At 70.8% G+C, this 57,671-nt stretch carries 41 protein-coding genes, 1 other RNA gene and 1 pseudogene; 9 read left to right on the top strand and 34 right to left on the bottom strand.

What is annotated here, in order from left to right; all coding sequences use genetic code 11:
- Positions 1–146: 146 nt before the first annotated feature.
- From ABIA32_RS21960 to ABIA32_RS21950, 3 genes are all read right to left on the bottom strand, one after another.
- A complete protein-coding gene (locus ABIA32_RS21960; protein WP_370098340.1) occupies positions 147–1,589 on the bottom strand; it encodes an NAD-dependent malic enzyme in 1,443 nt (480 codons plus the stop codon).
- 354 nt (positions 1,590–1,943) lie between these two features.
- Positions 1,944–4,220: a UvrD-helicase domain-containing protein gene (locus ABIA32_RS21955; protein WP_370098058.1), complete on the bottom strand. Its 2,277-nt coding sequence runs from the start codon at positions 4,218–4,220 to the stop codon at positions 1,944–1,946.
- Positions 4,221–4,379: 159 nt separating this feature from the next.
- Entirely contained in the window at positions 4,380–5,513 is a 1,134-nt protein-coding gene (locus ABIA32_RS21950) for a winged helix DNA-binding domain-containing protein (RefSeq protein ID WP_370098056.1), read from the bottom strand.
- Positions 5,514–5,683: 170 nt separating this feature from the next.
- On the opposite strand from ABIA32_RS21950, the gene ABIA32_RS21945 reads away from it, so the two are divergent.
- Complete coding sequence (locus ABIA32_RS21945; RefSeq protein WP_370098053.1) at positions 5,684–6,235, top strand: flavoprotein; 552 nt, start codon at positions 5,684–5,686, stop codon at positions 6,233–6,235.
- A gap of 30 nt (positions 6,236–6,265) precedes the next feature.
- Here the strand turns inward: ABIA32_RS21945 and ssrA are convergent.
- From ssrA to ftsE, 5 genes are all read right to left on the bottom strand, one after another.
- Positions 6,266–6,634, bottom strand: a transfer-messenger RNA (tmRNA) gene (ssrA, locus tag ABIA32_RS21940).
- A gap of 120 nt (positions 6,635–6,754) precedes the next feature.
- On the bottom strand, positions 6,755–7,252 hold the full coding sequence (smpB, locus tag ABIA32_RS21935; protein ID WP_370098050.1) for an SsrA-binding protein SmpB: 498 nt from the start codon (positions 7,250–7,252) through the stop codon (positions 6,755–6,757).
- 55 nt (positions 7,253–7,307) lie between these two features.
- A complete protein-coding gene (locus ABIA32_RS21930) occupies positions 7,308–8,444 on the bottom strand; it encodes a S41 family peptidase (protein WP_370098048.1) in 1,137 nt (378 codons plus the stop codon).
- 110 nt (positions 8,445–8,554) lie between these two features.
- Positions 8,555–9,484 carry a permease-like cell division protein FtsX gene (ftsX, locus tag ABIA32_RS21925; RefSeq protein WP_370098045.1) on the bottom strand — a complete coding sequence of 310 codons (930 nt, stop codon included), beginning with the start codon at positions 9,482–9,484 and terminating at the stop codon, positions 8,555–8,557.
- A gap of 14 nt (positions 9,485–9,498) precedes the next feature.
- Entirely contained in the window at positions 9,499–10,188 is a 690-nt protein-coding gene (ftsE, locus tag ABIA32_RS21920) for a cell division ATP-binding protein FtsE (RefSeq protein WP_370098042.1), read from the bottom strand.
- 283 nt (positions 10,189–10,471) lie between these two features.
- Between ftsE and ABIA32_RS21915 the strand changes: the two genes are divergently transcribed.
- Positions 10,472–10,666 carry a hypothetical protein gene (locus ABIA32_RS21915; protein WP_370098039.1) on the top strand — a complete coding sequence of 65 codons (195 nt, stop codon included), beginning with the start codon at positions 10,472–10,474 and terminating at the stop codon, positions 10,664–10,666.
- 67 nt (positions 10,667–10,733) lie between these two features.
- Here the strand turns inward: ABIA32_RS21915 and ABIA32_RS21910 are convergent, their stop codons facing one another.
- The 4 genes and pseudogenes from ABIA32_RS21910 to ABIA32_RS21895 all read right to left on the bottom strand — a co-directional run bounded on the left by ABIA32_RS21910 (position 10,734) and on the right by ABIA32_RS21895 (position 16,901).
- Positions 10,734–11,288: a hypothetical protein gene (locus tag ABIA32_RS21910; RefSeq protein ID WP_370098036.1), complete on the bottom strand. Its 555-nt coding sequence runs from the start codon at positions 11,286–11,288 to the stop codon at positions 10,734–10,736.
- Positions 11,289–11,523: 235 nt separating this feature from the next.
- Entirely contained in the window at positions 11,524–12,633 is a 1,110-nt protein-coding gene (gene prfB / locus ABIA32_RS21905) for a peptide chain release factor 2 (RefSeq protein ID WP_370098033.1), read from the bottom strand.
- 971 nt (positions 12,634–13,604) lie between these two features.
- Positions 13,605–14,867, bottom strand: a pseudogene (locus tag ABIA32_RS21900) (serine/threonine-protein kinase); the annotation flags it as partial.
- Between the two features lie 141 nt (positions 14,868–15,008).
- Complete coding sequence (locus tag ABIA32_RS21895; RefSeq protein ID WP_370098030.1) at positions 15,009–16,901, bottom strand: protein kinase; 1,893 nt, start codon at positions 16,899–16,901, stop codon at positions 15,009–15,011.
- A gap of 291 nt (positions 16,902–17,192) precedes the next feature.
- Here ABIA32_RS21895 and ABIA32_RS21890 point away from each other — a divergent pair, with 291 nt between their 5' ends.
- A complete protein-coding gene (locus ABIA32_RS21890) occupies positions 17,193–20,114 on the top strand; it encodes an FHA domain-containing protein (RefSeq protein WP_370098027.1) in 2,922 nt (973 codons plus the stop codon).
- Here the strand turns inward: ABIA32_RS21890 and cynR are convergent.
- The gene (gene cynR, locus ABIA32_RS21885) at positions 20,111–21,004 is read right to left on the bottom strand and encodes a transcriptional regulator CynR (RefSeq protein ID WP_370098024.1); all 894 of its coding nucleotides are present in this window, start codon (positions 21,002–21,004) and stop codon (positions 20,111–20,113) included. The two genes, ABIA32_RS21890 and cynR, sit on opposite strands and share 4 nt — an antisense overlap.
- 122 nt (positions 21,005–21,126) lie before the next feature.
- Here cynR and ABIA32_RS21880 point away from each other — a divergent pair, with 122 nt between their 5' ends.
- On the top strand, positions 21,127–21,741 hold the full coding sequence (locus ABIA32_RS21880) for a carbonic anhydrase (protein ID WP_370098022.1): 615 nt from the start codon (positions 21,127–21,129) through the stop codon (positions 21,739–21,741).
- Positions 21,742–21,788: 47 nt separating this feature from the next.
- Positions 21,789–22,259, top strand: a complete 471-nt coding sequence (cynS, locus tag ABIA32_RS21875) for a cyanase (RefSeq protein WP_370098019.1) — start codon at positions 21,789–21,791, stop codon at positions 22,257–22,259.
- On the opposite strand, the gene ABIA32_RS21870 is transcribed toward cynS, so the two are convergent.
- The 11 genes from ABIA32_RS21870 to ABIA32_RS21820 form a co-directional block, all read right to left on the bottom strand.
- Positions 22,205–23,500 (bottom strand): hypothetical protein, encoded by a 1,296-nt coding sequence (locus ABIA32_RS21870; protein ID WP_370098016.1) that lies wholly within the window; start codon positions 23,498–23,500, stop codon positions 22,205–22,207. The two genes, cynS and ABIA32_RS21870, sit on opposite strands and share 55 nt — an antisense overlap.
- A gap of 186 nt (positions 23,501–23,686) precedes the next feature.
- Positions 23,687–24,778 (bottom strand): ABC transporter substrate-binding protein, encoded by a 1,092-nt coding sequence (locus ABIA32_RS21865; protein ID WP_370098013.1) that lies wholly within the window; start codon positions 24,776–24,778, stop codon positions 23,687–23,689.
- Positions 24,779–24,832: 54 nt separating this feature from the next.
- Complete coding sequence (locus ABIA32_RS21860; protein ID WP_370098011.1) at positions 24,833–25,717, bottom strand: ABC transporter permease; 885 nt, start codon at positions 25,715–25,717, stop codon at positions 24,833–24,835.
- Complete coding sequence (locus ABIA32_RS21855; RefSeq protein WP_370098008.1) at positions 25,714–26,550, bottom strand: ABC transporter ATP-binding protein; 837 nt, start codon at positions 26,548–26,550, stop codon at positions 25,714–25,716. Before ABIA32_RS21855 ends, ABIA32_RS21860 begins: the two co-directional genes overlap by 4 nt.
- 146 nt (positions 26,551–26,696) lie before the next feature.
- The gene (locus tag ABIA32_RS21850) at positions 26,697–27,611 is read right to left on the bottom strand and encodes a carbohydrate ABC transporter permease (RefSeq protein WP_370098005.1); all 915 of its coding nucleotides are present in this window, start codon (positions 27,609–27,611) and stop codon (positions 26,697–26,699) included.
- Positions 27,608–28,582, bottom strand: coding sequence for a carbohydrate ABC transporter permease (locus ABIA32_RS21845; RefSeq protein WP_370098002.1), 975 nt, complete (start codon positions 28,580–28,582; stop codon positions 27,608–27,610). Before ABIA32_RS21845 ends, ABIA32_RS21850 begins: the two co-directional genes overlap by 4 nt.
- A 140-nt stretch (positions 28,583–28,722) precedes the next feature.
- Entirely contained in the window at positions 28,723–30,090 is a 1,368-nt protein-coding gene (locus ABIA32_RS21840) for an ABC transporter substrate-binding protein (protein WP_370097999.1), read from the bottom strand.
- A 190-nt stretch (positions 30,091–30,280) separates the two neighbouring features.
- Entirely contained in the window at positions 30,281–35,152 is a 4,872-nt protein-coding gene (locus ABIA32_RS21835; RefSeq protein ID WP_370097996.1) for an NAD-glutamate dehydrogenase, read from the bottom strand.
- A 284-nt stretch (positions 35,153–35,436) separates the two neighbouring features.
- Positions 35,437–37,065 (bottom strand): L-glutamate gamma-semialdehyde dehydrogenase, encoded by a 1,629-nt coding sequence (pruA, locus tag ABIA32_RS21830; RefSeq protein ID WP_370098338.1) that lies wholly within the window; start codon positions 37,063–37,065, stop codon positions 35,437–35,439.
- A 34-nt stretch (positions 37,066–37,099) separates the two neighbouring features.
- Positions 37,100–37,747, bottom strand: a complete 648-nt coding sequence (locus tag ABIA32_RS21825) for an HAD family hydrolase (RefSeq protein WP_370097994.1) — start codon at positions 37,745–37,747, stop codon at positions 37,100–37,102.
- Positions 37,748–37,777: 30 nt separating this feature from the next.
- Positions 37,778–38,293 carry a hypothetical protein gene (locus ABIA32_RS21820; RefSeq protein WP_370097991.1) on the bottom strand — a complete coding sequence of 172 codons (516 nt, stop codon included), beginning with the start codon at positions 38,291–38,293 and terminating at the stop codon, positions 37,778–37,780.
- Positions 38,294–38,555: 262 nt separating this feature from the next.
- On the opposite strand from ABIA32_RS21820, the gene ABIA32_RS21815 reads away from it, so the two are divergent.
- Entirely contained in the window at positions 38,556–38,993 is a 438-nt protein-coding gene (locus ABIA32_RS21815; protein WP_370097988.1) for an Rv3235 family protein, read from the top strand.
- A gap of 162 nt (positions 38,994–39,155) precedes the next feature.
- On the opposite strand, the gene secA is transcribed toward ABIA32_RS21815, so the two are convergent.
- A complete protein-coding gene (gene secA / locus ABIA32_RS21810; protein ID WP_370097985.1) occupies positions 39,156–41,882 on the bottom strand; it encodes a preprotein translocase subunit SecA in 2,727 nt (908 codons plus the stop codon).
- A 255-nt stretch (positions 41,883–42,137) separates the two neighbouring features.
- Between secA and ABIA32_RS21805 the strand changes: the two genes are divergently transcribed.
- On the top strand, positions 42,138–42,695 hold the full coding sequence (locus tag ABIA32_RS21805; protein ID WP_370097982.1) for a GNAT family N-acetyltransferase: 558 nt from the start codon (positions 42,138–42,140) through the stop codon (positions 42,693–42,695).
- Here the strand turns inward: ABIA32_RS21805 and ABIA32_RS21800 are convergent.
- The 4 genes from ABIA32_RS21800 to ABIA32_RS21785 form a co-directional block, all read right to left on the bottom strand.
- Positions 42,664–43,323: an endo alpha-1,4 polygalactosaminidase gene (locus tag ABIA32_RS21800; RefSeq protein WP_370097979.1), complete on the bottom strand. Its 660-nt coding sequence runs from the start codon at positions 43,321–43,323 to the stop codon at positions 42,664–42,666. The genes ABIA32_RS21805 and ABIA32_RS21800 overlap by 32 nt on opposite strands.
- Before the next feature lie 305 nt (positions 43,324–43,628).
- Entirely contained in the window at positions 43,629–45,005 is a 1,377-nt protein-coding gene (locus ABIA32_RS21795) for a hypothetical protein (RefSeq protein WP_370097976.1), read from the bottom strand.
- The gene (pelF, locus tag ABIA32_RS21790) at positions 45,002–46,507 is read right to left on the bottom strand and encodes a GT4 family glycosyltransferase PelF (protein WP_370097973.1); all 1,506 of its coding nucleotides are present in this window, start codon (positions 46,505–46,507) and stop codon (positions 45,002–45,004) included. Before pelF ends, ABIA32_RS21795 begins: the two co-directional genes overlap by 4 nt.
- Positions 46,508–46,550: 43 nt before the next feature.
- Positions 46,551–48,773, bottom strand: coding sequence for a hypothetical protein (locus tag ABIA32_RS21785; protein WP_370097970.1), 2,223 nt, complete (start codon positions 48,771–48,773; stop codon positions 46,551–46,553).
- 265 nt (positions 48,774–49,038) lie between these two features.
- Between ABIA32_RS21785 and ABIA32_RS21780 the strand changes: the two genes are divergently transcribed.
- Entirely contained in the window at positions 49,039–50,241 is a 1,203-nt protein-coding gene (locus ABIA32_RS21780; RefSeq protein ID WP_370097967.1) for a winged helix-turn-helix domain-containing protein, read from the top strand.
- Here the strand turns inward: ABIA32_RS21780 and ABIA32_RS21775 are convergent, their stop codons facing one another.
- Positions 50,242–50,910: a response regulator transcription factor gene (locus ABIA32_RS21775; RefSeq protein ID WP_051943658.1), complete on the bottom strand. Its 669-nt coding sequence runs from the start codon at positions 50,908–50,910 to the stop codon at positions 50,242–50,244.
- A gap of 154 nt (positions 50,911–51,064) precedes the next feature.
- Positions 51,065–51,688 carry a ribosome hibernation-promoting factor, HPF/YfiA family gene (gene hpf, locus ABIA32_RS21770; RefSeq protein ID WP_370098335.1) on the bottom strand — a complete coding sequence of 208 codons (624 nt, stop codon included), beginning with the start codon at positions 51,686–51,688 and terminating at the stop codon, positions 51,065–51,067.
- A gap of 398 nt (positions 51,689–52,086) precedes the next feature.
- On the opposite strand from hpf, the gene ABIA32_RS21765 reads away from it, so the two are divergent.
- Positions 52,087–52,785, top strand: a complete 699-nt coding sequence (locus tag ABIA32_RS21765; protein WP_370097964.1) for a ComF family protein — start codon at positions 52,087–52,089, stop codon at positions 52,783–52,785.
- Positions 52,786–52,789: 4 nt separating this feature from the next.
- On the opposite strand, the gene ABIA32_RS21760 is transcribed toward ABIA32_RS21765, so the two are convergent.
- Genes ABIA32_RS21760 through mtrA form a run of 3 tightly spaced genes read right to left on the bottom strand, consistent with a single transcriptional unit; the run spans position 52,790 to position 57,468 of the window.
- On the bottom strand, positions 52,790–54,634 hold the full coding sequence (locus ABIA32_RS21760; RefSeq protein ID WP_370097961.1) for an LpqB family beta-propeller domain-containing protein: 1,845 nt from the start codon (positions 54,632–54,634) through the stop codon (positions 52,790–52,792).
- A gap of 1 nt (position 54,635) precedes the next feature.
- The gene (gene mtrB, locus ABIA32_RS21755; protein WP_370097957.1) at positions 54,636–56,789 is read right to left on the bottom strand and encodes an MtrAB system histidine kinase MtrB; all 2,154 of its coding nucleotides are present in this window, start codon (positions 56,787–56,789) and stop codon (positions 54,636–54,638) included.
- Between the two features lies 1 nt (position 56,790).
- Complete coding sequence (gene mtrA / locus ABIA32_RS21750) at positions 56,791–57,468, bottom strand: MtrAB system response regulator MtrA (protein WP_037605443.1); 678 nt, start codon at positions 57,466–57,468, stop codon at positions 56,791–56,793.
- Positions 57,469–57,671: the final 203 nt, after the last annotated feature.

Below are 57,671 nucleotides of genomic sequence, written 5' to 3'. Positions count from 1 at the left end.
CGGGACGTTGCAACTCCTTGGGGGCGCGAGGAACTGCGCGAGCAACCACCCTGTGCGGATGGCCCTGCGCATTGAGGACCATCCGCACGCCGGTGGCTTGTCGCGCAGTTCCTCGCGCCCCTGAGAAGTTGCAACGTCCCTCAGTGTCAGGGAGTCACGATGGGAAAGCTGCCCGTCTCAGACAGCTGCGCCTGCGCCGTGCCGGCGGCATGCGCCGCCTCCCGGACCGCCGCTGCGACCGTCTTCGCCACGTCCGGGTGGAAGACGCTCGGGATGATGTAGTTCGCGTTGCACTCCTCCGCGCTCACCGTCGCGGCCAGCGCCCGCGCCGCCGCCAGCATCATCTCCGTGTTGACCGTGCGGCTCTGAGCGTCCAGCAGGCCGCGGAAGACGCCCGGGAAGACCAGCACGTTGTTGATCTGGTTCGGGAAGTCGCTGCGCCCCGTCGCGACCACCGCGGCGGTCTGCCGGGCGACGGCCGGGTCGATCTCCGGGTCCGGGTTGGCCAGGGCGAAGACGATCGCGTCGTCCGCCATGGCGGCGATGTCGTCGCCGTCCAGGACGTTCGGGGCCGAGACGCCGATGAAGACGTCCGCGCCGTGCACGGCCTCCTTCAGGGAGCCCGTGCGGCCGCTGCGGTTGGTGTTCTCCGCGATCCAGCGCAGGGAGTCGTTCAGGTCGTCGCGGCCCAGGTGGACGACGCCCTTCACGTCCGCCACCGTCGCGTGCTCGACGCCCGCCGCCATCAGCAGCTTCAGGATCGCCGTGCCGGCCGCGCCCGCGCCCGACATGACCACCCGCACCTCGTTGATGTCCTTGCCGACCACCTGCAGCGCGTTCGTCAGCGCGGCGAGCACAACGATCGCCGTGCCGTGCTGGTCGTCGTGGAAGACCGGGATGTCCAGGGCCTCGCGCAGCCGCGCCTCGATCTCGAAGCAGCGCGGGGCGGAGATGTCCTCCAGGTTGATGCCGGCGAAGCCCGGGGCGATCGCCTTGACGATGGCCACGATCTCGTCGGTGTCCTGGGTGTCCAGGCAGAGCGGCCAGGCGTCGATGCCCGCGAAGCGCTTGAACAGGGCCGCCTTGCCCTCCATGACCGGCAGCGCGGCCATCGGGCCGATGTTGCCCAGCCCCAGCACCGCCGAGCCGTCCGTCACCACGGCGACGCTGTTGCGCTTGATGGTGAGGCGGCGCGCGTCCTCAGGGTTCTCGGCGATGGCCATGCAGACGCGGGCGACGCCGGGGGTGTAGATCATCGAGAGGTCGTCACGGTTGCGGATCGGCAGCTTCGAGGACATCTCGATCTTGCCGCCGAGGTGCATCAGGAAGGTGCGGTCGGAGACCTTGCCGATGGTGATGCCCTCGATGGTGCGGAGCTTCTCGACGATCTCCTCGGCGTGCGCGACCGAGATCGCGGCGATGGTGACGTCGATGCGCAGCGACTCGATGCCGGAGGCGGTCACGTCGAGGCCGGTCACGGTCCCGCCGGAGGACTCCACGGAGGTGGTGATCTGGCTCACCGCGTTGCCGCGGGCCGGAACCTCCAGTCGCACCGTGATCGAGTTGGAGACACTGGGAACCGCCGCCATCGACGTTGCCTTCTTCCTGTACCCGCGCTGCTTCGACTGCTGCTGTGGTTGAGTCGTCACGATCGTCCCACCTACTCGCCGGTAGGCGGAAATGTTGTTCCGCAAAGCGGACAGCGGGTGAGACGGGGCGGGTCTTTCTCCAGCGTTCTCACGCGAGGGGAATGCGTTTCCGAAGAGCTTTGTTACTCTGGCTGTACGACACCGGCTCGATCCAAGCCCCCGGGCCCAACCTTAGTCGCCTAGAGCGACCACTTGCCGCGAGGCGAGCATGGCGGGTCGGTGTCGTACCAGACGGAGAATCAGCGCGGGCCCCCTGCCGAATCGGTAGGGGGCCCGCGCTGTACTGATCCAGCCTCAGCCGTGCAGCAGGGCCGGGACGCCGGCCGCGTCCGGCAGGTCGAGCGGGCCGCTCAGCACAGTCAGCCGCTGCGTCGCACGGGTCAGCGCCACGTAGAGGACGCGCAGGCCCGCGTCCGACTCACCGGCGATGCCGGAGGGGTCGGCGACGACCGTCGCGTCGTACTCCAGGCCCTTGGCCTCCAGGCTGCCGAGCGCGACCGCACGCTCACCCAGGCCCTTGATCCACCCGCGCGCCTCCTCGCGGCGCTCCATCGGCACGACGATGCCGACCGTGCCCTCGACCTCCTCCAGCAGGCGTCGGACCTCCGCGCGCGCCGCGTCGCCCAGCGCCTCCTCGCGCGCGACCGCGGCGAAGCGCGGCTCGACGCCGGTGGAGCGCACCGCGACCGGCGGCTCGGTGCCCGGCGCGGCCTGCGCCAGGATGCGCGAGGCGATATCGGCGATTTCCGCCGGGTTGCGGTAGTTCGTGGTCAGCGTGAAGCGGCGACGCGGCTTTCCGGACAGCGTCTCGTCCATCGCCGCCTGGGCCTCCGCCGGGTCGATCCAGCTGCTCTGGGCCGGGTCGCCGACGATGGTCCAGGTCGCGTTGCGGGCGCGGCGGCCGACCATGCGCCACTGCATCGGGGTGAGGTCCTGGGCCTCGTCCACGATGATGTGGGCGTAGTCGCGCCGCTCGGCGGCGGCCGCCGCGACGCGCGCCTCCTGCTCCCTGCGCTGCCGGTCGCCGTAGACGGAGACCTCGTCCAGGCCGGTGAGCAGGTCCATCGGGTCGACCTCACGCACCCGTGCCCGGTAGGGCTCGCCGAGCAGCGTCTGGAGCTCGTCCAGCAGTGCCACGTCGTGGGCGCTGACGCCGCCGCGGCCCTGCCGGTCCAGGTGGCGCCAGGAGTCGGACAGCAGCCGCAGCTCCTGCCGGCTGAAAGCGCCGCGCGCCTGCCCGCCGAGCCGACGCTGGTCGGCGAGCGTGGCGAGCACCCGGCGCGGCGTCAGCGACGGCCACCAGGCCTCCAGGAAGTCGAGGAAGGCGTCCTCGTCGCTGACGTACTCGTCGAAGCTCTCACGCTGGCGCTGCTGCTCCTCGCGCTCGTAGCGGTCCACCGGCTTGGCCCGGCCGCGCTGGAGCTTCGCCCAGAGCGCGTCCAGCAGCAGCCGTCGGGCGCGCGGACGGAGCAGGTTGACCGGCGTGGTGCCGCCCAGGATGCCGCGGCGCAGCTGGCGCAGCGTCTCCGCGTCCAGTCGCAGCACCTCGCCCAGCGCGACGACGCGCAGCTCGGCGGGGGTGTCCCTGCTGTCGAGCGCGGCACGGGCGGCGCGGCGCAGCAGCGGCAGCATCCGCGAGGAGCCCTTGACCCTGGCCGCCTCGGGGCTGTCGTAGCGGTCGGCCTCCTCGCCCTCGACCAGGCTGCCGATCGCGCGGATCGCGACCTGGCCCTCCTCGCCGAGCGCGGGCAGGACGCCCTCGGTGTAGGAGACCAGCAGCGGGGTCGGGCTGACCACGAGGATGCCGCCCGCGTAGCGGCGACGGTCGTGGTAGAGCAGGTAGGCGGCGCGGTGCAGCGCGACGGCGGTCTTGCCGGTGCCGGGACCGCCGGTGACCAGGGTGGCGCCGGCCGCCTGCGCGCGGATGACCTCGTCCTGCTCCTGCTGGATCGAGGAGACGATGTCGCGCATGGCGTGTCCGCGCGCCCGGCCGAGCGTGGCCATCAGCGCGCCGTCGCCGACGATGGCGACGGGCCGGCCGTCGAGGCGCGGCTCCAGGTCCGGGCGGAGCAGGTCGTCCTCGACGCCCAGCACCTTGCGACCGCGCGAGCGGATCACACGGCGGCGCAGCACCCGGCCGGGCTGGCGCGGGGTGGCCCGGTAGAAGGGCGCGGCGGCGGGGGCCCGCCAGTCGATCACCAGCGGCCCGTACTCGGCGTCCAGCACCCCGAGCCTGCCGATGTGCAGGGTCTCGGCGATGTCCGGGTCGGCCGGGTCCAGCGGGGCCTGCGAGGGGAAGCCGTCCTCCTCGGGACGGTCCGGCTGCTGCAGGTCGATCCGGCCGAAGAGGAAGTCCTCGAACTCGTTGGTCAGCCGCTGCAGGTGCCGGCCGGCCTGGTACGCCTGGGCGTCGCGCTCGGCCAGCGCGCCGGGGGTACCGGCCATGAACTTGCGGTTGGCGTCGTCGAGGATGAACTCCGCCTCGGCGAGCTTCTCGCCGAGGCGGAGGTATACCTGGTCGAGGTGGGCCTGCTCGACCGCGACCTCACGGTCGAAGACGGTCCCGTCCACGGCGCCGTGGTCTGCGGAGCCGCGGTCTGCGGTTCTGCGGTCGGCGGTTCTGCGGTCGGCGGCGCCGTGATCGGCGGTCTGATGGGTGGGCGAGGCCAAGAGATCCCCTGAGTCCAACGTGGGCTGCTGCGCGTCCCCTGAAAAAGGGAACTGTTGATCCTACGCCCTCCGGCCGGTCAGGTGGAGGCGGACGGTCCGGACTGTCGCCGTCGGAGCCAGGAATGCCAGCAGCGCCGTGGCCTCCGCCTCGACCTCGGCGCGTACGGCGGCGGGCTGCTCGCTGAACAGCTCGACGGCCAGCTCGGCGGGTGCGTCCTTGCGCTTCGGCTTGGCGTGGGCCCAGGCCCCGGCCAGCCGCCCGTCGATCAGCAGCCCGGGACGGTAGCCGTTGCCGTTCGAGAAGAGGTTGACCCGGTCTCCCTCGTCCATGACGCGGCCGCGCTGGGCGTGGCCGATCAGCACGTTGTCGTAGTCGGGGAGGAAACGCGGCGGCGCCGGGATCTCCGGATCAGGACGCGGCGCGTCGGGCAGGTCGAAGAGCTCGCGGCCGGTCCCGGCGTCGGCGAAGACGGCGAGCCGGGGGCGGAGCTTCTCGAAGACCTCGCCGAGCCGGGTCACCCCGCTCCAGTGCTGCGCGTCCTGGACGCTCGCGGGGCCGAAGGCGGCGAGGTAGCGCAGCAGGATCGACTCCAGGTCCGGCACACGCTGCGCCTGGCCGAGCCAGGCCTCGACGGTGGTGAGCGTGGCCGCCCCGCTACGGCCCCACTCCCCGCGCGGGGTGACCTGCACCAGGGACATGCCGTAGCGGGCGGCGGCCATCAGCGTCCCCGGGTCGTAACCGGGAAAGCGCTCCGCGAGCGCGGGCCCGAGCCGAGCCGGGGTCATCGGTGCCGCCTCCAGCAGTTCGCGGGCGGCCGCCCACAGCGCGTCCGGCTCGACCCCCGCGAGCTCCTTGCGGAAGACGAATCGCGGGCCGTAGGCGACGGCGTCGTGCACGGACTGGGTGAAGGCGCGGAGCGTGAGCGCGTCCTCGACGTCGTGCAGGTGGATGGTGCCGCGCAGGGTGGACAGCCGCACGGTCTCGCGCTCGGCGAGCAGCGTGGACGCCTCGGCGGGGTCGAAGTCGACGAGCCGGGACCAGAGCGCGGTATAGGGGTTGCCGGGGATCTGCGACTGCATCCCGACCAGATGCCGCACCATCGCCAACGGCGAGCGGTCCTCCCGCGCGAGCAGCGACTGACGCGCCATCAGCGCCCGGTTCAGAGCGGCGTCGTCAAGCTTTCCTATGGCCATACGTACACCCTATGCACCTGAGCAGCCCTTTAGGGGCGCGAGGAACTGCGCGACAAGCCACCCACCCAGGTAGAGCCCCGAACGCGCAGGGCCATCCGCACGCCGGTGGTTCCTCGCGCCCCTGGGGGCCTACTTGCAAGATCGACCCCCTGCCATGTTGGGTTGTGGACATGACCGGAGACCCCGTCCTGTACCTGCTCGGAACCGGAGCACAACCCGTTCTCAACATCACCGTGGCCGTCGAGCGCGCCCAGGCGGACGGCTGGCAGGTGTGCCTCGGGCTCACCCCCACCGCCGCCCGCTGGCTGCACCCCTACCTGCCCGGGCTGGAGGCGCTCACCGGCAGCCCCGTGCGCTCGCACTACAAACTGCCCGGCCAGGACGACGTCTGGCCGACCGCCGACGTCGTGCTGCTCGCCCCGGCCACGTTCAACACCGTCAACCGCTGGGCCCTCGGCCTGACCGACTCCTTCGTCGTCGGCTACGCCGCCGAAGCGCTCGGGCGCGGCATCCCCACCGTCGCCCTGCCCTGCGTCAACGCCGCCCTCGCCGCGCATCCGCAGTACGCCCGCTCCGTCGAGACCCTGCGCGGGGCCGGCGCCCATATCGTGCTGCCGGAGACGGCGACCGCGCCCGGCCAGGACGACACCCCGGAGTTCGACTGGGCCCTCGCCCTCAGCTCCGCGTACGCCGCCTACAACGCAACGAGCCGCCCGGTCTGACCGGACGGCTCGTGTGACATGGGATTCTCTCGGTGGAGGTGGCGGGAATCGAACCCGCGTCCTGTGGTGCGGAACCAGGGCTTCTCCGAGCGCAGTCTGCTGTGCTTTTCTCGGCCCCGGCAGTCACGCAGACAAGCTGCCGACGGGCTCAGTCACTGTTTGATTTTCCGTACGTCCCCGTGACCGGGGCGGACGGTGGAGTTCCCTAGATTATGCCAGGATCCGGGACGGGAACGCACCCGGTCTGACAGCTTCGAAACTCGCTCAGACAGCGAGGGCGAAGCGATCGCGCGTGTTATTGGCGATTATGTTTTGCGACACGTGGTTAACGAGATCATTGCCGCGTTCCTCGGCTCGCTTCTCCTGCCTCGACATCCCCAGTCGAAACCGATCACCCCCATGTAGGGTGCTATTCAATTTTCAAGGCACCAGATTTCTCCGCTGCCGGCCCGCGCGATCTGGGGGATCACCCGGGACGCTGTCCATGCTACGGCTCCCACCGTGGCAAGGTCCAGTTGATTAACCCTGCCGCCGCCGGATCGCCGACACCGCGCGCTCGGTCTCGCGGCGGTCCTGCTTCTCCCGCAGCGTCTGCCGCTTGTCGTGCAGCTTCTTGCCCTGGGCCAGGGCGAGGTTGATCTTGGCCCGGCCGTCCTTGAAGTAGATGGAGAGCGGGACCAGCGTGTAACCCGTCTCCTTCAACTTCTGGTCGAGCTTGGCGATCTCCCACTTGTGCAGCAGCAGCTTGCGCTTGCGCCGCGCGGCGTGATTGGTCCAGGTGCCCTGGGCGTACTCCATGATGTGCACGTTGTGCAGCCAGGCCTCACCCTGCTCCACGTCCGCGAAGCCGTCGATCAGGGAGGCCCGCCCCTGACGCAGCGACTTCACCTCGGTGCCGGTGAGCACCATGCCGCACTCGTACTCGTCGATGATGTTGTAGTCGTGCCGCGCCTTCTTGTTCGAGGCGATGAGCTTGTTGCGCGGGTCGTCTTTCTTCTTCGCCATAGTGCGAGCCATTCTCGCATCCCGACCGGCCCGCGGGCACGGGCGTTTCCCTGAGCAGGGCGTCCGGCTACTGCCCGCTCCCGCCGGAGAGGTCGTCCAGCACCGTCAGCGCCGTGTTCTCCGCCGCCTGCGCGCTCGCGGCCGGCGGGACCACTACGTCCGGTTGGATGCCCTGGCCGTCGGGCGAGATGCCGGACGGCGTCAGGTAGTTGCCCACCGTGTGCTCCTGCACCATGCCGTCGGAGAGCGTCTGCGGCTGCTGCACCGCGCCCTTGCCGAAGGTGGGGCGCCCGACCACGACCGCCCGCCCCCGGTCCCGGAGCGCGCCGGTGACCAGCTCGGCCGCGCTCATCGTGCCGCCGTCGACCAGGACCACCAGCGGCGTCGCGGTGTCGCCGCCGCGTGCCGCCGTCAGCACCTCGCGGGCGCCGCCGCCCTCGGGCTGGTAGAGCGCGACGCGGCCGCCGTCCAGAAAGGCCGAGGCGGTCGCGACGGCCTCGCTCACCAGGCCGCCGGAGTTGCCGCGCAGGTCGAGCAGGATGCCCCGCCCGTCCTTGGCCGGGTTCAGCTGCGCCTGGTGGACGGCGGCCTGCACCTGCTCGGAGACGCCGACCGTGAAGGCGTCCATGCTGATCCGGGTGACGCCGCTCTCCGGGTGGTCGACCCGGACGTCGCCCTCGTCCAGCACGGCGCGCCGCAGCGTGAGCGCGCGTACCTCCGTGCCGCGCTGGAGCAGCAGCGTCACCGAGGAGCCGACCCGACCCGCGGCCCCGCCGCGCAGCAGCGCGACGACCTCGGTGACCGGCATCCCGGTGACCGGCACGCCGCCGACCTCCAGCAGCCGGTCCCCCGCGCGGACGTCGGCCCGCCCGGCGGGCCCCTTCGGCAGCGTTCGGCTGACCCGGACCTGGCCCTGCGGCGAACCGACGACCCAGAGGCCCACGCCGATGTAGTGGCCGTCGAGCGCCTGGGTGTAGGCGGCGAACTCCTCCGGCGTGTAGTCGGCCGCCCAGCGGTCCGCCGCCGCGCTGCCGCCGCTCCCGGCGCCGACGACGTCCGCGCTGCCCATCCCGTGCGCGACTGCGGCAGCCGGGCGATGGCCCTCGCTGCCCCACGCTCCGGTGGCCACGCCCACACCGCAGACGGCGACGAACACCAGCCCCAGCGTGAGCTGGAGGCGGAGCGCGCGTCGCGTGGGTGACATGGTCGAAGAGTCTAGAGGCGACAAGCCCGTCCAAGGGCGCACACCCGACGAAAAGCCCCGGACGCAGTACGCGTTCCGGGGCTTCTTCGCATGAACCGACGAGCAGTTCGTCAGACGCGGAGGTACTTCCGCAGGGTCAGGAACGCCGCGAGGCCGGACATGGCCACGCCGATGACCAGCAGCAGCGGCATGATCTGGAAGACCGGGCCCCACCCTATGAAGTTGATCAGGGTGATCTGCTTCTTCAGGAACTGATCGATCATCACGTACTTGCCGACGGCCAGCAGGCCCGAGGCGAGAGCGGCGCCGACGATCGCCGCGAAGGCGGCCTCCGCGATGAACGGCATCTGCACGTAGTAGTTGGAGGCGCCCACCAACCGCATGATGCCTGTCTCACGTTTACGGCTGAACGCCGAGACGCGGACGGTGTTGACGATCAGCAGCAAGGTGACCCCGAGCATGATCGCCATGATCACGATGGCCGTCACCTGGGCGCCGTTGAGCAGGTTGAACAGCGGCTTGAGCACGGCACTCTGGTCGTCCGCCTTGGCGACACCCGGCTGACCGACCATCGCGCCGGCCACGGCCTGGTACTGCTGCGGGTTCTTCAGCTTGACCCGCAACGAGTACGAGAACCAGTCGGCCGAGGCGTAGCTGAGCAGCGGGGAGTCGGGGAACTCCTGCTTGAAGTGTGCCGCCGCCTCCTCGGGGGTCTCGGTGTAGACCTGATCGACCAGCGGATTCTTGAGCAACTGGGCGTGGGCGTCGTCGATCTGCTGCTGGGAGGCGACGCCGGAGGCGCAGTTCTTGTCCGCCGGATTGGTCGCAGCGTCCTTGACGTTGGTCTTGTTGCAGAAATAGACGGTCACCTGGACCTTGTCGCCCCAGTACCCCTTCATCTGGTCGACCTGCACGCGCAGCAGAATCGCCGCGCCGGCCAGAGAAAGGGACAGGGCCACACTCACGATCACGGCGATGGTCATCGTCAGATTGCGGCGGAGACCGATCCAGATCTCCGACATGACGAATTGGGCTCGCATTGATATGTCCTAACTCAGTGCTGGTAGCCGTAGACGCCGCGGGACTGGTCGCGGACCAGGTGTCCCTGATCCAGCTCGATGACGCGCTTTCGCATCTGGTCGACGATCGCCTGGTCGTGGGTGGCCATCAGCACCGTGGTGCCGGTCCGGTTGATCCGGTCCAGCAGCTTCATGATGCCGACGGAGTTCTGAGGGTCGAGGTTTCCGGTCGGCTCGTCCGCGATCAGCAGCATCGGGCGGTTCACGAAGGCACGAGCGATCGCGACACGCTGCTGCTCACCACCGGAGAGCTCACCGGGCATCCGGTCCTGCTTGCCGGCCAGGCCGACCAGTTCGAGGACCTCGGGCACGACCTTGTTGATCGTGGCACGGGGCTTGCCGATCACCTCAAGGGCGAAGGCCACGTTCTGGCCGACGGTCTTGTTGGGGAGCAGGCGAAAGTCCTGGAAGACGGTGCCCAGCTGGCGCCGCATGTGCGGCACCTTCCAGTTGGACAGTTTGGCCAGGTCCTTGCCCAGCACGTGCACCTCGCCGGTGCTCGGCCGCTCCTCGCGCAGGATGAGTCGCAGGAAGGTCGACTTGCCCGAGCCGGAGGAACCGACCAGGAAGACGAACTCACCCTTCTCGATCTCGAGCGAGACGTTGTCCAGGGCCGGACGGTTCTGCTTCGGATAGGTCTTGGAGACGTTGTCGAATCTGATCACGGCTGCATCACGGTGGGCCAGTGTAGGCGGACAGGGCTGGGCCGACCTTACGCGAGTCGGACGTTCGCTCGCAGGCTCGTCCCGTGAAAGGTGGGAGAGTTCACGGACAGTAGCGGGCAAACACGGACAAAATGGCAGGCATTTCTGGGAAGGGTAGGCGCGCGATTACAGATTGCAACTATGTGAACCTGAGGAATCACGCTGGATCGCGCGTGACGTGGCACAGTGGAGGGAACCCACTCGACAGGGTTCTGCGTTGTGCACATCAGAGGAGGAGATCGCGATGACGCTCGACCGCCTGGTGTGTGCCAACTGCTCGGGCCCCGTCAGCGAGGGGCGCTGCCCCACGTGCCGGGCCAGCCGTGCGCGCCTGATGCAGCAGCAGGGGTTCTTCGCCTCCCTGTCCCCCACCGCGCTGATCGCGCTGGTGACGGCGCTGGTCGCGTGCGTGCTGATAGCCCGCCACGCGTTCGCCTAGATCCTGTAGATCCTGCTACGCACGAGGGCCCCGGAACCACTGGTTCCGGGGCCCTCGGCATGCTCTGTCAGTGCTTGCGGCTGCTCGCCGCACGCGGCCCGAAGCGGAAGACCGCGCCGCCCAGCACGAAGGTGAAGCCGCCGAGCAGGATCATCGGGGTGCCGTTGCTGCTCCCGGTCTCGGCGAGCTGGGTGCGCGCCGGGGCCTGGGTGATCGTCGGCTGGCCGCCGTTCGAGCCGGAGTCCGTGCCGGCGCCGCCCGTCGCGGAGGCGGAGCCGGAAGCTGAGGTGGAGGCGTTGTTGCCGGCCGTCGCGGTCGCCGTCGCCGTGTGCTTCGGCTTCCCGGTCGCGGTGGACGTGCCCGCGGCGGGCGTGCTCGTGTCGGTCGGCAGCAGGCCGCTCTGATCAGTCGGCGTGTCCGTCGCCGTCGCGGTGTCCGTGCCGCTGCCGTCGGTGCCGATTCCGGTGCCGAGCACGACCGTGGTGTTGTTCGGGCCGTCGACGACCTTGGCGGGCGCCGCGGCGTTCGCCACTCCGGCGACCGTCAGCCCCGCCCCGGCCAGCGCGAGCGCGATGCCCGCGACGCGTATACCGCTGCTCTTCCTCCGGTGACCGCGTCCCACGCCTGCCCCTTCCGTCCGCCCTGCCCCGCAAAAGACTCTCTTAAGGCTGATACCGGGCGACAGCATGGTGCGACGAGGGCCCGGCGGTCAACTTCCGACCGCCGGGCCCCGGCTGACTCCGTGAAGGAGACGTGAAGCTACTGCAAGAGCCTGGCGCTTACGCCGCCTTCTCCTGCTCCTTGCGCCACCGGATGCCAGCCTCGATGCTGCGCCGATTGTTCATCTCGGCCGGCATCTACGCCGCCTTCTCCTGCTCCTTGCGCCACCGGATGCCGGCCTCGATGAATCCGTCCAGATCCCCGTCCAGCACCGCCTGCGGGTTGCCCACCTCGTACTCGGTGCGCAGGTCCTTGACCATCTGGTACGGGTGCAGCACGTAGGAGCGCATCTGGTTGCCCCAGGAGCTGCCGCCGTCCTTGAGCGCGTCCATCGCGGCGCGCTCCTCCTGGCGGCGCCGCTCCAGCAGCTTGGCCTGGAGGACGTTCATCGCCGAGGCCTTGTTCTGGATCTGCGAGCGCTCGTTCTGGCAGGAGACGACGATGCCGGTCGGCAGGTGCGTGATGCGCACGGCCGAGTCGGTCGTGTTGACGCCCTGGCCGCCCGGCCCCGAGGAGCGGTAGACGTCGACGCGCAGCTCCTTCTCGTCGATGTCCACGTGGTCGCTGGACTCGACGACCGGCAGGACCTCGACACCCGCGAAGGAGGTCTGGCGACGGCCCTGGTTGTCGAAGGGCGAGATGCGCACCAGGCGGTGCGTGCCCTGCTCGACGGAGAGGGTGCCGTAGGCATAGGGGGCCTTGACGGAGAAGGTCGCGGACTTGATGCCCGCCTCCTCCGCGTAGGAGGTGTCGTAGACCTCGGTCGGGTAGCCGTGGCGCTCGGCCCAGCGCAGGTACATGCGCATCAGCTGCTCGGCGAAGTCCGCGGCGTCGATGCCGCCCGCCTCGGCGCGGATGTTGACCAGAGCCTCGCGGGAGTCGTACTCGCCGGAGAGAAGCGTGCGGACCTCCATCTCCTGGACGGACTTCCGCACCGAGTTCAGCTCGGTCTCGGCCTCGCCGCGCGCGTCCGCGTCGCCCTCGGCCTCGGCGAGCTCGAAGAGGATCTCGAGGTCCTCGATCCTGCTGCGCAGGTTCTGGATCTTGCGCAGCTCGCCCTGGAGGTAGGAGAGCTTCGAGGTGATCTTCTGGGCGTGGTCGACGTCGTCCCACAGGTCCGGTGCGGCGGCCTGCTCCTCGAAGACCGCGATGTCGGCCCGGAGCTTGTCCAGGTCGACGACTGCCTCGATCGACTGCATGGTCGATTCGAGGGACTTGAGTTCTTCGGAAGGATCAATGGCTGCCACGTGCCAAGCGTAATGCAGAGCGGCAAACAGATTGCCGCTCCGTGTCAGCGCCCGTGCGTGAACTGCAGGCCGCCGCCCAGGGTGACCCGGAACAGCGTGATCCCGCCGGGGTCCGCGTAGGCGGCCGGCGCGTAGGAGGAGGACGGCGCTGCGGGGAGTGTGCCGTGCGCCCAGTTCGCCCCCGACGCGCTCGCGGCCGCGTAGTCGCCGCCCGAGGAGAACACGTAGACCGCGCCGGAGGCGGCCTGCACCGCCTCGGGGCGGCCGGTCGTGTTCACACCGGCGACCGGCCGGGAGAAGTGCCAAAGGCCGTCGGCGAGGTGGGTGTGCTGGATCTCGCCGGAGGGGGCCGCCACGAAGGCGTCGGCCGTGCCGTCGTTCTCGGAGATCAGCACCGGCGGGCCCGCGAGCTGGCCGACGGTGGAGATCGCGGCCCAGGCCGTCCACGCGCCGCCGACGTACGAGGTCGTCGCCAGCTCGCTTCCGATCCTGGCCACCAGGTCGATCCGCGCGCCGGAGGCGACGGCGGCCGGGGAGGCGTCGATGTGCGTGCGCCCGTCGAGCTGGCTCCACGGCGTCCAGTTGCTGCCGCCGGTGAGCTCGCGCTGGTAGATCAGGCCGTCGGTGCCACGGGCGAAGAGGCGCAACGCTCCGCCGGGCAGCGTGACCGGCGCGGGTTCGCCGCTGACGTGTATGCCGGTCAGCTTGCCCCAGGGGCCGAAGCCGGAACCGCTGCGCGTGACGTAGCGGACCGCGCCGGTCGCGTCCGTGCCGAAGACGTAGGCCGTACCGCCGACGCGGAGCGCCCGGACCCCGCTGACCAGCGGCGCGGGCGGCGCGGGCGCGTCGGCCCAGCCGGACCAGGCCGGCAGCCGCGGGGCGCTGCCGGGCGCGGCGGCGTCGGAGGCGCCGGAGACCGGCGCCTTGGGGAGGCCCGCGCTGTGGCTCGGGTGCGCGCTCGGCGTCGCCGCGTCGCCCGGATTGCCGTGGCGGTCGGTGCCGGTCGAGCCGGACAGCGCGGCGTAGCCGCCGAAGGCGGTGAGCGCGAGGACGACCGCCGCCGCGCCCGCGAAGATCCGCCGTCGACGCCGCACCGCCGCTCCGCCCGCGCCGCTGCGCTGGGCCCCGGCGGGCCGACGGGCCGACCCGGCCGCCGCCGCCCGCTGCGCGCGGGATGCCTCGGCCAGGCCCGCCAGCTCCTCGGGGCGGGGGCGACGCAGGTTGGTGTGGGTCTCCCTGCTGGAGTCCGGGAGGCTGCCGGGCACCAGTGGGACGGCAGCGCCACGGCGGCGACGTGCGCGGCTCACGGCGGGCTCGTCCTCGTCGTCGTCGAGCTGGTCGGCCGGGTCGTAGCCGGGGAGCGGGGTGACCTCGGGGGCATCCGGGTGCGCGATGTGCAGCGCGGGCAGGCCCGCGAGACCCGGCAGTAGGTCGCGCAGGCTCGCCGCGAGCTCGGCGGCGCGCAGCCGCGAGGCGGGAGCCTTGGCGAGGCACTGGGCCAGCACCTTCCACAGCGGCTCCGGCAGGCCGGGCAGCGGCGGCACGGTCTCGGTGACGTGGCGACGCAGCACCGCGCCGGTGTGGCCGCCGCCGAAGGGCGTGAATCCGGCGAGCAGTTCGTACAGGACGGTCGCGAGGGCGTAGATGTCGACGGCGGCGCGCGGCTCCAGGCCCTCGATGATCTCGGGGGCGAGGTAGTCCGGGGTGCCGATGATCCGGGTGGCCCGGGTCCGGCGGGGCGCGTCGACCAGGCGGGCGATGCCGAAGTCGGAGAGTTTGGCCCGCGGCGCGCCGCCGGGGCCGGGGCTGGATGCCTGGTCGAGCAGGATGTTCTCGGGTTTGACGTCCCGGTGGACGATGCCCGCGGCGTGCGCGGCGGCGAGCCCCTCGGCGACGTCGGCCGCGACGGAGACGGCGGCCTGCGGGGTGAACGGTCCCTCGCGGTCGAGGCGCGAACGCAGGTCGGTCCCGTGGACCAGTTCCATGACGAGCGCGAGGTCGTCGCCGTCGACGACGAGGTCGTGGATCCCGACGACGCGCGGGTGGTCGAGGCTGGTGAGCGCGGTGCGCTCCTGCACGAAGCGGCCGACCAGCACCTGGTCGGAGGCGAGGTCCTCGCGCAGGATCTTGATCGCTACGGGCCCCTCCGGGCCCTCTCCCAGCCAGACCGTGCCAGCCGAGCCACGGCCGATCACCGTATGCGCGGTGTACCGGCTACCGATCTTGCGTGCCAAGGCTGCTCCGTGCGCGATGTGGGGCTGATAAGGCTCATGCGTCAGCGACCAAAGTACGCGGCTTGGAGCCGTTTGGGGGACAGCGGGGGGCGGACGGGCCGCCAGGTGTCGACAAATCGTCAATCCTGTAGCCCGGCCCCGTCAGTTACCACTCGGAGGGATGGCGTGCTTGACCTTGTTCGCCGTGCTGGTGATCTGGTGGTACCAGTCGACGACCTGGTTCCACCAGCCGTGGACGACGTTGACGATGTGGTCGATCCAGCCGTGCAGCGGCGAGAACTGCCAGACCAGGAACCCGACGATGACCAGGAAGACCAGCACCTTGAGGCAGCCCATACCGGGGATGCGCATGCGCCGCCGCCTGCGCGGAGCGCGCTCGCGGGAACGCTCCGGCGCACGGTCGTAGTCCCGCTCGCGTTCACGCTCGCGCTCCGGGGCGGGGCGCGGCGGCTCAGGACGGCGCGTGGGCGCGGCGGCGCGCGGGGCAGGCTCGGGCTCGGCCTGGTACGGACGCGGCGCGACCTGGGGCCGGCGCTGCGCCTCCGGCTCGCGGTACGCCCGCGAAGCGCCCTGCGGCGCGGAAGCCTGGGCCGACTGGGACGACTGTTGCGGCTGCTGCTGGTAGGCGGGCGGCGCGACGTTCGGCGGGGCCGCGAAGAGGTCGTCGACGGCGTAGCCGCCGACCGGCCCCAGCTGCGTCTGCTCGTTGCGCGAGCGCGCGGCCCGCAACTGCGACTCCCACGGGTGCGGCCCCTGCGGCCCCTGCGGCTCGGCCGGTGCCTGCTGCGTGCTCGCCGGCATCACCCGCGTCCGCTCCGCCGGGCTCGCCCCCTGCGGCAGCACAGCCGTCGGGTCGGCCGCCCGGGACGCGTATCCGGACTGCCCGCTCATGCCGAAGGCACCGGCTGCGTCCGCGCCGGGTGCCTGCGGCAGGACGCTCGTCGGATCACCCGCGCCGGAGGAGGCGAAGGCGTTGGGCGGCAGCACCTGGGTCGCGTCGGCCGCACCGTACGCGGCCGCCGCCGTCGCGCCCTGCGGGAGCACCTGGGTCGGGTCCGCCGGGCCGGGGACGAGCGGACCGCCGCCGGTCGCGACGCCGTGCGGCAGAGTCGGGTCCTCGCTGGAGGGGAACCCGGGCTGGTAGGCAGGCGGCGCGAGCAGCACCCCGACCGCGTTCGCGGCCTCGATCTGGGCGACCGTGGAATGCACCCCGATCCCCGCCGCGACCGTACGCAGCGCCGTGGCCAGCGCGACCGCGGTCAGGCGGCGCGTCGGCTCCTTCTCCAGGCAGCGCTCGATCACGGCCCACAGCGGCTCCGGCAGCATCCGCGGCCGCTCCGGGTGCTGCGACAGGTGCGCCTGCAGGATCTGGATCGGTCCGTCGCCCGAGAACGGCGGCCGGCCGGTCAGCAGTTCGTAGAGCATGATGCCCGCGCCGTAGACGTCGACCGCCGCCGTCTGCGGGCGGCCCTCCGCCGATTCGGGCGCGACGTACGCCGGGGTGCCGACGAACTCGGCGGTCCGGGTGATGCCCGGGGAGTCGGCCAGCCGGGCGATGCCGAAGTCGGTGAGCAGCGGGTGCATCGACGGGCCGCCGGGCCCGTCCACCGTCGCCAGCAGCACGTTGGCGGGCTTCAGGTCGCGGTGGACGACCCCGTCCGCGTGGCTGGCCGCGAGTGCGTCGGCGATCTGCGCCATCAGCAGCGCGCCCGCCACCGGCGTCAGCGGGCCGTTGGCGCGCAGGTACTTGTGCAGGTCGGGGCCGTCGACCAGGTCCATCACCAGGGCCAGCAGCTCGCCCTCGACCACCAGGTCGCGGACCCGGACGATGTTCGGGTGCACCAGCCGCACCAGCACCGCGCGCTCGCGCAGGAAGCGCATCACCACGTCGGGATCGGTGGCGAGCTCCTCCTTGAGCACCTTGATCGCGACGAACCCCGACTCGTCGTCGCGGATCCGGGCACGCCACACCGTCCCGGTGGCGCCGCGTCCCAGCGGCTCCTCCAGCAGGTACTTACTGCCAACCGGCCGCACCGTGCGCTCCTCGTCGTGCCTCGCGCCGTAGGTGGCCGGTCCCCCCGGCCCCGCCGGGGCTGCTGCTCGCGTTTTCGGCAACTCTAACGGCGTTCGATCCGATCGGCGTGCCGTGCACGCGACACTCACCGGACACTCGCCCCTCCACTGATGCAGACGTGTCACCGCACCCGATACGTTCCGAAGATCATCCGATTGGGTGCCGTGCGCGAACTGTCGGTGGCGGATGGGAGGATGCATGCGACACCGTGGCGACCACCATCGCGTGCGGGGCGGGAAGGGGCAGGGCGCATGCAGATCCGGCTGACCGTGCTTGGGCCGCGCGAAAGCGGCTCGGCGTCTGCGACGTACTCGACGTCGCCGACGACGCATGCCGCCGCGCCCGTCGCAGACGTGCTGGTCAGCGCCCCCGTCGGCACAACGCTTGGGGCGGTCGCGGCGGCGCTCGCCAGCGCGGTCGGGGTGCGCCCCGGCGGACGCACGGGGCGCGCGGCGACGCACATCCACCTCTTCGCCCAGGGTCGCCGGCTCGACGAGCGCGCGGTGCTCGGGCATCCCCCGCTGGTCGACGGCGCCGTGCTGCGCCTGGACGAGCCCGATCCCGACGACGCGGCGGAGCCGGCCGGCTCCTCGGCCGCGCTGCACGTCGTCGGCGGGCCCGACGCGGGCGGCATCCACCTGCTGCATCCGGGGCGGGTCGTGGTCGGCCGCTCGGCTGACGCGGACGTGCCGGTGGACGATCCCGACGTCTCCCGCTTCCACCTCTCCCTGGAGGTCGGCGCCGACGGCCGGGTCAGCGTCGCCGACGCGGGCTCGACGAACGGCACGGCGCTGGACGGCGCCCCCGTCGGCGCGGAGCCGCGCCCGGTCCCGCCCGGCGGGCTGATCGAGCTGGGCGAGAGCGCGCTGCGGCTGGTCCCCGCACAGCTGGGCCGCGCCGAGCTGGTGCCGGACGGCCAGGGCGCGGTCCAGGTCTCGACCAGGGCGGCGGGGCACGAGTCCGGCTGGGCCCGGCCGAGCGGCCGCACGGCCTCCGGCACGGGCTCGCTTCCCGCCTCGCAGTCCCCCGCCGCCACGCACCCCGCCGAGCCGCAGCTGACGCACGGGCGCGGCTTCCGGCTCGGCCTGCGTCGCGGCGCGCAACCCGCCTCGGCCGTCGTCCCGCCGCAGGCGCTGCCGCGCGAGTCCGGCCGCTGGCCGGATCCGGCGGAGCTGCTGCTCACCGCGCTCGGCCCGGGGCCCCGGCTCTGGGAGCGCGGCCCCGACCACGAGGACACCCTCGTCGTCCGCCTCGGCACCCGCGCGCACGCGCCCGTCACGCTCGACCTGCGCACGGTCGGCAGCGTGGGTCTGGCAGGCCCACGCGCCCGCCTCGCCGGGCTCACCCGCGGGCTGCTCGCCCAGCTCGCGGTCCTGCACGCCCCCTCCACGCTCGAACTGGTCCTCGTCGCGGCCGATCCGTCCCGCCCGCTCGACGACCGCACGGACAGCTGGTCCTGGCTGCCCTGGCTCCCCCACCTCCGCCCCACCCACGGCCAGCCCTGTCGCGCGCTCACCGCCTTCGACGCGACGCAGGCCCTGGCCCGCCTCGCCGAACTGGCCCCCGGCTGGGGCGAGGACGCCCCCGACGGCCCACCGCCGCGGCTCAGCGGCGCGGAGCTGTCCGGCGCGGAGCTCTCCGACGATGCGGCCGGCCGCCCTGGCGGCTTCGTGCACGCGACCGAGGGCTCACCTTCCCCGCGCAGCGGTCACGGCGGCCCGCGCGGCCGCGCGACCGTGCTGGTCGTCGACGGCGATCCGGGCAGCGAGGCCGCACGCAGTGCCGTCGCCGAGCTGCTCGCGCACGGGGCCGCGCGCGGGATCCACGTCCTTCAGCTGGCCGAGCATCCGGAGCAGCTGCCGCAGTCCTGCGGCGCCGTCGTGGCGATCACCGGCGAGGTGGGCACGCTGCTCGACATCGAGCGTCCCGCCGTCGGCAGCGCTGCCGCGCGCGCCGCCGGCCAGCACCGGGCGGCGCCGGAGCGGGAGTTGATCGCCGGGGTCGCGCTCGACGCGGTCGGCGCAGCCTGGGCCGGGCGGCTCGCGCGGGCCCTCGCGCCGCTGCGGGAGCCGGACACGGCGAAGCGTCCTGGCAGCAGGTCCGCTCTCCCCGAGGCCGCCCGCCTGCTCGACCTGCTCGGCCTCGACCTGGTCACCCCGGCCAAGATCTCCGCCCGCTGGGCCGAGCTCAGGCTCAGCTCGGGCGAGGTCCCATCCGCCACCGTCGGGGTCGGCCGCGACGGCAGCTGCGCGCTCGACCTGACGGACCATCTCCTGGTCGGCGGCGCGCCCGGGTCCGGCCGCACGGAGCTGCTGCGCTCCCTGCTCGCCGCGCTCGCGGTCGCCGAACGCCCCGACCGGCTCGGCCTGCTGCTGATCGAGGGCCGCCCGCCGCAGGAGCCGACGCTCGGCCTCTCCCCCGCTGTGGAACTGCCGCACGTCGTCGGCCATGTGGCCACCACCGACGGCCCGGCCCTGCGCGATGCCGCGCATGCGCTCAGCTCCGAGCTGGACCGCCGCGCCGTCCTGCTCCAGGGCCGCTCCTTCGCCGCCTGGCACGCGGAACGCGCCCTCGCCAGCCTCGCCCCGCCGCGCCGCCCGGCGGACGACTACCCGCAGCAGCCCCCGCAGGGCGCGCTCGCCGTCGACCCCGAGCCGCTGCCGCACCTGGTCGTCGCGGTGGACGACTGGGACGCACTGCTGAGTTCCCCGCTCGCTCATGTCCTGGAGGACGCGGCGCTGCGCGGCCCGCGCCTCGGCGTCCGCCTCGCGGTCACCACGTCGGCACCCGAGCGCACGGCCGGCACGGCGGTGGACGAGTCCGCGCAGTTGCGCGTGGCGCTGCGGGTCGAGTCGCCGATCGCCTCGGCTCTGCTGATCCACGTGGACGACGCGGCGGCCCTGGCCGACGACCAGCCGGGTCGCGCTCTGCTCCGCCACCCCGACGGCGGCGTCGCCGCGCTCCAGACGGCGCGCGTCACCGGCCGCATTCCGCGTACCGCGACGCTGCGCCCGACGGTCACCCCGCTGGACTGGTCCTCCCTCGGCGAACCCCCGGCCTCGCGCCCCGTCCGGGAGTTGGGCAACGGCCCCACGGACTTGGCCCTGCTGGCCAGCGCGCTCCAACGCGCGTCGGAGTCGCTGGGCACGCCCCCGATAGCACCTCTGCTCTAAGCCGCGCCGTCGGCCGGGGTCCAGCGTTCGGCGAGGTCGGCGAACGCACGGGAGGCCGCACTCCGGTAGGCGGTGTCCCTGCGCATCAGCACGACCGTGCGCGAGGGCAGCGGCGGCTCCAACGCCACGGGCCGCAACTGCGGCTGCTCGCGAGCGATCTCGTCGGGCAGCACGGTGGCGAGCCCGCCCCGCCGGACGATCTCGACCAGCGCGCTGACGGAGTTGGCCTCGACCGCAATGCGCGGGCTGACCCGATGAGCGGCGAAGTAGGCGTCGATCTGACGCCGGGTGGCGAAGTCCGCACTCAGCAGCGCCAGCTGACGGCTTCCCAGCTCGGCGACGGGCAGCGGGATCCGACGGTTCGCGTCCGGATGCTCAGGGCCGACGACGAGACTCAGCGTCTCGGTGAACAGCTCGGTGCTGACGAGGTCGGGGAGCTCCGCTCCGACGAACCCGATGCCGAGGTCGAGCTCGTCCGCGGCGAGTGCCGCCTCGATCCGGTCCTGCGTCAACTCGCGGACGTCCACCGTGATCCCCGGGTGGCGGGCGTGGAACTCGGCCACCAGCGGGCCGGTCAGATACCCGGTGAAGGTCGGCGTCAGCGCGAGTCGGAGGGTGCCGCGCGAGAGGTCATGCACGTCCAGCACCGCGCGTTCGGCCGCTGACAGGCTTCGCAGCGCTTCTCTCGCGTAGCGCACGAAACCCTCGCCCGCGTCGGTCAAGCGCACCGTGCGGCCGGAGCGGTCGAGCAGTTGCACCCGCAGTGAGCTCTCCAGTTGCTTGATCTGCTGCGAGAGCGTCGGCTGCGAGACGTGCAGGGCCTCGGCGGCGCGCGTGAAGCTGGCGTGTTCGGCCACGGCGAGCAGGTATCTGAGGTGGCGCAGTTCCATGCATTCAACTATAGACAGCATCTATTACAGCGATGCCGAATGCGTCTTGGACGCTATAGCCACAGGTCATGCAGGGTTGAGCACAGAAAGGCAGCACCGTTCGGCGCAGAAGGAGCGACCCCGTGAACAAGATGGCCGAGGGCTTCCAGCGGTTCAGTCGGGAGGTCTTCCCGACCCAGGCCGCCCTCTTCAAGAAGCTGGCCACCACCCACCAGCCCACCGCCCTGTTCATCGGCTGCTCCGACGCGAGAGTGGTTCCGGAGCTCATCACGCAGACCGATCCCGGCGAGCTCTTCGTCATCCGCACCGCAGGCAACCTGGTGCCTCCGCACATGCAGGGCGCGGACGGCGTCGCGGCGAGCATCGAGTACGCGGTCAACGTGCTCGGGGTGGCGGATGTGATCGTCTGCGGTCACTCCGCATGCGGCGCGATGACCGCGCTCGCCTCGGGCAGCGACCTCTCCGGCCTGCCGGCCGTGGCCGGCTGGCTGCACCACGCCGACGCCGCCAAGGCCCGCACCGATGCCGGTGAGCAGCTGACGGGCGCCGACCGGGTGGCCGCCCTGGTGCGGGACAACGTCCTGGCCCAGCTGACCAACCTGCGCACCCACCCGTCCGTGGCGAAGGCCCTGGTCCGGGACGAACTGACGCTGCACGGCTGGGTCTACGACATCGGCACCGGCTCCGCCGAACTGCTCGATCTCACCAGCGGCCGCTTCGTCGCCCTGGCCGGCTGACGCACTCCCAACCCCTGGTTCTCCAACCCATCACGAAAGGTTCCGTCATGACGCACGCCCAGTTCGACCAGACCGCCCGCCAGCAGCTCGCCCTCCGGGTGGTCGAGGCCAAGACCCGGAAGGACCTCAGCTGGCAGCAGCTGGCCGACGCGGCCGGCCTGTCGGTCGCCTTCGTCACCGCCGCCCTCCTCGGCCAGCACCCGCTCCCCGAGGAGGCGGCCACCGCCGTCACCGAGTTGCTCGGCCTGGACGCGGACGCCGCCCGACTGCTCCAGACGATCCCGCTGCGCGGCAGCATCCCCGGCGGCATCCCCACCGACCCGACCATCTACCGCTTTTACGAGATGCTGCAGGTTTACGGCACCACCCTCAAGGCTCTGGTCCACGAGCAGCTCGGCGACGGCATCATCAGCGCCATCAACTTCAAGCTGGATGTGAAGACCGTCGAGGATCCTGACGGCGGTCACCGCGCGGTCATCACGCTCGACGGCAAGTACCTGCCCACCAAGCCGTTCTGACCTCCCGGACCCGCCTGCGCCGCGCCCGACAGCGCGGCCAGGCGGGTCCAGATCACCAGCACGGCAGGCAGGGCGAAGTACCCGAAGCGACTGGCAGGGGCCAACGCGAAGGCGATCGCAAGGCCCAGCGCCAGGCGGTCCGCGCAGGCCACCGGGCCGGTCGGCGGGCGACGTACGAGGGAGACGGCCAGCAGCGCCGCGCTCAGCGCCAGCAGGCCCAGCGCCACCGCCATGCCGCCCGCACCCAAGCCGCACAACAGGACGCCCGGCAGGGGGCTGTGGGCGGGGGTGACCACCGCGCCGTGGCCGGTCGGGAAGAGAAACACCTGCTCCACCAGCGCCTTCGGCGCGCTCAGCGCGAACGGCAGGATCACCGCCGCCGCACCCGCGACCGTCATCGCCGCGCAGCGCAGCGCCGCGCGCAACCCGTACAACGCGAGGACCGCGGCCAGCACCACAGGAACAACCGGCCAGGCGGTCCACTTCAGGCTGCAGGCGAAGGCCAGCACCAGTCCCGCCGCCACCGGCCGCCCTCGCAACGCCAGCGCCGGGCCGAGGCAGCAGACGCCGATCAGCGGAATGTCGATCCCGCTCACGCACAGCGGCAGCGCCAGGAAGGGCGAGGCCACCAGCGCGCCGACCGCCGTGCCGTAGGACAGGTCCGAGCCGGACCGGCCGTAGTCGCCTCCGAAGCCCAGCCCCAGCCGCGATCCGCGCAGCACCACCCGCCCGGCCGCCAGGCACAGCGCGAGGAACACCGCACACCACAGCCGCGCATCACCCAACGGGCCCAGCACGCCCAGCGCGTGCGGCAGTCCGAAGAGCGACTGGCCCGGCAGGTACGGGTTGTAGTCGCTCAACCCCGTCGGATGCGCGGCGTAGGGGCTGCCGGTCTGCAGGAGCAGCGTCATCGAGTGCTCCATCACCCGCACCTCCGACTGCGCCTTGCCGGTGAGAACCAGGTAGCCGAGCGGCAGCGCCACCGCGCCGACCAGCGCGACGAGGACCGAGAGCCGCCGCCGTCCGAACGCGGCCACGCACGCCGCCAGCAGATAGGCGACCGCCGCCATCGCGCCCCAGCTGCGGTGCGTGGCGAGGTTCGAGGTGATCAGGAACGATCCCGCCCACGCCGCCGCCACCGCCCACCCCAGCGCCCAGACCGCCCGCCGGTCCCACCATGCCTCACGCGCCACGGCCTGCGGTGCCGCGATAATCCTGGGTGCCTCGACGATGACGCTCACGGTGGCTCCGTCCTCTCCTCGTGCTGACAGAAGAGAAGCTATGGCCGGGGCCGCTCACCCCTCGTCAGCCGTAGAGGCGACATTCGCTCCTTCGCTCGAACGATGGTGACGGAGCCTCATCCTTGCGATGTACGCGAATGAGCCGGGCGCCCGTCGGGCGCCCGGCTCATTCAGTCACGAATCGACTCAGCCGTTGGGGCCGGCCGGGGTCGTGGTCGTGGTGAAGCCCTCCAGCTTGTTCGCGGCGATCACGAAGTCGTTGGTGAACGTCGTGCTGAGGTTCGCCGACGAGTTGGCGTTGCCGGCCAGCTCCTCGGTCGCCAGCGAGGTCTTCGGGCCACCGGCCGGCATGAGGCCGTCCGGCAGGAACTGGCCCTTGTCCTGGGTCAGGGCGGCGATGTAGTCGTCCTTGGTGACCAGGGCGTTGGAGACGTACGACGCCGGGAGGTTGTTGGCGATGTCCGTCGCGGTGTGCGTGTTGATCCAGTGCATGGTGGCGACAAGGGCGTCGACGACCTTCTGCGCGGCGTCCTTGTGGTCGTTGACCCACTGGGTGCGGGCCAGCACCGCGGCCGCCGGCCACTCGCCGCCGAGGGCGCCCTGGGCGCCGCTCGTGGTGGCCAGGTCGATCGCCGAGTAGGCGATGCCCTTCTTCTCCAGCGCGGCGACCGTCGGCTGCGTGGTGATCGCGCAGGCGGCCTTGTGGTTCTGCAGCGCGGCGACGACGGTGGCGCCGGCGCCCACGCCGAGGCGGCTGAAGTCGCTGGTCTTCAGGCCCTTCTGCGCGGCCAGGAACTTGATCAGGGTGTCCGTGCCGGAGCCGATGTCGGTGACGCCGATGACCTTGCCCTTGAAGTCCGCCGCGGAGTGCACGTTCGAGCCGGTGGCACACATCACGCGCTCGCCCGGGGCGCCGGACAGCTGGATGATGTCCTCGACCGCCTTCCCCTTCATCTGGAAGTCGATCGTGTGGTTGTACCAGGCGCCGGACATGTCGACCTGGCCGGAGGCCATCGCGTCCTCGGCGCCGACGCCGCCGTCCTGCTCCGTGCTGAGCTCGACGTTGACGCCGTACTTCTTGTAGAAGCCCAGGTTCTGCGCGAGCTGGTAGGGCAGGTAGATCTGCTTGTCGATACCGCCGACCATCAGTCTGACCGTCGGGGTGCTGGCGCCGCCGGAGCCGGAGGAACCGGAGGAGCCGCTGGAGGAGCAGGCGGTGGCCGCACCGAGGGTGGCCAGCGCGAGGGTGGAGGCGATGACTGCGGAGCGCTTGAACATGAGGAGCCACATACCTTTCGAGGGTGGGGGTGAGTATGCGTCAGACGTCAGACGTCAGATGGCGTTGGACGCCTCGGAGGGCGCCGCGGGCCGCCAGGACAGCAGCCGGTGCTCCAACTTGCCGATCAGCCACTCGGCGACGAGCACGATGGCCGCGATGAGGAACATGGCCGCGAAGACCGTGTTCGGGTCGAACTGGTTCTGCGCGGTCTTGATGACCAGACCGAGACCCTGCTGAGCCCCGAGCACCTCGCCGACCAGCGCACCGACGATGGCGAAGCCGAACGCGCTGTGCAGGCTGGCGATGATCCAGGTCAGCGCCGAGGGGACGATGACGTGCTTGGTGACCTGCAAGCGCGAGGCGCCGAGCACCTTGGCGTTGGCGAGGATGTTGCGGTCGACCTCGCGGACGCCCTGGAAGGCGTTGAAGAAGACCACGAAGAAGACCAGCACCGCGGCGAGCAGGATCTTCGGCGTCGTCCCGATGCCGAAGGCGACCACGAAGATCGAGCCGAGGACGATACGCGGGATCGCGTTCACGATCTTGAGGTACGGCCCGAGCACGTCGGCGAGGAAGCGGCTCTGCCCCAGCGCGACACCGACGATGACACCGGCCACCGCACCGAACGCGAAGCCGATCAGGGCCTCCTGGATGGTGACCCAGATGTTCTCGTAGATCGAGCCGAACTCCGTCCCGTGCTGGAACAGGTTGAGCAGGCTCTTCCAGATGCCCGAGGGCTGCCCGTAGAAGAAGGGGTCGATCACGTTCGTGCGGGCGGCGATCTCCCAGCCGCCGAGGACCAGCGCGGCGAAGCCGAACCGCGCCGCCCAGACTCCGAGGATGCGGCGCTGGACCGCCCGCTTCGCCGCGGCCTGCGCCGTGGACTGTGCCTTGTCGACGACGACGCCTGCGGCCGAGGTCGTGGATGCGGTGCTCATGCTGCCTTGCCTTCCTGCTTGGGGCCTCCGGCGGTGCGGGCGTATGCGCGCTCCACCTCCTCGCGGAGGGTGTCCCAGATCTGGTGCTGCAGCTCGAGGAAGCGCGGCTCGAAGCGGATCTCCTGGACGGAACCACGGGGGCGCGGCAGGTCGATGTCGTAGACCGCCTTGACCGTGCCGGGGCTGGAGGTCATCACGACGACCTTGTCCGCGAGGGCGACGGCCTCGTCCAGGTCGTGGGTGATGAAGAGGACCGCGGGGCGACTCTGCTCCCACAGGCCCAGCAGCTCGTTCGACATGATCGCCTTGGTCTGCACGTCCAGGGCGCCGAACGGCTCGTCCATCATGAGGATCTTCGGCTCGTTGATCAGCGCGGCGGCCATGGCCACGCGCTTCCGCATACCGCCGGAGAGCTGGTGCGGGTAGCGGTCCTCGAAGCCGGTCAGGCCGACGCGGCGGAGCCAGTCCCGGGCGCGGGTCTGCGCCTCGGCCTTGCCGACGCCCTTGAAGATCGGCCCGAGAGCGACGTTCGCCAGCACCGTCTTCCAGGGCAGCAGCGCGTCCGCCTGGAACATGAAGCTGACGCCGTCGGTGATCCCGTCGACCACCTTCCCGCCGACCTTGACGGTGCCCTCGCTGGGCTTGTCCAGCCCGGACACCAGGCCCAACGTCGTCGACTTGCCACATCCGGTCGGTCCGACGACAGCGCAGAACTGGCCGGGCTCGACGGTGAACGACACGTCCTGGATGGCGGTGAAGATCTCCCCACCAGGCGTCAGAAAGCGCTTGGTGACGCCTTCAATCTCGATTCGGCCATTGTTCGCATCGGCCATGAGTCCCGCTCCTTCCAAACCCTCGGTTCGAGGTATTCAGAAGCTAGAGCGAGCGCTGTGTTACGTCTCTGTTTCCACTGTTAGCCGCGTTCACCGCTTAAGTTCACGTATTGCTCATTCTGCTGACGCCTGGCTCCACCCTTGACTCAGCCCTTCACGGACCCGGCCAGCAGACCCCGGACGAAGTACCGCTGGAGCGAGAAGAAGACGATCAGCGGGATCACCACGGAGACGAAGGCGCCGGCCGTGAGGATCTCCCAGTGGTCCCCGAACGACCCGGACAGCTGCGCCAGCCGGGCCGTCATCGGCGCGACCTCCGGCGTTCCGCCCGTGAAGGTGAGACCGACCAGCAGGTCGTTCCAGACCCAGAGGAACTGGAAGATCGCGAACGAGGCCAGCGCGGGCGTGGCCAGCGGCAGCACGACGGAGCGAAAGACGCGGAAGTGGCTCGCCCCGTCGACCCTGGCCGCCTCGATCAGGTCGCGCGGCAGCTGGGCGATGAAGTTGTGCAGCAGGAAGACCGCGAGCGGCAGCGCGAACATGGTGTGCGCGAGCCAGACCGGCGCGTAGGTGCCGCCGAGACCGAGTGCGGGGAAGACGGTCGCACTGCCGATGTGCGCGCCGCCGGAGAAGAGCTGGAGCAGCGGCACCAGGGCCATCTGCAGCGGCACGACCTGGAGCGCGAAGAAGACGAAGAAGACCGTGTCACTGCCCTTGAACGGCACCCAGGCCAGCACGTACGCGGCCATCGCGGCGAGGGCGATCGGGAAGACCGTGGCCGGGATGGTGATGGCGAGCGAGTTGACCAGGTAGGGCATCAGGCCGTTGCTGACGCCGAAGCCCCCGTTGAAGAGCACGTCGTGGTAGTTGGAGAGGGTGAAGTGCGGGTGCAGGAACGCCTCCCACCACCCCGACTGCGCGACATCGCTCTGCGGGCGCAGCGAGGTGACGAACAGTCCGAAGGTCGGCAGCGTCCACAGCAGCGTCATCACGAGCACGGCGATCGTCGCCAGCGGGCTGCTGAGGGCGCGTCGGACGCCGGTGCGGTTCTGCGTCGTCATCGGACTTCCCGTTCCTTCCGCAGCAGCATGATGTTGTACGCGACGAGTGGCAGCACGGCCAGGAAGAGCAGCACGGCGAGGCTGCTGCCGCGGCCGACGTTGAACTCCACGAATGCCTGCGAGTACATCTCGTTGGCCAGCACCTGGGTGCCGAAGTTGCCGCCGGTCATGGTGCGGATGATGTCGAACAGCTTGAGCGTGGTGATCATGACGGTGGTCAGCACGACGATCACCGTGCTGCGGATCATCGGGATCGTGACGTGCGCGAAGAGCCGCCAGCCACGGGCGCCGTCGAGGACGGCGGCCTCGGTGACGTCCTCGGGGATCGCCTTGATGGCCGCGGAGAGCACGACCATGGCGAAGCCGGTCTGCACCCAGATCATGATGACCATCAGCAGGAAGTTGTTCAGCGGGTGCGACAGGATCCAGTTCGGCGGGTGGTGCCAGCCGAGCCAGATGCAGATCTGACTGAGCAGACCGATCTGCGGCTGGGAGGCGTCGCGGTACTCGTAGACGAACTTCCAGATGATGCTGGCCCCGACGAAGGAGACCGCCATCGGCAGGAAGATCAGCGACTTGTAGACGGCCTGGCCGCGCAGCCGGTCCACCAGCAGCGCGAGGACGAGCCCGAGCGCGGTGGTGACGAGGGGGGCGACGATGATCCAGAGGAGGGTGTTGAGCAGGACCTGGTGGATGTTGTCGTTCTGGAATGCCCAGGAGTAGTTGCCGGCGCCGAGGTACTTCTTGCTGTCGTCGTTGAAGAGACTGAGATAGACGGTCCGCACGACGGGCACGACGAGCCCGACCACGAGCAGCAGCAGGCCGGGGCCGAGCAGGATCACGATGGCGAGCCGCCGCGAGAGCCGGCCCTTGGCCCGCCCGCCGAAGTAGAACAGCACGAGCAGCACGCCGGCGAAGCCGGCGAGCGCGCCGAACGTGTTGACGAACTTCACGGATGCGTCAGCCCACATCAGCCTTTGCTCCTTGGGAGAGTTGCACTGCCAAGGGCGCGAGGAACTGCGCGACAAGCCACCCACGACAGATGGTCCTCAATGTTCAGGGCCATCCGCACAGAGGGGTTGCTCGCGCAGTTCCTCGCGCCCCTAAAGGCCTACTGGGGCCACGCGGCGTCGATGTCCGCCGCCGTCTTGGTCACCGACTGGTTCTGGGCGAACCAGGAGGTGAAGGACTTCCACTCCTGGCCCGAGCCCACCGCCGCCGGCATCAGGTCCGACGCGTCGAAGCGGAAGGTCGCGGACGGGTCCGTCAGGTACTTCGCCGAGAGCTGGTCCACCGGATCGGTGTAGACGGACGGGTCGACGCCCTGGTTCGCCGAGACCCAGCCCGGTGCCACCTTGATACGGCTCGTCGCCCACTCCGCCGTCGACAGGTAGTTCTGCACGGCCTGCACCTCAGGCCGCGCGCTGAACGCCGCCAGGAACTCGCCGCCGCCCTCGACCGGGGTGGTGATCGCCGGGTTCGCCGACGGCAGGTGGAAGGCCCAGATGTCGCCGTCGGGGCCGATCTTCGTGCCCTTGGGCCACTGCGCCTCGTAGAAGGACGCCTGCTGCAGCATCGAGCACTTGCCGGTCAGGATCGGCGCGCCCGCGTCCTGGAAGGTGGTGGAGGCGATCGACGCGACATCGCCGTACCCGCCGTTGACCCAGGCCGGGTTGTGCATCCAGCCCTGGACGACGTTCATCGCGTCGATGATCTGCGGGTCGGAGAACTTGATCTGGTGGCTGACCCACTTGTCGTAGACGTCGCCGCCGTACTTGCCGAGGACCACCTCCTCGACCCAGTCCGTCGCCGGCCAGCCCGTCGCCGTACCGGAACCGATGCCGCCGCACCACGGCTTGTTCTTGCCCGCCTTGGCGATCTTGTCGCTCAGCGACATCAGATCGGCCCAGGTCGTCGGGACCGTGTAGCCCGCCGCGGCGAAGGCCTTGGGCGAGTACCAGACCAACGACTTCATGTTGGCGCTCATCGGCGCCGCGTAGAAGGTGCCGTTGACCGAGCCGTAGGTCTTCCAGACGGCGCTCCACTTGGCCTCGTTGGCGACCGTCGCGGCGGGCGGCTGGACCACCTTGCCGGTCTTGACCATCTGCGCCAGCAGACCCGGCTGCGGGATGATCGCCAGGTCGGGCGCGGTGCCGCCGCTGACCCTGACCGGCAGTTGGGACTCGAAGTCGTTGGAGCCCACGTAGGAGATCTTGATGCCGGTGCAGGAGCTGAACTTCGCCCAGGACTTCTGCAGCGAGTCCGACTCCGGGCTCAGGATCGAGGCGAACATCGTCACCGTCGTGCCGGAGTGCCCCGCGTACGCCTGGTAGGGCGCGCAGTCACCGGCCAGTGTCGGCGTCCCGCTGGGCTGGGGTCCGTTGCCGGACGTGGAGTTGGAACAGCCCGCGAGGAGGGCGAGCGCGGTGGCTGCCCCCACCGCGAGCACACGACGTCTGGGACCGGTGGAGCTGTGCATTGCGTGCCTCCAAGAAGGGTGGCTGAGTGCGCGCCGTGCAAGGGGCTTGGACCATAACGCGAGAGAGTTAGGACCATAACCTGAGGGCAAGTCTTGGCCAAGGGGTCGCGTCACGTTCAGATCTTGAACGACCCGAAGATCCGAAGAGGCTCCCGGCGCGCGCCGGGAGCCTCTTCGGATCAGACGCTGCTCAGCGCATCGAACCCGTCCGCAGCAGCGTGCGGATGACCCGCATCGCGACGCTGAGGTTGGCCAGGTCGTACGACTCCGACGTCCTTATGTCGTCGAGCGTGGTGCGCGCCCGGTTGACCAGCGTGGCGTTGGTCTCGGACCAGGCTTGGAACCGCTGCTCCGGCGTGGCGCCGGGCTCGCCGTGGCTGAGCATGTCCGCGGTGAGCGTGGCGTGGGCGGCGAAGAGGTCCTCGCGGATGGCCGCGCGGGCCATCGACTGCCACCGGTCGGTGCGCGGCAGCTCGATGATCCGGTCCAGCAGCTCGGCGATCTGCAGGCGCGAGCCGAGGTCGTAGTAGACCTCCGCGACGTCCAGCACCTCGGCGTTGTTGCGGTCGGCGACCTCGATGATGTCCAGCGAGGGGAAGGCCGAGGAGAGCCCGGCGATCTTGACCGCCAGCTCCTCGGGGACGCCCGCCTCGAGCAGCTCGTCGCGGACGCTCTCGAACCACTCCAGGTCCGAGCCCTGGACCAGCTCGGGCACCTTGCCCCAGACCAGGTTGACCCGCTCGCGGAAGACCGCGATGGTCTCGGCGATGTCCAGCGGCTGACGCCGGTTGTTGAGCAGCCAGCGGGTGGCGCGCTCGACGAGACGGCGGGCGTGCAGGCGCATCTTCGTCTGGACGTGGGCCGGGACCTCGTTGTCCAGCGCCTCGATGGCCTGCCAGAGGCCCTTGAGGTCGAAGATCGCGCGGGCCGCGGTGTGCGAGCGGACGATCTCCTCGTAGGTCGCGCCCGTCTCCTCCTTGAGGCGGAAGGCGAAGGTGCAACCGCCGCGGTTGATGGTCTCGTTGACCACGACCGTGGTGATGATCTCGCGGTGCAGCGCGTGCCCGTCGATCTGCTGCTCGAAGCGCTGCTGGAGCTGCGGCGGGAAGTAGCGGTGCAGCTTGCCCTGCAGGTACGGGTCGTCCGGCAGGTCCGAGGCGAGGATCTCGTCGGCGAGCGTGATCTTCGTGTACGCGAGCAGCACGGCCAGCTCGGGCTGGGTCAGCCCGCGTCCGGCCGCCGCGCGCTCGCGGATCTGCGCGCCGGTGGGCAGGAACTCGAGCGCCCGGTTGAGGTGGCCGTCCGCGACGAGCTTGCGCATCATCCGCTGGTGGACGTTGAGCATGCTCGGCGCCTGCGAGTGCGCGTTGGCCAGGGCGACGTTCTGCGCGTAGTTGTTCTGCAGCACGTGCTCGCCGACGGCGTCGGTCATCTCGGCCAGCAGGGCGTTGCGCTGCTTGACCGTCATGTCGCCGTCCGCGACGACCTGGTTGAGCAGGATCTTGATGTTCACCTCGTGGTCCGAGGTGTCCACGCCCGCCGAGTTGTCGATCGCGTCGGTGTTGACGGCCCCACCGGCGGAGGCGAACTCGATCCGGCCGAGCTGGGTCGCGCCCAGGTTGCCGCCCTCGCCGAAGACCTTGACCCGCAGGTCGCCGCCGTTGACGCGGATGGCGTCGTTGGCCTTGTCGCCGACCTCGGCGTTGTTCTCGGTCGAGGCCTTGACGTAGGTGCCGATGCCGCCGTTCCACAGCAGGTCGACCGGGGCGAGCAGGATCGTCTTCATCAGCTCGGCCGGGGTCAGCCGGGAGACGCCGGCGTCGATGCCCAGCGCCTCGCGCATTTGCGCGGTGATGGTGATCGACTTGGCGCTGCGCGGGAAGATGCCGCCGCCCGCCGAGATCAGCGTGGCGTCGTAGTCCTCCCAGGAGCTGCGCGGCAGCTCGAAGAGGCGCTTGCGCTCCGCGAAGGAGCTCGCCGCCTCCGGGTTCGGGTCCACGAAGATGTGGCGGTGGTCGAAGGCCGCGACCAGCCGGATGTGCTCGCTGAGCAGCATGCCGTTGCCGAAGACGTCACCGGACATGTCGCCGATGCCGACGACGGTGAAGTCCTCCGCCTGCGTGTTGTGGCCCAGCTCGCGGAAGTGGCGCTTGACCGACTCCCAGGCGCCGCGGGCGGTGATGCCCATGCCCTTGTGGTCGTAGCCGGCCGAGCCGCCGGACGCGAACGCGTCGCCCAGCCAGAAGCCGTACTGGTTGGCCACGCCGTTGGCGATGTCCGAGAAGGTCGCGGTGCCCTTGTCGGCGGCGACGACCAGGTAGGTGTCGTCGGCGTCGTGGCGGACCACGTCCTTGGGCGGCACGACCTCGCCCGCGACCAGGTTGTCGGTGATGTCGAGCAGACCGGAGATGAAGGTCTTGTAGGACGAGATGCCCTCATCCATCCAGGCCTGGCGGTCGGCGGCCGGGTCTGGCAGTTGCTTGGCGTAGAAGCCGCCCTTGGAGCCGACCGGCACGATGACGGTGTTCTTCACCATCTGCGCCTTGACCAGGCCGAGGATCTCGGTGCGGAAGTCCTCACGGCGGTCGGACCAGCGCAGCCCGCCTCGGGCGACCTTGCCGAAGCGCAGGTGCACGCCCTCGACCTGGGGCGAGTAGACCCAGATCTCGAACGCGGGACGCGGGGCCGGCAGGTCGGGGATGGCCTGCGGGTCGAACTTCATCGAGACGTACGCGTGCGGCTCGCCCGCCTCGTCGCGCTGGAAGAAGTTGGTGCGCAGGGTGGCCCTGATCAGCGACAGGAAGGAACGCAGGATGCGGTCCTCGTCCAGGCTGACGACCTGGTCCAGCGCGCCGTCCAGCTCCTCCAGGATGCCCTCGGTCAGCTCGGCCGCGCTGTGCGTGTGCGCCGGCGAGAGCCGGGCCTCGAAGAGGTTCACCAGCAGGCGGGTGACGTGGACGTTGTTGAGGAGCGCGTCCTCCATGTAGTCCTGCGAGAAGGCGACCCCGGCCTGACGCAGGTACTTGGCGTAGGCGCGCAGCACCATGGCCTGACGCCAGTTCAGTGCGGCGCGCAGGACCAGGGAGTTGAAGCCGTCGTTCTCCGCCTTGCCGGTCCAGACGGCGGCGAAGGCCTCCTGGAAGCGCTCGCGGCTCTCGTCGGTGATGGTGTCGGCGACCTCGGGGCGCAGCTTGAGGCCGAAGTCGTAGACCCACGCCACCGAGGCGCCGGTGCGGCGCAGCTCGTACGGGTGCTCGTCCAGCACCTCGACGCCGAGCCGGGAGAGGACCGGCAGCACCTCGGTGAGGGAGACCGAGCCGCCCTCCCAGTAGATCTTGAAGCGGCGATCGTCGCCCTCGGCGTCGACTCGCTGGTAGAGGTTGAGCCGGAAGTCGCCGGCGCCGGACAGTGCCTCCAGCTGACGCAGGTCCGCGACGCCGGTGGCGGGGGTGAAGTCGGCGCGGTAGCCGTCGGGGAAGGCGTTGTTGTAGCGACGCGTCGCCTCGGCGGCGCGCTCCTCGCCACACTCGCGGACCAGCACCTCGTTGAAGCCGTCCGCCCAGGAGCGGGCGGTCTCGGCGAGCTTGGCCTCGAGCCGGTCGATGTCGGACTCGGTCAGGTGCGGCAGCTCGGTGCCGGAGGGGACGCGGATCACGAAGTGCAGTCGGGCCAGGACCGACTCGGTGTTCCACGCGGTGTAGTCGATCGTGGAGCCGCCGAGCTCCTGCATCAGCAGGTCCATCAGGCGCAGCCGGACGCGGGTGGTGTAGCGGTCACGCGGCAGGTAGACCAGCGCGGAGAAGTAGCGGCCGTACTCGTCCTGGCGCAGGAAGAGGCGCAGCTTGCGGCGCTCCTGCAGGTAGAGCACGGAGTGCGCGATGGAGAGCAACTCCAGCGGCGGCGTCTGGAACAGCTCGTCGCGCGGGTAGGTCTCCAGGATCTGCACCAGGTCGCGGCCGTCGTGGCTCTCGGCGCTGAAGCCGGAGGCGGCGAGCACCTCCTGCACCTTGCGGCGGGCGACCGGGACGCGGTTGACCGACTCGGTGTAGGCGGCGGCGGAGAAGAGGCCGAGGAAGCGGCGCTCGCCGATGACGTTGCCCTGGGCGTCGAACTTCTTGACGCCGACGTAGTCCAGGTAGGACGGGCGGTGCACAGTGGAGCGGCTGTTGGCCTTGGTCAGCACCAGCAGCTTCTGCTCGCGGGCCTTGGCGCGGGCCGGCGCGGTCAGTCGGCCGAAGGAGGAGGACGAGGAGGACTTGGGGTCCGAGCGCAGGATGCCGAGACCGGTGCCGGCGATGGCGTGCAGCGCGTCCTCGCCGTCCTCGGTCTGCACCAGGTCGTACTCGCGGTAGCCGAGGAAGGTGAAGTGGTCCTCGGCGAGCCAGCGCAGCAGGTCCCAGGTCTCGGCGACCTCCTGCTCGGCCAGGCCGGTCGGCGGCGTCGCCTGGAGCTCGTCGGACAGGCGCAGCGCGGACTCGCGCATCTTCGACCAGTCCTCGACGACCTCGCGCACGTCACCCAGGACGCGGCGCAGGTCCGCCTCGATGGCGCGCAGGTCGGCGCGGTCGGTCTCGCGGTCGATCTCGATGTGCATCCACGACTCGACCAGCGCGTCGGCCGGGCGGTCGGCGACGCAGGCGTCGGCGTCGAGGACCTCGAGGAGCTTGCCGGTGATGTCGCGGCGGACCAGCAGCTGCGGGTGGATCACCACGTGGATGCCGCGGTCCTGGCGGGTCAGCTCGTTGGTGACCGAGTCGACCAGGAAGGGCATGTCGTCGGTGACGATCTCGACCACGGTGTGGCCGCAGGACCAGCCGTTCTCCTCGACGGTCGGGGTGTAGACCCGGACCTCGGCGGCGCCCTGCGGGCGCTTCGCCGCGAGCCTGTGGTGGGAGGCGGCCGCGCCGTAGACGTCGACCGGGTCCCGGTCGAGCAGGTCCTCGGGGGCTGTGTGCAGGTAGTAGTGCTTCAGGTAGGAGGCAAGGGCGCCGTTGCCGAGCGCCTCTCCCTGAGCCGCCTTGCTGAGCAGTTCGGCCTTAGCTGCGTCCAGCTGGGTCTGCATGACTGATCCTGGCTCCTGTCGCGCGCCGTTGCGTGACTCGGTGGTGTGCACGGTTACGTCGGTGGGCATGGTTCTGCCCAAGATCCACCGGGTCTGTCCCTATCCTCCCCCATTGGGCGGGATGATCGGACAAGCCTTGATGGTTCCGGTCGAGCCTAACCGGGGTAAGAGACTGTGTCCCGGGCCGGATCGGTGCACTGCGTCAGGATCTTTGGGCCGTGCTGTACGACTTGTCCAAGGCCGTGCGTACGAGGCTTCGCGAGCCGTTCACCCCGCCGTGGCACTCATCCCATGTGCGGATAGCGGTAGTCCGTCGGCGGCACGAAGGTCTCCTTGATCGAACGCGTGGACGTCCAGCGCAGCAGATTCTGCTTCGCGCCCGCCTTGTCGTTGGTCCCCGAAGCCCGGCCGCCGCCGAAGGGCTGCTGGCCGACGACGGCGCCGGTCGGCTTGTCGTTGATGTAGAAGTTGCCCGCGGTGAAGCGGAGTCTGGCCGTGGCGCGGGCGATCGCGGCCCGGTCCTGGGCGATGACCGCGCCGGTCAGCGCGTAGGGGGCTCCGGCGTCGACCAGGTCCATCGTCTGCTCCCAGCGCACGTCCTCGTAGACGTGGACGGCCAGGATCGGGCCGAAGTACTCGGTCGCGAAGATCTCGTGGCGCGGGTCGGTGGAGGTGATCACCGTCGGGCTGACGAAATAGCCGATGGCGTCGTCGCAGTGGCCCCCGGCGACGATGTCGAGACTGTGGTCGTCCCGGGCGCGGGCGATGGCCCCGACGTTCTTCGCGTAGGCGCGGTCGTCGATCAGCGCGCCCATGAAGTTGGACAGATCGGCCACGTCCCCGGCGGTCAGCCCGCGCACCTCGTCGAGGAACTCGTCCTTGATCGTCCGCCAGACGCTGCGCGGGATGTACGCGCGGGAGGCGGCCGAGCACTTCTGGCCCTGGTACTCGAACGCGCCCCGGACCAGCGCCGTCTTCAGCACGGCCGGGTCGGCACTGGGGTGGGCGAGCACGAAGTCCTTGCCGCCGGTCTCGCCGACGAGGCGTGGGTAGCCCCGGTAGGAGGCGATGTTCCGGCCGACCGTCTGCCACAGGTGCTGGAAGGTGGCGGTCGAGCCGGTGAAGTGGATCCCGGCGAGAGCAGGGTGGCTCAGCGCGACCTCGGAGAGCGCCCGGCCGTCACCGGTCACCATGTTGATCACCCCGGGCGGCAGCCCGGCCGCCTCCAGCACCCGCATCAGATAGAACGCCGAGAGCGTCTGGGTGGGCGAGGGCTTCCACACGACGGTGTTGCCCATCAACGCCGGCGCGGTCGGCAGGTTCCCAGCGATGGCGGTGAAGTTGAACGGCGTGATCGCGCAGACGAAGCCCTCCAGCGGCCGGTGGTCGGCCCGGTTCCACACGCCGGGACTGCTGACGGGCTGGTCGGCGAGCAGCTCGCGGGCGAAGGCCACGTTCCAGCGCCAGAAGTCGACCAGCTCGCAGGGCGCGTCGATCTCCGCCTGCTGCGCCGTCTTCGACTGACCGAGCATGGTCGCTGCCGCGACCGTCTCTCTGAACGGACCGGCCAGCAGCTCGGCGGCCTTGAGGAAGACGGCGGCGCGGTCGTCGAAGCTCAGCTCCCGCCAGGCGGGCGCCGCCTTCAGCGCGGCGTCGACGGCCAGGCCCACGTCCTCGGCGGTCGCGTTGCCGAGGACGCCGAGCCGGGCGGAGTGGTGATGCGGCTGGACGACGTCGATCCGCTCCCCGCCACCGAGACGCTGCCGGCCGCCGACGGTCATGGCGAGCGGGGTGTCCGACGCGGCGGCGAGCTCGTCGAGCCGCGCCTTCAGCCGGGCCCGCTCGGGGCTGCCGGGGGCGTAGCCGTGCACCGGCTCGTTCAGCGGCGCCGGCACCCGGGTGACACCGTCGATACCTGACATAGCTGCGATATCTGACATACAGTCATCATGCGACCAGCGCCTCCGCGCGGGCGACAGCATCGGCCAGAGTGTCGGCAACCGGCACCCCGATGCGGGACAACTCCCGCCGCGAACCGGCTCCGCCGGTGTACAGCACGGCCTTCACCCCGGCCTCGGCTGCGGCCGCGGCGTCGTCGGGGACGTCGCCGATCAGGACCACGCGGGCCGGGTCGACGTGGCCGTCCATGGCGGCGAGGTGGCGTATGAGGTACTGACCCTTGCCGCTGGTCCCCGATGTGCCGTCGCGTCCGTCGACGCGGCGGAAGTGGCCGTCGATCCCGAAGCTGCGCACCAGCGGCACCAGCTCCTCGTGCCCGTACATGGACAGCAGCGACTGCGACGCCCGCTCGCGAAGGATCTCCGCCGCGCCGACCGTCAGCGCACAGGCGCTGCGCCTGGCCTCGTAATGCTCGTGGAAGACCGCATCCATGCGCACCCACTCCTCGCTGGAGGGCATCCGGCCGAGTCGGTCGGCGTAGCAGTCGATCACGGGCACGCGGTACCACTCGCGGTACTCGGCCACGCTGAACGGCGGCAGGCCGAGCTCCGCGAAGGCGGCGTTGCTCGCCTCCACGACGGCGTCGATGTCGTCGAAGAGGGTGCCGTTCCAGTCCCAAACGATGTGTACCTGCATGAAGGGGACGTTATCGCGCGGGTCCGACAGTCAAGAAAACAGCCCCGGAATCTCCTGCGTCGCGAACCAGAGCAACTCGTGATCCTCGGCGCCGTCGACGGTGAAGCGTGCGTCCTCGTCCCCCGCGTCGGCGGCGGGCAGGGCCAGCGCGGCGGCGGCGACGTCCTCCAGCACCTCGACGTCGTCGGCGTCCGCGTGCACGGCGGCGGCCTTCGCCAGCGGCAGCGACTCCGCCAGCAGCACGGCGCCGAGCGAGGCGGCGTCCTCGTGCTCCGCCTGCACCTGCAGCGTCACCGTCGCGTCCGGCACGTCCGCGGCGACGACGACGCGCCGACGCGGAGCGTCCGCGTCGGCGGCCAGCAGCCGCAGGGACGCCTGCGCGGCGCGGACGAGCGCGGCGTACTCCAGCTCCTCGATGTCGTCGCTCAGGTACCACTCGCGCAGGGCCGGCGTCACCGCGTAAGCACGTAGCGGCGCGGGCGCGACGGCGCCCTCGGTGTGGGCCTGCGCGAGACCGGTGAGGGTGAGGGGCACGTACACGCGCATCGCTGGCGCTCCGGTCCGGGAGGGGGTGGGGCTTGCTTGCGGGCTCAGGATATGTGGTCAACGCCGCGCCGACGCGGCGGTCGCGCAGCGTCACCGATCGTGTGGCCTTTGCTTGCGCTCCGTGACGGCGGAGCGGGCGGGCACTCGCACATCCTTGCAGGTCAGGCAGGTATTTTCACTCGGATAAGTGATTCTCCCCGACGCTCTGCGCCGGCTCCCGCCTTGCTTGCCGTCGCCTCCGGGGGTGGATAGCACTGCCCCCATGACGACGACCCGTACCGCGCACCGCCAGGCCGCCCCGACCAACGTCCGCCTCGGCCGCGTCCACGGCGTGGGCGCGGCGCGCCGGCCGGCGCCCGCCACCACCCCGCACAACGCGCTGGCGCGCGCGTACGCCCAACGCCTGCTGGAAGTCCTGACGGGCCTGCGCCCCCAGGAGCAGCTGCTCGCCTTCGCCACGGAGGACGTCTACACCCGCGTCCGCACCCTCCGCGCGCTGGCCTGCCTCCGCGCGGACGGCTCACGCCCGATCCTCCACCGCGTCTTCGACTCCGCGCCCCGCCGCGACGCCCTGGAGGTCACGGCCCTGATCCGCGTCGGCGACCGCACGGAAACCCTGGCCTTCCGCCTCGAGTGCCGCGCCCTCACCCGCAGCCAACAGGCGACCTGGCGCTTCACGGCTCTCGAATCCCGATGGTGAGCAAGTTGCAACACGTAGGGGCGCGGGGAACTGCGCGAGAAACCACCCTGTGCGGATGGCCCTGCTCGCTGAGCGACCCACCACCTGGGGTGGCTTGTCGCGCAGTTCCCCGCGCCCCTGATAGTGCAACTGACCCCGCTGCCAACCTGAAGGGCGTTGCACCTACTTCTTGCGGCGACGCCCGCCCTTGGCGGCCTTGCGGCGCTCCGCGCGGGTGAGGCCGTCATCGTCGGTGTCGTCCTCGACATCCAGCGCGATGTCCGTCTCCACCACGCCGTCGGCCGTGTCGATCGTCGGCGCCTTGTAGTGCAGGCGGTCCGGACGCTGCGGAGCGTCAAGCCCCTTGGCGCGGACCACCGGCTGCGCGTCCTCGATCGGGACCTCCTCCACCTGCTGCTCGACCTGGACCTCCAGGTTGAACAGGTAGGAGACGGACTCCTCCTTGATCCCGTCCATCATCGCGTTGAACATGTCGAAGCCCTCGCGCTGGTACTCCACCAGCGGGTCGCGCTGCGCGAGAGCGCGCATGCCGATGCCCTCCTGGAGGTAGTCCATCTCGTAGAGGTGCTCGCGCCAGCGGCGGTCCAGGACCGACAGCACGACCCGGCGCTCCAGCTCACGCATGACCGTGTCGCCCAGCTGGTCCTCGCGCTCGACGTAGCGGCCGTGGACGTCCTCCTTGACCGCCTCGGCCAGCACCTCGGCGGTGACGCCCGAGCGGTCGCCGTTCTCGTCCTCGAGGTCCTCGATCTTCAGGCTGATCGGGTAGAGCTGGCCCAGCGCGGCCCAGAGCTTGTCCCAGTCCCACTCCTCCGCGAAGCCGTCCGCCGTGGCGTCCCGGACGTACGCGTCGACGGTGTCGTCGATGAAGTGGTCGATCTGCTCGTGCAGGTCCTCGCCCTCGAGCACGCGGCGGCGCTCGCCGTAGATGACCTCGCGCTGCCGGTTGAGCACCTCGTCGTACTTGAGGACGTTCTTCCGGATCTCGAAGTTCTGCTGCTCGACCTGCGTCTGCGCCGACGCGATCGCACGCGTCACCATCTTCGACTCGATCGGCACGTCCTCCGGCACGTTGGCCATGGAGAGCACGCGCTCGACCATGCCGGCCTTGAAGAGGCGCATCAGGTCGTCGCCCAGCGACAGGTAGAAGCGGGACTCGCCCGGGTCGCCCTGACGGCCGGAACGACCGCGCAGCTGGTTGTCGATGCGGCGGGACTCGTGCCGCTCCGTGCCGAGCACGTAGAGGCCGCCCAGGTCCTGGACCTCCTCCTGCTCGGCCTTGACGGCCTCCTTCGCCTTGTCCAGGGCCCCGCCCCACGCGGCCTCGTACTCGTCCGGCGTCTCCACCGGCGAGAGCCCGCGCTGGGCCAGCTCGGCCGCGGCCAGGTGCTCCGGGTTGCCGCCGAGCATGATGTCGGTGCCACGACCGGCCATGTTGGTGGCGACGGTCACCGAGCCCTTGCGGCCGGCCTGCGCGACGACCTGCGCCTCGCGCTCGTGGTTCTTCGCGTTCAGCACCTCGTGCTGGACGCCGCGCTTGCGCAGCTCCTGCGAGAGGTACTCGGACTTCTCGACCGAGGTGGTGCCGACGAGAACGGGCTGGCCCTTCTCGTGCTTGTCGACGATGTCCTCGACCACGGCCGCGAACTTCGCCGGCTCGGACTTGTAGATCAGGTCCGGCTGGTCCACGCGCAGCGGCGGCTTGTTCGTCGGGATCGGGACGACGCCCAGCTTGTAGATCTGGTGGAACTCGGCCGCTTCGGTCGACGCGGTACCGGTCATGCCGGAGAGCTTCTCGTAGAGGCGGAAGAAGTTCTGCAGGGTGATGGTGGCCAGGGTCTGGTTCTCGTTCTGGACCTCCACCCCCTCCTTGGCCTCGATCGCCTGGTGCATGCCCTCGTTGTAGCGACGACCGGCGAGGATACGGCCGGTGTGCTCGTCGACGATCATGACCTCGCCGTTCATCACGACGTAGTCCTTGTCCGCCTTGTAGAGCTCCTTCGCCTTGATGGCGTTGTTCAGGAAGCCCACCAGCGGGGTGTTGGAGACGTCGTAGAGGTTCTCGATGCCCAGGTAGTCCTCGACCCGGGTGACGCCGACCTCCAGGATGCCGACGGTGCGCTTCTTCTCGTCGACCTCGTAGTCGCGGTCAATCTTGAGGCGCTGCACCATCTTGGCGAAGTCGCCGTACCACTTGGTGGCGGCGTCGGCCGGGCCGGAGATGATCAGCGGGGTACGGGCCTCGTCGATGAGGATCGAGTCGACCTCGTCGACGACCGCGAAGTTGTGGCCGCGCTGCACCAGCTCGTCCTTCGACCACGCCATGTTGTCGCGCAGGTAGTCGAAGCCGAACTCGTTGTTGGTGCCGTAGGTGATGTCGCAGGCGTACTGCGCGCGCCGCTCGGCGGGCGACATGTTCGCCAGGATGCAGCCGACCTCCAGGCCGAGGAAGCGGTGCACCCGGCCCATCCACTCCGAGTCGCGCTCGGCGAGGTAGTCGTTGGTGGTGATCAGGTGCACGCCCTTGCCGGCGAGCGCGTTCAGGTAGGTCGGCAGCGTGCCGACGAGGGTCTTGCCCTCACCGGTACGCATCTCGGCGACGTACCCGAAGTGCAGCGCCGCGCCACCCATGATCTGGACGTCGTAGTGGCGCTGGCCGAGGGTGCGCTGGGCGGCCTCGCGCACGGCGGCGAAAGCCTCGGGGAGGATGTCGTCGAGCGACTGGCCGTCCGCCAGGCGCTCCCGGAACTCGTCGGTGAGCGCCCGCAGCTCGGCGTCCGTCAGGTTGACGAAGTCCTCTTCGATGGAGTTGACCTGTTCGGCGATCTTGGAGAGCTTGCGAAGGATCTTTCCCTCGCCTGCACGCAGGACCTTGTCGAAGACGGACACGTGGGCTGGCTCCTTGCCTGGGCGGACCGGGCGGCTGGTTTCTGGCACCTTGCTCGCGGTAACGATTGGGCCACCGCGAGCCCATCGTATGCGAGGAGCCCGGCCACCCGGGAGGTCCGTCAGCACCATGGATGGTGTCGCCCGCGAGAGTGGCATTCGTTTTCCGGCGACAGCGGTCGAAAACGGACAGCCGACTGGCCGCTGTGGAAAGAAATGCGGATGCTTCGAGCGGAACCGCTCCGGGATACTTCGGTGATGGAACCCGTGACCTTGGAAACCGCACGCCTTTCGCTCCGGCAGTTCACCGAGGCGGACATCGACGCGATCCACGCCGCCTGCCAGGACCCGGACATCCAGCGCTACACGGCGGTGCCGTCCCCCTACGGTCGCGAGCACGCGGAGGGCTTCGTCCGGGAGATCGCTCCGCAGGGCTGGGCCTCGGAGACGCTGCTCAACTTCGGCTGCTTCCGTAAGGACACCGACGAGCTGGTCGCCTCAGCCGGGCTGCACGGCCGGCAGTTCCGCGTCGACGGCGTCATCGAGGTCGGCTACTGGACCGCGCCCGCCCAGCGCCGCCAGGGTTTCACCACCGAGGCGGTGCGGGCGATCTGCGACTGGGCCTTCCGCGAGCTGGGCGTGGCCAGGGTGGAGTGGCTGGCCAGGGTGGGCAACACGGGCTCGCGGGCGGTGGCGGAGAAGGCGGGCTTCCGCTTCGAGGGCACCCTGCGCTCACTCCTGCTGCACCGCGGTGCCCGCTACGACGCCTGGATCGGCGGCCTGCTCAGCACGGATCCCGCCACGCGTCGAGACTGAGGTGCTTGCGGATCGCGCTCAGCCCGAGTCGGTGGGAGTCCGCGCAGAAGGCGGCGCCCGGGAGGTTGTACTCGGCCTCGAAGACGGGTTTCCCTGCGGCGACGAAGGGGCGTAGCACGACGCACTCGTGGAACTCGGCGCACTGCTCGTTCACAGCGAAGTCATAGGCGGGCTGGAGGGCGGCGACCTGGTCGAGGTCGTTCTTCAACCCGACGGCGAGCCCGCGCTCGTGCGCGAGGCGCGCGACGAGCCGGTTGAAGGCGAGCTGGTCGGCGGCGGTGAGGGGAAACCCGCTGTCGTTGGCGTAGCCGTCGAGCTGGTCCGGCTCGACGCCGTCGAACCCTTTGTCCCGGCAGCCGTCGAACCGCCGCCCGAGCAGGGGCGCGAGCAGGTCGGTCCTGCGTACGTCGAGCCAGCGTTCATCGGGCCACCCGTCGAGCGCCTTGCCGAGCAGCGCCTTCGGGTACCTCCCCGCGTCCGGCCGGTACGGCTCCCACGCACCGACGTTGACGTAACAGACGACGCGACGCCCGGCCGCGTGGAGCGCCGTGACGACTGCGGCGGAGTTCTCGACGGCGTCGATGTCATAGACGTCGGCGCGCACGGAGGCGTCGACGGGAGTGGTCAACTGCCACTGCCAACTCGCCCCTGGCGCGGGAACCCACCGGGTCGCGGTCGCCCGGGGCGCGCCGTCGCCGACCTCCCTCGGCGCGGGAGCGCTGGAACAGGAGACCAGTACAGAGAGGCACGCGACGAGGCCCCCCAGGGGCGCGAGGATTCTGCAAGTGAGCAAGTTGCACCTCCTGAGGGGCGCGGGGAACTGTGCGAGAAACCACCCTGTGCGGATGGCCCAGCTCACTGAGTGACCCACCACCTCGGGTGGCTTGTCGCGCAGTTCCTCGCGCCCCTGGGAGTGCAACTGACTCATGTGCCTCACCGATGCCTTGTCGCGTTGCCGACCGCCTGCGCGGTGACCGCGAGGAGAACGCACGCCGCCACCACGCTCACAGCCGTCTGCGCCGGGCCCGCAGCGACGCCCGCCGCCCGCGCAGCGACCAGCGCCACCGCGCCGACGCACACGCCGCACGTCGCGCGGGTCAGCAGGCCCAGGGACTGCAACAGCTGCGCGCTCCAGATCGCCGCCGCCAGCGCCACCAGCCCGCCGATGCCCGGACCGCCCGCGCCCTGCCACAGGAGGCCCACCACCCACGCCAGCAGCGCGACCAGGAGCAGGTACCCGCCCAGGCCGCGCAGCACCGCGCCCAGGACCAGCCGTTGGAACTCCCTGGTCGCGCCCGCCCGGCCGAGGGCCAGCTCGGTGGAGGCGCGGCAGCGGGCGAGGAACCACTCCGCACCGCCCATGCTCAGCGTCAGGGCCAGCGTCGCCGGTCCGATGTGCGCCAGCGTCAGCACCGCGATGCCGAGCCCGAAGCACCCGGCGAGCAGCGCGTCCCGCCACTCCCGATGCCACTCCCCCGCACGCGGCCCGCCCAGGCCGCCCGTCTCCCGCCAGCCGGCGCGCACCGCGAGGAACAATGAGAGCAGGAGCAGCAGACCGCCCAGCCACCCCGGCGGCCCGACCGCGCCCACCCGCAGCCACACCGCTCCGGCCGCCATCGGCGCCAGCGCGCCGACCAGCGCGCGTTCGCGGCCGAGCACCAGCAGGGCCGTCGCGGAAGCGAAGTACAGCGCCTGGCCGGACGCGAAGGCGACCGAGAGCACCGACGCACCCGGCGCGAGCACGGCCACGACCGTCGCCAGGACCGCGCCCGCCACGCCCCCGCGCGCCAGACACGCGGCAGCGCCGGGATCGTCCTCCCGGCCCCGCCGCACATACGCGAGGTGCGCGACACCCTGGCTCCAGCTCCAGCTGAACAGCAGCGCCGCGCCCACGCTCCACTGCGAGCCGTGCGGCGGACCGCCGAGCACGTAGGCGAGGCCCGGCAGGGCGAACAGCAGGCCACGCAGCGCGCAGCGGGAGACCGGCACGCCCCAGGCGGAGGCACCCGCCTGGCGCAGCCGCCGTGGCACCCGCTTGCGTGCCGTCGGCAGCTCCGCGTGCGCGCGGCGGAACAGCTCCTCGCCGAGCTCGAAGGCGTCGCGGCGGCCGTAGCGCTGCTGGATCCTGCGGTCCGTGAGGCCCTCGGCCTCGATCGCGGCGACGACTTCGAGCGGATGCACCGCGCCCGCCGCCACCTCGGCGAAGCGGTCCGCGACCTCCTCGGCGGGATCCGCCGCGACCACCCGCAGGAGCGGCGCGGGCACGGGCTCCAGACGCAGGCCCCGCACCAGCTCCACGAATCCGCTCACGCGGCGACCCGGTCCCTCGCGCCCGCCCCGACCCGCTGGGTCGGCAGCACCGCCCTCCGGGCGCGCTCCGGGCCCAGCTCACCGGCCAGCCGGCCGTACAGGCCCCGGAAGTCTGCGACCGTCCGTTCGACCGTGAACTCCGCCTCGACCCGCCGTCTGGCCGCCGCGCCCAGCCGCGCGCGTTCCGCGGGGTCGCGCAGCAACGCGAGCGTCGCGGCCGCCAGCGCCTCGGGCTCGCGCGGGGGGACGACCAGGCCGGTGTCCCCCACTGCCTCCCGCACGCCGCCGACGTCCGTCGAGACCGTGGCCCGGCCGCAGGCCATCGCCTCGATCAGGCTGAAGGGGAACCCCTCCGAGATGCTGGAGAGCAGCACCACCGAGCCCGCCGCGTAGGCGTCCTTGACCGAGTCGATCCGGCCCTCGAAGGCGACCGCCGGGGCGATCCCCAGCTCGGCCGCGAGCGCGTCCAGGCGCTCCCGGTACGCCTCGCCCCCGGCGGGGACCCCGCCGAAAAGGCGCAGCCGCACCTGCGGCAGCTCGGCGCGGACGAGGGCGAAGGCGCGCAGCAGCGTCTCCAGATCCTTGATCGGGTCGATGCGTCCGGCCCAACTCAACGTCAGTTCGGCCGGTTCGGCGTCGGCGACCGGGAACTGCCGTAGATCCACGCCGTTGTAGACCGTGCGGATCCGACGCGGGTCGCAGCCGCCGTGCTCCTCCCAGCGGCGGTTGTAGCGGTTGCAGGGCGCGACGACGTCGGCACTGCGGTAGCTCTCCGTCGCCAGCATCCGGTAGAAGCCGAGCAGCAGCGTCTTGACCGGCCGGGAGAACGGCGCCTCGCGGAAACTGAGGAAGCGTTCGCGCAGGTAGATGCCGTGCTCGGAGAGGAGCATCGGTACGCCGTGGAAGCGCCGCGCGGTCAGGCCCGGCAGCGCGGCCAGGCCGCCCGTGGCGACGTGCACGACGCCGCGTGCGGGCGGCTGCACGGCGAGCGGCCGCAGCGCGTGCTCCAGCAGGTCCGTGCCCTGCAGCGCATCGCGGAAGGTCGGCTCGTCCTGGCTGGTGGGCAGGAACGGCAGCCGCCAGACGCCCTGGAGCGAGCGCAGCGCGCCCTCGCTGCGCAGAGCGGCGGTCAGCGAGCCGCCGGTGAGTGCGAACTCCGAGAGTTCGTAGAGCTCGTCGGCGAAGTACTGCTCGAAGTCCCGGTCGAGCAGCGAGAGCAGGAAGCGCTCGTAGCCCGCGAGGAAACGGCGCAGTGCCCGGCCGCGTGGGGCCCGGCCCTCGGCGGGCGGGCCCCACATCGGCACGGAGCTGACCGAGGCGACCTGCTCCGGCAGCGGCCAGACGACTGGCTCCTGACCGCTGCCGGTGATCCCCAGGACGTGGAAGCGCACGTCCGGCATGCCGCGCACCAACTGGTCGCACCAGGTGCTGACGCCACCGTGGATGTACGGATAGGTGCCCTCCGTCAGCAGGGTGACCTCCAGCGGCCCCGGGCTGTTCATGCGGGCTTGTCCCCCCTCGTGCAGTTGTCGGTCTCGGTCCTGCCTACGTGTGCTGCTTCGGCAGCTCGGCGACCCCGGACGCGGTGAGCGGGACGGGCTTCGCCACCGTCGACAGCTGGAGCGGCTTGCGCGAGGTCGGCGCGACCGTGGTCGCGGCGATCCTGGCGGCCGTTCCCGCCGGCGTGGCGGGCGTGGCGGGCGTGCCGGCCGTGTTCAGCCTGAGCGTGACGGCGTTCTGGAGCAGCCCGGGGCTCATCCAACCGGAGAGTTCGCCCGCGTAGGCGCTGCCGACCGGGCCCGAACCGAGGCCGAGCAGCAGGGACTGCGTCGTGCCGGTGGGCATGGTGACCGGGATCTGCACCCCGCCGGGGGCCTGGATCGTGACCGTGCTGCCGACCCGGTAGGCGGTGACCTGCCCGGCTGCGACCGCCGACTGCCAGGCGGCGCGCTGCTTCAGCTCCTTGCCGATCGCGGACTCGCGCAGATTGACGATCGGGGTGTTGCCCGCCATCAGGCTCGCGTAGTCGGCGAACAGGGAGTTCAGCACCGGGTAGAGGATCCGGTCCTCGGCCAGGTTGGACTGGTGGGCGTAGTGCGGGTCCGGGTTGTCGCCGAGGATGTGGCCCATGTCGATCCGGGACTCCAGCGGGACGATGTAGTTGCTGTACCCCGAGCTGAGGTCGAGCGGGGCGGGCAGGCAGGTGGTCGTGGCCGGGTTGGCGGTGCAGATGCCGCTGCCGCCCTGGGCGGCGGCGGTGTAGAGCCAGTTGTACTCGTCGACCTCGTCGCCGACGTGGCCGGCGTTGTAGTAGACGTTCATCGGGAAGCGCGGCACCGTGAGCGCGCCGCCCACGGCCCGCTGGTCGGGCTCGCGGGAGTGGTCGCTGCCGGTCCACTTGATGCCCGTGTCGTCCAGCGCGGGGCCGAGGTTGGGGTTGTCCACGGGCTGTTGCGGAAGCGTCTTCAGGCCCGAGTGCTCACCGGTGACGAGCTCGCTCGGGTCGATGGCGAGGCCGTTCTGGTTGGCCCAGTCGACGTTCTGGGTGATCGCGTCCTCGATCGTCTGCTGGTCCGTCCAGACCGTGGCGCCGCTCGTGTCCTTGGTGCAGGACCAGGGGACGGTTGTGGTGTTCTGCACGCAGCCGAGGAACGGGTGGCTGTAGGTGTGGTTGAGCCAGCGGAACGAGGACTTGTTCTGCAGCAGGGAGTCGGTCAGCGGGTCGTCGACCGTGCCGTTCTGGGTGGCGTCGTCGCTGCCGCCGGCGTTGAAGAGGAAGTCGAAGGTGAAGTTGTTCGCCTGCTCCCACTGCTGGGCGTAGCTGACGTCGGCCGGTGTCATCCGGATCGTGGAGGCGGCCGGCGCGCCCTGGCAGGCGGAGGCCGCGTCGCCCGGCGTGCACTTGGCCGTGCTGCTCCAGCGGTCGTCGCCCAGGAAGACGTCGTCGACGTGCATGGCGAAGTAGTTGCGGTCGAAGCCGATGTGGATGCCCTGCGTCATCCAGTCGACGATGCCGCGCGCCAGCAGCCGGTACTGCTGCTGGTACTGGTTGTAGGCGAAGGTGAGCACCAGCTCGGAGACCCCGCCGTGGTCGTACTCGCCGGCGAGCACGCCCTGAGCGCCGCCGCCGTTCGGGATCGGCATGGTGACCAGCGGGGTGAAGGCCGCGCCGGTGGCCTGGGTGGCGAGCGGCTTGGCCAGGTAGCCGTAGCTCTCGATGACGTTCGGGTCGTTGTCCTCGAACGGCACGCTGCCCTTGAGGTAGCGGAAGGAGCCGCCGAGCCCGGCCTCGGTGACGGAGCCCTTGAGCCCGTCGAGCGCGCCGATGTAGCCGGGGTTCGCGGCCCAGTTGAGGCCGACGGCGGGCTGCGCGTAGGTGTACGCGTCGACCTGGCGGACGGCGAACTTCTGCTCGTAGCCGACCAGCGCGGCCATCTCGGCCGAACCGGCCGGGAACGGCGCGTTGTTGGGCAGCACCACGGCCTGGTACCGCGCCTCGGCGCGGCCGCTCGCGTCCGTGCCGCTCAGAAACGCGGCGTCGATCGTCGGCCGCGCCGCGTCGGCGAGGCTCACCCGCGTGTACGGCGTGCCGGTGAGATCCAGCTCGTTGACGATGGCGGCGACCGAGGGGCCGCCGTCGTCGACGACCAGCACTCTCAGGTCGATCCGCTGTGCGGTGCTCGCCGCGCTCGCCCCGACTGCCGGCGCCGCGAGCGCCAGCAGTCCCGCCGCGGTGAACGCGGCGGCCCAACGGGTCCTACGACCCATGTCGTCCCCTCCCAGGGACATGCGCGAAATCGATGGCGCGCATGCCGAAAGAATTGAAGAAAGTGAATGAAAGGAATCCCCCGAAGCCCCCCAGCCCCCACGGGCAGCTCCACTTGGCTGCGAAAGCCAGGCTAGGAGCAGCGAGGACGGCGCACCCAGTCCGATCCGCTTTCTCCACTCCTGGGCGTGAGATTGTGGACGACAGTTTGATTTGCCTCACTCGTAACGGTGAGTCGTGTCAGTGGCCCCGCCTACGCTGCGGTGCATGACGACCTCGCCGCAGCTGCTCGAGCTCACCGCCGACCACGCCCGTCGGATCGCCCTGCGCGCCCAGGGGCTGCTCGGCGCGCCCGATCGCCGGGCCGGCGTGCGTGGCATGCTGCGGCGGCTCGGCTCGGTGCAACTGGACACGATCTCCGTGCTGGCCCGCTCGCACGAGCTGATCCCCTACGCCAGGCTCGGGGCCGTCGGGCGGCAGGCGGTCGAGGCTGCTTACTGGAGCGGCGGGCACTCCTTCGAGTACTGGTCGCACGCCGCCTGCGTGCTGCCGGTCGAGGAGTGGCCGCTCTTCGCCTTCCGGCGCCGCCGCTTCGTCGAGCGCGGCTACCGCTGGCATCAGATGGAGAACGCGGAGCGCTCCTGCGCCGAGATCGTCGCCAAGCTCCGCGCCGAGGGCCCGCTGCTGACCTCGGATCTCGGCGGCGCCAAGAAGGGCGGCGAGTGGTGGGACTGGTCCGAGTCCAAGATCGCCGTCGAGTGGCTGCTGGACACCGGTGTCGTGGTCTGCGCCGAGCGCCGCGGCTGGCGCCGGGTCTACTCGCTGGCCGAACAGGCCGTCCCCGCCGAGCTGTTGAACACCGAGCTGGACGACGCGGCGTGCCTGCGGCAGCTGGTCGCCCAGTCGGGCGCGGCCCTCGGCGTGGCCACGGAGAAGGATCTGGCCGACTACCACCGCCTCAAGATCGACCAGGTCGTGGCGGCGCTGCCGGAGTCCGGACTGGTCCCGGTCCAGGTGGCCGGCTGGGGAAACTCTTCCAACCGGCGCAGTGGGAGCCCGTCCGCCCCGGCCTGGGCCGATCCGGCGGCGCTGGCCGCCGAAGCGCGCGGGCGGCACCGCACCACGCTGCTCTCGCCGTTCGACTCACTGATCTGGGACCGCACCCGCACCGAGCGGGTCTTCGGCTTCACGCACCGGCTCGAGGCGTACACCCCCAAGCACAAGCGGGTCCACGGGTACTTCACCATGCCGCTGCTGGCCGGGGGCAAGCTGGTCGGTCGCGTCGATCCGGCCCGCGAGGGGCGGACGCTGGTGGCCCGTCAGGTTTCGCTCACCACGCCCAGGGCCACGGGCGCGCTCGCGGAGGCGCTGCGTGAGGCGGCCACCTGGGTCGGCTGCGACGCCGTCCGCGTCGAGCAGCTGCACGACGAATCCCTGCGCGCCCCGCTGGAGAAGCTGCTGAACGCCTGATCAGCCTATTTCGAGGATCTTCTCCCGCATCGCGTAGACCACGGCCTCCATCCGCGAGTGCAGCTGGAGCTTCTCCAGGATGTTGCGCACGTGGTTCTTCACGGTGTTCTCGCTGATGAAGAGCTGCTTGGCGATGTCGCGATTGTTCAGCCCCGTCGCCACCAGCTTGAGGACCTCCATCTCGCGGTCCGTCAACCGTGGTGCGGGCAGCAGCTCCTGCTGGTCCGTCCGCTTCTGGATCATCGACTTGAACTCGGTCAGCAGTTTGGCCGCCATGGAGGGGCTGATCTGCGACTGGCCGTCGGCGACGGCGCGGATGGCGGTGGCCACCTCGTCCGTGGAGATCTCCTTGAGGAGGTAGCCCGTGGCTCCCGCCTTGATCGCCTCGTAGAGGTCGGCCTCTTCGTCGCTGATGGTCAGCATGATGATCTTCGTGCTGGGCGCGACCTCCTTGATGGCCGTGCACGCCTCGATGCCGCTGCGACGCGGCATCCGCACGTCCATCAGGATGATGTCCGGCAACAGATCGGCAGCCTTCTCCACCGCCTCGGCGCCGTCTCCGGCCTCGCCGACGACGGCGATGTCCTCCTCCTGGGCGAGGACGATCTCCAGTCCGCGCCGAAAGAGCGCGTGGTCGTCCACGACCAGTACCCGGATCGGCTCCACCATCCGGTCCTCCCCCTCGGTGGGCGACTGTCAGCGACATCCTTCCACGCTTCGCGGGAGTCGCGATCACCCGTCCACGGAGGGTTCCCCCGGAAGTGTGCCGGGGGAACCCTCGAACACGACCCTGTGTGGTCGTGCGGTGACGTTCCTTGTGAGGTTACGCCTCGACCTTCAGGTGGATCACACCGTAGTCGTAGGCGTGCCGGCGGTAGACCACGCTCGGCTGCTTGGTCTCCGCGTCCACGAACAGGTAGAAGTCGTGGCCGACCAGCTCCATCTCGTACAGCGCCTGGTCCAGCGCCATCGGCTCGGCGGGGTGGGTCTTCTCGCGGACCACGAGCGGTCCGTCGCCTTCCACCTGCACCGATCCCTGCATCGTCTTCCTGGGCGGGCTCAGCTCCTCGGGGGTGGCCTGCCCGGGGGTGTCCGAAAGGGCGGCGGTCGCCGCAGCGACACTCATCGGCGCCCGCGGTCCCTTGCTGATCCGCCGCCGGTCCGCGGCCTTGCGCAGCTGCGCGTCGAGCTTGGCCGAGGCCAGGTCGAGCGCGGAGTACGGGTCGGAGGAGCTGGCCTCCGCCCGGATGATCGGGCCGCGGCTGTGCAGCGTGATCTCCACCTGGTCGGCGTGGTCGACCTGGCGCGGGTTGTGTTCCTTGGAGAGCTCCACGTCGACGCTGATCACCTTGCCGTCGAGCTTGTTGATCCGCTCGAGCTTCTCGGCGACGTGCCTGCGGAACCGCTCCGGAACCTCGGTCTTGCGACCCTTGACGACGATGTCCACGCAGAACTCCGATCCTTCGCGCTTCATGCCCACGGACCCGTAGGTCCTTCGGGCCCATCAAGTACGCAACGCCGCCCCGCTCGGGGCCGGGCGGAGCCGCCCCTCAGTCCCCTTCATCCCCAATCGGAACGGTGGGAACCCCATGGAACAACGGTTCCCCGGGATCCGCTCGTCCGACTCCGGGTCGAAGGTCACGACCGAGAGGGCCATCTCTCCTGACCTCCCAAATTCGCGGCGTCGAGGGGCCTTGTACAGCCCCCGCGCGGTACCTACCCCCGTTCGGATGAACATCGCGTAAATGCTCCACGTCAACGGGGTGCACGGGGCACTCTGGGCTCCGCTCGTTCAGCTGGTCGGTCCTACTCCGACCGTACCCCCGACCGCGCCGGGAGGCTCCTGTGGAGCGGTCCTCCATCTCCCTGCTCGACGCCACACTCGACCTGCTGCTGCCCGCCAGCTGCGTCGGTTGCGGTCTCGGCCACGCCCAGCTCTGCGGCCCGTGCCGGGCCCTGCTGGAGGCCGCAGAGCCGCATCGTGCGCGTCCCGCGCACCCGCCACCGGGCCTGCCCGAGGTCTACGCGGCGCTGCCGTACGGCGGCGAGGTCCGTCAGGCCCTGCTCGCCCACAAGGAGCGCGGAGCGCTGCGGCTCGCGCCCCCGCTGGGACGCGCGCTGGCCGGCGCGGTACGGGCCGCCGTCCCCGTCGAACCGGGCTGCGCGCGGCCGCTGTTGCTGGTCCCGATGCCCTCCGCCGCGCATGCCACCCGCGCCCGTGGGCACGACCCGACGACGCGGCTGGCCCGCGCCGCCGCCGGGGCGCTGCGCGGCGCCCGGATTCCCGCCCGCGTCGTCCCCGCGCTGAGGCACGTCCGCGCCGTGGCCGACCAGGCGGGCCTGGACGCCGCGGCACGTCGCCGCAACCTGCGCGGAGCGCTCGGCGTGGACAGGCGCGGCCGCGACCTCCGTTCCGGACACGTCCTGCTCGTCGACGACCTGGTCACGACCGGTGCGAGCCTCGCCGAGGCAGCCCGCGCCCTCAGCGAGGCAGGCGCGGACGTCCTCGCCGCCGCAGTCGTCGCCGCGACGGCGAAGCGCTGACGCACTAGCCGGGATAGCGGACCGCGGTCCCCTTGCTGGCGTCGGGGCGGGCGATCGTCGCCCAGGTGCCCAGCGACTGCTGGAAGAAGACCTGGTTGCTGCTGTTGTTCGCCGCCGCGAAGAGCGGCTGGTCCGGTTCCCCCGGGTTGGCCGTGATGTCGGTGACGCCGTTGAGCGCCTGGAGGGTCGCCGACGCAGCCGGCGAGCCGTCCATTTCGACGGCGATGACGCTGGTGGTCCCCGTCTGCTGGCCGACGATCACCAGGCTGTCGCCGTCCTGCCAGGCCAGGGAGCTGATGGAGCTGATGTCCTGCGCTGTCTCGCGCAGCCCGTCCACAGAGAGCCGCGGTGCGTTGTCGTTCCCGCCGCGCAGCACCCGGCCGATCTCGACCCGGGTGGTGGTTCCGTCCTTGACCAGCAGCGCGACCCGCACACCGTCGGGAGCGACGCGCACCTGCTGCACCACGCCCTGGAGGCCGTCGACGCTGACCGAGACCTCCTTGCCGTCCATGACCGCCCGCAGTCGTGGGGCCTTCGGATCGGTGTCGGCGACCCAGAGCGTGCCGGTCCCGTCCCAGCTCGGCGCGGAGAGCCCGTAGGGAGCCGCGCTCTGCAGCGTCGGGCGGCTGGGCGGCATCGTCGCCTGAAGCGAGCTGAGGTACAGCGACTGCCCGCTCTCGGACACCGCCGCCACCGCGCCATCGCCGCGCGGCGTGACCGCGAACGAGCCGACGACGGTGTTGGGCGGGACCAGTTGCCCGGAGACGGGCGTGACGTCCGCATCGCCCGTGCCCGAGGCCGGTGGTGTGACACTCATCAGGTGGTGCTGGGCATTGAGGAAGTACGCGGTGGCGGCGGCGGTCGGCCGGACCGGGTTGCTGTCCCCCTCACCGTTCGCCGTGCACTGCTCGCCGCCGCTGTGGCCCTGGTAGAGCGCGACCGACTTGGGCTTGGTGACGCCCGGGACCCGCACCTCCAGCTGGGTGAGCGTGGCATAGAACTGAGCTGCCATGGCCTTGCAGGAGCTGCTGCTCCAGAGCCCGCCCGGTCCGAGGGTCAGATACACCTTGGCCTGGTCGCTGCTGGTGTCCAGGTCCAGCGTGGACTTGGACGGGAAGGGTGAGGCCACCACGGGATTGAGCCAGCTGCTCGGTCCCGCCAGCAGCTGCCGAGCCGCGGTGGTCAGCGGATCGATCCGGCTGCGCAGGTAGACCGGGTCTGCCACGAGCGGGCTGACGCCGGCATAGGTGAGGCCTCGCGAGGCGGGGAAGAAGAGGTTGACCGATTCGTATATGCGAGGAAAGTCCTGCTGTGTGATCAGGATGCCCGGCGGCAGGGTCTTGATCCGCCACTGGTTCTTGTCGTTCTTCGCGAAGACGAATTCCTGCGTGACCTGCGCGCCTGACCCCGGTGTGTAGGAGCCGTGCACATCGAGGGTGGCGGTCTCGATTCCGGTCACCTGGACCCGCGCGGTCTTGCCGTCGGGGCTGAACACCGGGTTGTCGGGGATCGCGGAGCCGACGACGGTGACCTTGGCGAGCGGATCCCAGGTCGTGCCCTCGGCCAGATAGCGGCGGGCCATCGTGTAGTTCGCCTCGTCGCTCGCGAGGCCGTCGAGGAATCCGTTGACCAGCTGCTGCGGGCTCTCGTTGTCCTTCGGCGGAGCGGCGATGAGCTCGGCGCGGGTGTTCTGGGTGCTGCCGGTCGGCTCTGCTGAACCCGCGGGAATCGGTCCGCTGTCGGGCATGGTGGCGCAACCGGCCAGCAACAGCGCGCCGCCGGACAGCGCCGCACCGCGCACCACGCGCCCACGCGACCCGACGCGTCGGCGCCCGTCTCGACGTGACATCTCAGAACTCTCCACGTGGCAACTCACCATCCGTCGGGCCCGGTGCTTCGGTGTCGGCCTCGTACTCGACTCCGGCCGCCTCGGCCGCGCCGCCGTCCCGGTCCTCTCTGGCAACGACGACCTGGGCGCCCCCGATGCCGAACCCTGCCCCCAGCCCCGCGACAGGACCGAGATCCGCCGGATTGCTGGCGGGTGCGCTCCGGCCAGGGCCGGGCAGGGCCGGAATCACGGAACCGTAGCCGAGCACCCCGCCCAGCCCCGGCCCCAGACTCGGTTGTCCTGCCTGAAGGTCCTCGTCGCCGGAGGTGGCCAGCACCGCTGTGGCCCCGGCCGGACGAGCCCGCCGGTACGGGCTGCCGGAGACGTCCAGGCCCAGGTTGCCGCGTGAGTCCTCCGGCTCCAGCGGAATCGGCGACCGGGTGATCTCGCTGCCCGCATTGCGCGGGACCGTCAGCCGGAACTGCGATCCGCCGCCGGGCTCGCCCCACGCGTGCAGCCAGCCGCCGTGCAGCGCGGCGTCCTCCAGGGCGATGGACAGACCGAGCCCGGTGCCGCCGGTGGTCCTGGCGCGAGCGGGATCGGCCCGCCAGAAGCGGTTGAAGACGCGGGCGGCTTCACCGGGCTTCAACCCGATGCCGTGGTCCCGCACCGCGACGGCCACCGCACCGTCGCCGGCCGCGAGCCGCACCTCGATGTCGCGGCCCTCGCCGTGCTCCAGCGCGTTCACGACCAGGTTGCGCAGAATCCGCTCGATCCGGCGCGGGTCGACCTCCGCCACGACGGGCTCGTCGGCGCCGATCACGTGCACCTCGCTGCCCTTCCGGTCGGCGAGCGGTCCTGCGGCGTCGATGACCCTCGCCACGACCTCACGCAGATCGGCCGGCTCGGAATCGAGAATGGCCGCGCCGGCATCGAATCGACTGATCTCCAGCAGATCCGCGAGCAGCGACTCGAAGCGGTCCAGCTGGTTCTGCAGCAGCTCGGCCGAACGCTCGGCCGCGGGGTCGTTGAAGTCCTCACGGGACTCGTAGAGCAGGTCCGCGGCCATCCGGACGGTCGTCAGCGGCGTACGGAGCTCGTGCGAGACGTCCGAGACGAAACGACGCTGGACCCTGGACAGCTCTTCGAGCTGGCGGATCTGCGCCTGAAGCGCACCGGCCATGCGGTTGAACGCTTCGCCGAGCCTGGTGATGTCGTCGGTGCCGGAAACCTTCATCCGCTCCTCGAGGCGGCCCGAGGCCAGCTGCTCGGAGATCTCGGCGGCCATCCGGATGGGGGTCACGACCTGCCGCACCACCAGCCAGGAGATGGCCCCGAGCAGGATCACGACGAAGACGCCGGCCGTCGCCAGCGTGCCGGTGACCAGGCTCAGCGTCTTGGTCTCCTGCGTGAAGGGGAAGATGTAGTACAGCTGGTACGACCCCACGTTCGGGATCGAGATCTGCTCGCCCAGGACCATCCCCGGCTCGGACGGGGAACCGTCCCGGTAACTGACCGAGGTGAACGCGCCCTGGCGCTTGCCCGCGTTCTCCTGGACCAGCCGCTGGAGATCCGCCGGAATCGTCTGACTCGGATCCACGCCCCCCGTCACACGCTGCGCGCGCGAGGTGGGACTCCCTGCGGCCAGGTCCTTGCTGCCGTCGGGCAGCATCCCCACGACGTAATACGAACCGGCACCACTGGTGGCGAGCGCTTGGACCTGGTCGGTCATCACGTTGCCCAGGTCGGTGGGAGCCGCGCCGGCCGAGCCCTGTCCGGGAGTGGCGGGAACAGCCTTGTGGCCGCTGAAGTTCCCCAGGTTGCTCGCAGCGCTCTTGGCGGAGACGAACCCGCTGTCGGCCTGGGTCGTGGCCGCCTGCAGCTTGGCCTGGAGCAGGCCGTTGCGAACTTGGTTCATGACCACGACGCCGAGGAGCAGTACGACACCGAGCGAGAGCACCAGCGTCATCGCCACGACGCGCAACTGAATGGAGCGCCGGTACAGCCCCACGGCGCGACGGAACGGCCGCCGGAACTGCCGACGCACAGCGGCGAGCATCGGCCTGGGACGCGCGCTGCGCTCCCCGGCCTTCTGTCCGGTCTTCTGCTCAGTCTTCTGTTCGGTCGACTGCCCGCCGTCGGTTTCGGGCTCGACGGCGGGCGTCTGACCTCTCATCTCAGTTCGGTCCCGCCTTGTAGCCGACACCGCGAACCGTCACGACGATCTCGGGACGCTCGGGGTCCCGTTCGATCTTGGAGCGGAGCCGCTGCACGTGGACGTTGACGAGGCGGGTGTCTGCCGCGTGGCGGTAGCCCCAGACCTGCTCCAGCAGGACCTCGCGGGTGAACACCTGCCAGGGCTTGCGGGCGAGCGCGACAAGCAGGTCGAACTCGAGCGGAGTGAGCGGAATGCTTCGGCCGTCGCGCTTGACGGAGTGGCCGGCCACGTCGATGACCAGGTCACCGATGGCGAGCTGCTCCGGGCTCGGCTCCTCGGCGCGACGCAGACGTGCCCGAACGCGGGCCACAAGCTCCTTCGGCTTGAACGGTTTGGTCATGTAGTCATCCGCGCCGGACTCGAGACCGACGACTACGTCGACGGTGTCGGTCTTGGCGGTGAGCATGACGATCGGCACTCCGGACTCGGCACGGATCTGTCGGCAGACGTCGATCCCGTCCCTGCCCGGAAGCATCAGATCCAAGAGCACGAGGTCGGGCTTGACCTCACGGAAGACGGCCAGGGCCTTGTCGCCGTCAGCAACGAAGCTTGGCTCGAATCCCTCCCCGCGCAGCACGATGCCAAGCATCTCGGCCAGAGCAGTGTCGTCATCGACGATCAGGACGCGTCCCTTCATACCGTCCATGGTCTCATCTCTCAAACGTGACCTGGGGCACAGTCGAGGAGACTTGCGCCACTCGTTCGAGCGGGACGGGTGGGACGGAAAGGGGACAAGTGGACCTACAACGCAGTGAAGCCCCCTGACCGATGGTCAGGGGGCTTCACTGGAAAGGTTGTTCGGCGGTGTCCTACTCTCCCACAGGGTCCCCCCTGCAGTAC

Source organism: Streptacidiphilus sp. MAP12-20 (genome assembly GCF_041262525.1).
Taxonomy (GTDB): Bacteria; Actinomycetota; Actinomycetes; order Streptomycetales; family Streptomycetaceae; genus Streptacidiphilus.
This window is presented reverse-complemented; position numbering and strand designations above follow the sequence as displayed.

What these genes read in the sequence shown, in the direction of transcription:
- ABIA32_RS21960 (WP_370098340.1), bottom strand. Translation starts at nt 1,589, where the DNA reads ATGGCGGCGGTTCCCAGTGTCTCCAACTCGATCACGGTGCGACTGGAG.
- ABIA32_RS21950 (WP_370098056.1), bottom strand. Translation starts at nt 5,513, where the DNA reads ATGGCCATAGGAAAGCTTGACGACGCCGCTCTGAACCGGGCGCTGATG.
- ABIA32_RS21945 (WP_370098053.1), top strand. Translation starts at nt 5,684, where the DNA reads ATGACCGGAGACCCCGTCCTGTACCTGCTCGGAACCGGAGCACAACCC.
- smpB (WP_370098050.1), bottom strand. Translation starts at nt 7,252, where the DNA reads ATGGCTCGCACTATGGCGAAGAAGAAAGACGACCCGCGCAACAAGCTC.
- ABIA32_RS21930 (WP_370098048.1), bottom strand. Translation starts at nt 8,444, where the DNA reads ATGTCACCCACGCGACGCGCGCTCCGCCTCCAGCTCACGCTGGGGCTG.
- ftsX (WP_370098045.1), bottom strand. Translation starts at nt 9,484, where the DNA reads ATGCGAGCCCAATTCGTCATGTCGGAGATCTGGATCGGTCTCCGCCGC.
- ABIA32_RS21915 (WP_370098039.1), top strand. Translation starts at nt 10,472, where the DNA reads ATGACGCTCGACCGCCTGGTGTGTGCCAACTGCTCGGGCCCCGTCAGC.
- ABIA32_RS21890 (WP_370098027.1), top strand. Translation starts at nt 17,193, where the DNA reads ATGCAGATCCGGCTGACCGTGCTTGGGCCGCGCGAAAGCGGCTCGGCG.
- cynR (WP_370098024.1), bottom strand. Translation starts at nt 21,004, where the DNA reads ATGGAACTGCGCCACCTCAGATACCTGCTCGCCGTGGCCGAACACGCC.
- cynS (WP_370098019.1), top strand. Translation starts at nt 21,789, where the DNA reads ATGACGCACGCCCAGTTCGACCAGACCGCCCGCCAGCAGCTCGCCCTC.
- ABIA32_RS21865 (WP_370098013.1), bottom strand. Translation starts at nt 24,778, where the DNA reads ATGTTCAAGCGCTCCGCAGTCATCGCCTCCACCCTCGCGCTGGCCACC.
- ABIA32_RS21860 (WP_370098011.1), bottom strand. Translation starts at nt 25,717, where the DNA reads ATGAGCACCGCATCCACGACCTCGGCCGCAGGCGTCGTCGTCGACAAG.
- ABIA32_RS21855 (WP_370098008.1), bottom strand. Translation starts at nt 26,550, where the DNA reads ATGGCCGATGCGAACAATGGCCGAATCGAGATTGAAGGCGTCACCAAG.
- ABIA32_RS21850 (WP_370098005.1), bottom strand. Translation starts at nt 27,611, where the DNA reads ATGACGACGCAGAACCGCACCGGCGTCCGACGCGCCCTCAGCAGCCCG.
- ABIA32_RS21845 (WP_370098002.1), bottom strand. Translation starts at nt 28,582, where the DNA reads ATGTGGGCTGACGCATCCGTGAAGTTCGTCAACACGTTCGGCGCGCTC.
- ABIA32_RS21840 (WP_370097999.1), bottom strand. Translation starts at nt 30,090, where the DNA reads ATGCACAGCTCCACCGGTCCCAGACGTCGTGTGCTCGCGGTGGGGGCA.
- ABIA32_RS21835 (WP_370097996.1), bottom strand. Translation starts at nt 35,152, where the DNA reads ATGCAGACCCAGCTGGACGCAGCTAAGGCCGAACTGCTCAGCAAGGCG.
- ABIA32_RS21825 (WP_370097994.1), bottom strand. Translation starts at nt 37,747, where the DNA reads ATGCAGGTACACATCGTTTGGGACTGGAACGGCACCCTCTTCGACGAC.
- ABIA32_RS21820 (WP_370097991.1), bottom strand. Translation starts at nt 38,293, where the DNA reads ATGCGCGTGTACGTGCCCCTCACCCTCACCGGTCTCGCGCAGGCCCAC.
- ABIA32_RS21815 (WP_370097988.1), top strand. Translation starts at nt 38,556, where the DNA reads ATGACGACGACCCGTACCGCGCACCGCCAGGCCGCCCCGACCAACGTC.
- ABIA32_RS21805 (WP_370097982.1), top strand. Translation starts at nt 42,138, where the DNA reads ATGGAACCCGTGACCTTGGAAACCGCACGCCTTTCGCTCCGGCAGTTC.
- pelF (WP_370097973.1), bottom strand. Translation starts at nt 46,507, where the DNA reads ATGAACAGCCCGGGGCCGCTGGAGGTCACCCTGCTGACGGAGGGCACC.
- ABIA32_RS21785 (WP_370097970.1), bottom strand. Translation starts at nt 48,773, where the DNA reads ATGGGTCGTAGGACCCGTTGGGCCGCCGCGTTCACCGCGGCGGGACTG.
- ABIA32_RS21780 (WP_370097967.1), top strand. Translation starts at nt 49,039, where the DNA reads ATGACGACCTCGCCGCAGCTGCTCGAGCTCACCGCCGACCACGCCCGT.
- ABIA32_RS21775 (WP_051943658.1), bottom strand. Translation starts at nt 50,910, where the DNA reads ATGGTGGAGCCGATCCGGGTACTGGTCGTGGACGACCACGCGCTCTTT.
- ABIA32_RS21760 (WP_370097961.1), bottom strand. Translation starts at nt 54,634, where the DNA reads ATGTCACGTCGAGACGGGCGCCGACGCGTCGGGTCGCGTGGGCGCGTG.
- mtrB (WP_370097957.1), bottom strand. Translation starts at nt 56,789, where the DNA reads ATGAGAGGTCAGACGCCCGCCGTCGAGCCCGAAACCGACGGCGGGCAG.
- mtrA (WP_037605443.1), bottom strand. Translation starts at nt 57,468, where the DNA reads ATGAAGGGACGCGTCCTGATCGTCGATGACGACACTGCTCTGGCCGAG.